This window comes from Streptomyces lasiicapitis, assembly GCF_014646335.1.
In the GTDB taxonomy this organism is placed as follows: Bacteria; Actinomycetota; Actinomycetes; order Streptomycetales; family Streptomycetaceae; genus Streptomyces; species Streptomyces lasiicapitis.
The window spans coordinates 1-57253 of sequence record NZ_BMNG01000017.1 but is presented as its reverse complement, the minus strand read 5'-3'; the positions used below and the strand labels follow the sequence as shown (position 1 = coordinate 57253).

The 57253-nt window shown below is 71.5% G+C and carries 49 protein-coding genes (1 of these 49 cut by a window edge); 25 read left to right on the top strand and 24 right to left on the bottom strand.

Annotation, left to right across the window (positions count from 1 at the left end; all coding sequences use genetic code 11):
* The 3 genes in view from IEY91_RS33045 to IEY91_RS33035 are tightly spaced (at most 41 nt apart) and all read right to left on the bottom strand, a layout consistent with a single transcriptional unit that may run on beyond the window.
* Positions 1-315: the start of a sugar phosphate isomerase/epimerase family protein gene (locus IEY91_RS33045; protein ID WP_189176815.1), read on the bottom strand. Its footprint begins 561 nt before the window's first position; only the first 315 of its 876 coding nucleotides appear in the window; it begins with the start codon at positions 313-315; its stop codon lies off the left edge, out of view.
* On the bottom strand, positions 312-1478 hold the full coding sequence (locus IEY91_RS33040; protein ID WP_189176885.1) for a dihydrodipicolinate synthase family protein: 1167 nt from the start codon (positions 1476-1478) through the stop codon (positions 312-314). Before IEY91_RS33040 ends, IEY91_RS33045 begins: the two co-directional genes overlap by 4 nt.
* 41 nt (positions 1479-1519) lie before the next feature.
* Positions 1520-2671, bottom strand: a complete 1152-nt coding sequence (locus IEY91_RS33035; RefSeq protein ID WP_189176814.1) for a Gfo/Idh/MocA family protein — start codon at positions 2669-2671, stop codon at positions 1520-1522.
* Between the two features lie 216 nt (positions 2672-2887).
* Here IEY91_RS33035 and IEY91_RS33030 point away from each other — a divergent pair, with 216 nt between their 5' ends.
* Complete coding sequence (locus IEY91_RS33030) at positions 2888-3940, top strand: LacI family DNA-binding transcriptional regulator (protein WP_164324853.1); 1053 nt, start codon at positions 2888-2890, stop codon at positions 3938-3940.
* Positions 3941-3955: 15 nt separating this feature from the next.
* Here IEY91_RS33030 and IEY91_RS33025 read toward each other — a convergent pair whose 3' ends face one another.
* Positions 3956-4156, bottom strand: coding sequence for a hypothetical protein (locus IEY91_RS33025; RefSeq protein ID WP_189176813.1), 201 nt, complete (start codon positions 4154-4156; stop codon positions 3956-3958).
* Between the two features lie 162 nt (positions 4157-4318).
* On the opposite strand from IEY91_RS33025, the gene IEY91_RS33020 reads away from it, so the two are divergent.
* The gene (locus tag IEY91_RS33020; RefSeq protein WP_229697386.1) at positions 4319-4822 is read left to right on the top strand and encodes a GNAT family N-acetyltransferase; all 504 of its coding nucleotides are present in this window, start codon (positions 4319-4321) and stop codon (positions 4820-4822) included.
* An 88-nt stretch (positions 4823-4910) separates the two neighbouring features.
* Here the strand turns inward: IEY91_RS33020 and IEY91_RS33015 are convergent, their stop codons facing one another.
* On the bottom strand, positions 4911-5318 hold the full coding sequence (locus tag IEY91_RS33015; RefSeq protein WP_164319140.1) for a hypothetical protein: 408 nt from the start codon (positions 5316-5318) through the stop codon (positions 4911-4913).
* Between the two features lie 219 nt (positions 5319-5537).
* On the opposite strand from IEY91_RS33015, the gene IEY91_RS33010 reads away from it, so the two are divergent.
* Positions 5538-5978, top strand: coding sequence for an ankyrin repeat domain-containing protein (locus IEY91_RS33010; RefSeq protein WP_189176811.1), 441 nt, complete (start codon positions 5538-5540; stop codon positions 5976-5978).
* Between the two features lie 39 nt (positions 5979-6017).
* Here IEY91_RS33010 and IEY91_RS33005 read toward each other — a convergent pair whose 3' ends face one another.
* Complete coding sequence (locus IEY91_RS33005; RefSeq protein WP_189176810.1) at positions 6018-7370, bottom strand: NsdA family TPR-like regulatory protein; 1353 nt, start codon at positions 7368-7370, stop codon at positions 6018-6020.
* Positions 7371-8099: 729 nt separating this feature from the next.
* Between IEY91_RS33005 and IEY91_RS33000 the strand changes: the two genes are divergently transcribed.
* The 7 genes from IEY91_RS33000 (at position 8100) to IEY91_RS32970 (ending at position 14217) form a co-directional block, all read left to right on the top strand.
* Positions 8100-8438: a hypothetical protein gene (locus tag IEY91_RS33000; RefSeq protein WP_229697385.1), complete on the top strand. Its 339-nt coding sequence runs from the start codon at positions 8100-8102 to the stop codon at positions 8436-8438.
* A complete protein-coding gene (tgmB, locus tag IEY91_RS32995; RefSeq protein ID WP_189176809.1) occupies positions 8438-9406 on the top strand; it encodes an ATP-grasp ribosomal peptide maturase in 969 nt (322 codons plus the stop codon). The genes IEY91_RS33000 and tgmB overlap by 1 nt, the downstream gene beginning before the upstream one ends.
* Entirely contained in the window at positions 9403-10578 is a 1176-nt protein-coding gene (locus IEY91_RS32990; RefSeq protein ID WP_189176808.1) for a methyltransferase domain-containing protein, read from the top strand. Before tgmB ends, IEY91_RS32990 begins: the two co-directional genes overlap by 4 nt.
* Positions 10579-10614: 36 nt before the next feature.
* A complete protein-coding gene (locus tag IEY91_RS32985; RefSeq protein WP_189176807.1) occupies positions 10615-11133 on the top strand; it encodes a DUF6624 domain-containing protein in 519 nt (172 codons plus the stop codon).
* A 103-nt stretch (positions 11134-11236) separates the two neighbouring features.
* A complete protein-coding gene (locus tag IEY91_RS42720; protein ID WP_189176806.1) occupies positions 11237-12247 on the top strand; it encodes an SMP-30/gluconolactonase/LRE family protein in 1011 nt (336 codons plus the stop codon).
* A 107-nt stretch (positions 12248-12354) separates the two neighbouring features.
* Positions 12355-13290, top strand: coding sequence for a bifunctional helix-turn-helix transcriptional regulator/GNAT family N-acetyltransferase (locus tag IEY91_RS32975; RefSeq protein ID WP_189176805.1), 936 nt, complete (start codon positions 12355-12357; stop codon positions 13288-13290).
* 126 nt (positions 13291-13416) lie between these two features.
* A complete protein-coding gene (locus IEY91_RS32970; RefSeq protein ID WP_189176804.1) occupies positions 13417-14217 on the top strand; it encodes a sugar phosphate isomerase/epimerase family protein in 801 nt (266 codons plus the stop codon).
* A 373-nt stretch (positions 14218-14590) separates the two neighbouring features.
* On the opposite strand, the gene IEY91_RS32965 is transcribed toward IEY91_RS32970, so the two are convergent.
* Together IEY91_RS32965 and IEY91_RS32960 are read right to left on the bottom strand one after the other, a co-directional pair.
* The gene (locus IEY91_RS32965; protein WP_189176803.1) at positions 14591-15412 is read right to left on the bottom strand and encodes a MerR family transcriptional regulator; all 822 of its coding nucleotides are present in this window, start codon (positions 15410-15412) and stop codon (positions 14591-14593) included.
* On the bottom strand, positions 15409-16395 hold the full coding sequence (locus IEY91_RS32960) for an EamA family transporter (protein WP_189176802.1): 987 nt from the start codon (positions 16393-16395) through the stop codon (positions 15409-15411). Before IEY91_RS32960 ends, IEY91_RS32965 begins: the two co-directional genes overlap by 4 nt.
* 150 nt (positions 16396-16545) lie before the next feature.
* Between IEY91_RS32960 and IEY91_RS32955 the strand changes: the two genes are divergently transcribed.
* The 3 genes from IEY91_RS32955 (at position 16546) to IEY91_RS32945 (ending at position 20381) form a co-directional block, all read left to right on the top strand.
* A complete protein-coding gene (locus IEY91_RS32955; RefSeq protein ID WP_229697384.1) occupies positions 16546-17550 on the top strand; it encodes a LysR family transcriptional regulator in 1005 nt (334 codons plus the stop codon).
* A 299-nt stretch (positions 17551-17849) separates the two neighbouring features.
* Positions 17850-19640 carry a glycoside hydrolase family 3 protein gene (locus tag IEY91_RS32950; RefSeq protein ID WP_189176801.1) on the top strand — a complete coding sequence of 597 codons (1791 nt, stop codon included), beginning with the start codon at positions 17850-17852 and terminating at the stop codon, positions 19638-19640.
* 141 nt (positions 19641-19781) lie between these two features.
* Positions 19782-20381 carry a hypothetical protein gene (locus IEY91_RS32945; RefSeq protein WP_189176800.1) on the top strand — a complete coding sequence of 200 codons (600 nt, stop codon included), beginning with the start codon at positions 19782-19784 and terminating at the stop codon, positions 20379-20381.
* A 234-nt stretch (positions 20382-20615) separates the two neighbouring features.
* On the opposite strand, the gene IEY91_RS32940 is transcribed toward IEY91_RS32945, so the two are convergent.
* The 7 genes from IEY91_RS32940 to IEY91_RS32910 form a co-directional block, all read right to left on the bottom strand.
* A complete protein-coding gene (locus tag IEY91_RS32940; protein ID WP_189176799.1) occupies positions 20616-22064 on the bottom strand; it encodes a serine protease in 1449 nt (482 codons plus the stop codon).
* Positions 22065-22248: 184 nt separating this feature from the next.
* Positions 22249-22641 (bottom strand): hypothetical protein, encoded by a 393-nt coding sequence (locus IEY91_RS32935; protein WP_164324818.1) that lies wholly within the window; start codon positions 22639-22641, stop codon positions 22249-22251.
* A 122-nt stretch (positions 22642-22763) separates the two neighbouring features.
* A complete protein-coding gene (locus tag IEY91_RS32930; RefSeq protein ID WP_189176798.1) occupies positions 22764-26507 on the bottom strand; it encodes an ABC transporter ATP-binding protein in 3744 nt (1247 codons plus the stop codon).
* Positions 26508-26692: 185 nt separating this feature from the next.
* The gene (locus IEY91_RS32925; RefSeq protein WP_189176797.1) at positions 26693-27619 is read right to left on the bottom strand and encodes a serine hydrolase; all 927 of its coding nucleotides are present in this window, start codon (positions 27617-27619) and stop codon (positions 26693-26695) included.
* 99 nt (positions 27620-27718) lie between these two features.
* Positions 27719-29404, bottom strand: coding sequence for a thiamine pyrophosphate-binding protein (locus tag IEY91_RS32920; RefSeq protein ID WP_189176796.1), 1686 nt, complete (start codon positions 29402-29404; stop codon positions 27719-27721).
* A gap of 112 nt (positions 29405-29516) precedes the next feature.
* Positions 29517-30518 (bottom strand): agmatinase, encoded by a 1002-nt coding sequence (gene speB, locus IEY91_RS32915; protein ID WP_164324812.1) that lies wholly within the window; start codon positions 30516-30518, stop codon positions 29517-29519.
* Positions 30519-30810: 292 nt separating this feature from the next.
* Positions 30811-32280, bottom strand: a complete 1470-nt coding sequence (locus tag IEY91_RS32910; RefSeq protein WP_189176795.1) for a sodium:solute symporter family protein — start codon at positions 32278-32280, stop codon at positions 30811-30813.
* A gap of 194 nt (positions 32281-32474) precedes the next feature.
* On the opposite strand from IEY91_RS32910, the gene IEY91_RS32905 reads away from it, so the two are divergent.
* Positions 32475-34214 (top strand): PucR family transcriptional regulator, encoded by a 1740-nt coding sequence (locus IEY91_RS32905; protein WP_229697383.1) that lies wholly within the window; start codon positions 32475-32477, stop codon positions 34212-34214.
* An 89-nt stretch (positions 34215-34303) separates the two neighbouring features.
* A complete protein-coding gene (locus tag IEY91_RS32900) occupies positions 34304-35086 on the top strand; it encodes a phosphatase (RefSeq protein ID WP_189176793.1) in 783 nt (260 codons plus the stop codon).
* A 42-nt stretch (positions 35087-35128) separates the two neighbouring features.
* Here IEY91_RS32900 and IEY91_RS32895 read toward each other — a convergent pair whose 3' ends face one another.
* The 4 genes from IEY91_RS32895 to IEY91_RS32880 all read right to left on the bottom strand — a co-directional run bounded on the left by IEY91_RS32895 (position 35129) and on the right by IEY91_RS32880 (position 38867).
* Positions 35129-36052, bottom strand: a complete 924-nt coding sequence (locus IEY91_RS32895) for a cation diffusion facilitator family transporter (RefSeq protein ID WP_189176792.1) — start codon at positions 36050-36052, stop codon at positions 35129-35131.
* An 82-nt stretch (positions 36053-36134) separates the two neighbouring features.
* Positions 36135-37007 carry an acyl-CoA thioesterase gene (locus tag IEY91_RS32890; RefSeq protein ID WP_164324804.1) on the bottom strand — a complete coding sequence of 291 codons (873 nt, stop codon included), beginning with the start codon at positions 37005-37007 and terminating at the stop codon, positions 36135-36137.
* Positions 37008-37015: 8 nt separating this feature from the next.
* Entirely contained in the window at positions 37016-38173 is a 1158-nt protein-coding gene (locus IEY91_RS32885; protein ID WP_189176791.1) for an acyl-CoA dehydrogenase family protein, read from the bottom strand.
* Between the two features lie 64 nt (positions 38174-38237).
* Positions 38238-38867, bottom strand: a complete 630-nt coding sequence (locus IEY91_RS32880; protein ID WP_164324801.1) for an SACE_7040 family transcriptional regulator — start codon at positions 38865-38867, stop codon at positions 38238-38240.
* A gap of 83 nt (positions 38868-38950) precedes the next feature.
* Between IEY91_RS32880 and IEY91_RS32875 the strand changes: the two genes are divergently transcribed.
* The 4 genes from IEY91_RS32875 to IEY91_RS32860 are packed head-to-tail and all read left to right on the top strand — an operon-like array spanning position 38951 to position 44776.
* A complete protein-coding gene (locus IEY91_RS32875) occupies positions 38951-40567 on the top strand; it encodes a carboxyl transferase domain-containing protein (protein ID WP_164324800.1) in 1617 nt (538 codons plus the stop codon).
* Between the two features lie 20 nt (positions 40568-40587).
* Positions 40588-42633, top strand: coding sequence for an acetyl/propionyl/methylcrotonyl-CoA carboxylase subunit alpha (locus tag IEY91_RS32870; RefSeq protein WP_189176883.1), 2046 nt, complete (start codon positions 40588-40590; stop codon positions 42631-42633).
* Positions 42630-43610: a hydroxymethylglutaryl-CoA lyase gene (locus IEY91_RS32865; protein ID WP_189176790.1), complete on the top strand. Its 981-nt coding sequence runs from the start codon at positions 42630-42632 to the stop codon at positions 43608-43610. Before IEY91_RS32870 ends, IEY91_RS32865 begins: the two co-directional genes overlap by 4 nt.
* A gap of 5 nt (positions 43611-43615) precedes the next feature.
* Positions 43616-44776: an acyl-CoA dehydrogenase family protein gene (locus IEY91_RS32860; protein ID WP_189176789.1), complete on the top strand. Its 1161-nt coding sequence runs from the start codon at positions 43616-43618 to the stop codon at positions 44774-44776.
* A gap of 115 nt (positions 44777-44891) precedes the next feature.
* On the opposite strand, the gene IEY91_RS32855 is transcribed toward IEY91_RS32860, so the two are convergent.
* Complete coding sequence (locus IEY91_RS32855; protein WP_189176788.1) at positions 44892-46352, bottom strand: M14 family zinc carboxypeptidase; 1461 nt, start codon at positions 46350-46352, stop codon at positions 44892-44894.
* Entirely contained in the window at positions 46352-46645 is a 294-nt protein-coding gene (locus IEY91_RS32850; RefSeq protein ID WP_189176787.1) for a hypothetical protein, read from the bottom strand. Before IEY91_RS32850 ends, IEY91_RS32855 begins: the two co-directional genes overlap by 1 nt.
* 257 nt (positions 46646-46902) lie before the next feature.
* Here IEY91_RS32850 and IEY91_RS32845 point away from each other — a divergent pair, with 257 nt between their 5' ends.
* The 3 genes from IEY91_RS32845 to IEY91_RS32835 all read left to right on the top strand — a co-directional run bounded on the left by IEY91_RS32845 (position 46903) and on the right by IEY91_RS32835 (position 50201).
* Complete coding sequence (locus IEY91_RS32845) at positions 46903-47949, top strand: ABC transporter substrate-binding protein (protein WP_189176786.1); 1047 nt, start codon at positions 46903-46905, stop codon at positions 47947-47949.
* Between the two features lie 193 nt (positions 47950-48142).
* The gene (locus IEY91_RS32840; RefSeq protein ID WP_189176785.1) at positions 48143-49585 is read left to right on the top strand and encodes a pyridoxal phosphate-dependent decarboxylase family protein; all 1443 of its coding nucleotides are present in this window, start codon (positions 48143-48145) and stop codon (positions 49583-49585) included.
* Entirely contained in the window at positions 49569-50201 is a 633-nt protein-coding gene (locus IEY91_RS32835) for a GNAT family N-acetyltransferase (RefSeq protein ID WP_373288070.1), read from the top strand. The genes IEY91_RS32840 and IEY91_RS32835 overlap by 17 nt, the downstream gene beginning before the upstream one ends.
* 85 nt (positions 50202-50286) lie before the next feature.
* Here IEY91_RS32835 and IEY91_RS32830 read toward each other — a convergent pair whose 3' ends face one another.
* A complete protein-coding gene (locus tag IEY91_RS32830) occupies positions 50287-51912 on the bottom strand; it encodes a beta-N-acetylhexosaminidase (RefSeq protein WP_189176784.1) in 1626 nt (541 codons plus the stop codon).
* A gap of 126 nt (positions 51913-52038) precedes the next feature.
* Here IEY91_RS32830 and IEY91_RS32825 point away from each other — a divergent pair, with 126 nt between their 5' ends.
* The 3 genes from IEY91_RS32825 (at position 52039) to glmS (ending at position 55146) form a co-directional block, all read left to right on the top strand.
* Positions 52039-52926 (top strand): DUF4429 domain-containing protein, encoded by an 888-nt coding sequence (locus IEY91_RS32825; protein ID WP_164324788.1) that lies wholly within the window; start codon positions 52039-52041, stop codon positions 52924-52926.
* Between the two features lie 98 nt (positions 52927-53024).
* Positions 53025-53282 (top strand): hypothetical protein, encoded by a 258-nt coding sequence (locus IEY91_RS32820; protein WP_164324787.1) that lies wholly within the window; start codon positions 53025-53027, stop codon positions 53280-53282.
* A gap of 46 nt (positions 53283-53328) precedes the next feature.
* On the top strand, positions 53329-55146 hold the full coding sequence (glmS, locus tag IEY91_RS32815; RefSeq protein WP_189176783.1) for a glutamine--fructose-6-phosphate transaminase (isomerizing): 1818 nt from the start codon (positions 53329-53331) through the stop codon (positions 55144-55146).
* 118 nt (positions 55147-55264) lie between these two features.
* On the opposite strand, the gene IEY91_RS32810 is transcribed toward glmS, so the two are convergent.
* Both IEY91_RS32810 and IEY91_RS32805 read right to left on the bottom strand, forming a co-directional pair.
* Positions 55265-55843, bottom strand: coding sequence for a GPR1/FUN34/YaaH family transporter (locus tag IEY91_RS32810; protein ID WP_189176782.1), 579 nt, complete (start codon positions 55841-55843; stop codon positions 55265-55267).
* 247 nt (positions 55844-56090) lie between these two features.
* A complete protein-coding gene (locus IEY91_RS32805) occupies positions 56091-56615 on the bottom strand; it encodes a universal stress protein (protein ID WP_030360002.1) in 525 nt (174 codons plus the stop codon).
* Positions 56616-57253 lie beyond the last annotated feature (638 nt).

The following is a 57253-nucleotide window of genomic DNA, read 5'->3' as shown; positions in this document are numbered from 1 at the left end:
GGCGGCCTCGTCGATCGCCGCGCGGTTGTCGGCCAGGGCGCGGGCCCGCTCGGCGGGGTCGCGGGCGGTGAAGAAGCCGCCCCGGCAGAGGGTGGTGACGTGCAGCCCGGCCCCCCGCACCAGCTTCGCCGCCGCCTCTACCCCGTACTCCTGGACCGGCTCACGCCACAGGCCGACGCCCCGGATGCCCAAGTCGGCGCAGGCGGTGACCAGTTCAGGGAGCGGGAGCTGCTTCACCGTCATCTGGTTGATGCTGAAGTCGGTGGGCGGGAGGGGGACGGGGGGCGTAGGAGGCGACAGTGGGGGTGGCGTCATGGGGTTTCTCCGTAGACCGTCCGGAGCGTGCGCATGCGGTGTGCCGCCAAGTCCGGGTCGGGGAACAGGGACAGGGCGCCGGCCAGTTCGTACGCCCTGGTGAGGTGCGGCAGGGAGCGGGCCGACTGGAGGCCGCCGACCATCGTGAAGTGGTCCTGGTGGCCGGCCAGCCAGGCCAGGAAGACGACGCCCGTCTTGTAGAAGCGGGTGGGCGCCCGGAAGAGATGACGGGCCAACTCGACAGTGGGGTCGAGGAGTTCACGGAAGGTCTTGGGGTCGTCGGCGTCCAGCGCGCGCACGGCTCGGGCCGCCACCGGCGCGAGCGGGTCGAAGACGCCGAGCAGCGCGTGGCTGAAGCCGTGGTCGTCGCCCGCGATGAGGTCCGGGTAGTGGAAGTCGTCGCCGGTGTAGCAGCGCACCCCGTCCGGCAGGCGGCGGCGCAGGGCAACCTCGCGGTCCGCGTCCAGGAGGGAGATCTTCACGCCGTCCACCTTGCCGGGGTGTGCGGCGATCACCTCCAGGAAGGTGTCGGTGGCCGCGTCCAGGTCGGCCGAGCCCCAGTAGCCCGCGAGCGCCGGGTCGAACATCGGGCCCAGCCAGTGCAGGATCACCGGGGCGCTCGCCTGCCGGAGCAGGTCGGCGTAGATCGTCAGGTAGTCGTCGGGGCCCTTGGCCGCCGCCGCCAGCGCCCGTGACGCCATCAGGATGGCTTGCGCGCCCACCCCTTCGACGAGGGCGAGCTGCTCCTCGTACGCAGTACGTACGTCGGCGAGAGTGAGCGGGGACGCGGCGAACTGGTCTGCGGGCGCGGCGAGTTGGCCTGTGGCCGCCGTGAGCTGGTCCGTGCCCACCCCGCACGCGATCCGGCCGCCCACCGCCTTCGCCTCCGCCGCCGACCGCCGGATCAGCTCGGCCGCACCCGGCCAGTCCAGGCCCATGCCGCGCTGCGCGGTGTCCATGGCCTCGGCGACGCCCAGCCCGTGCGCCCACAGATGGCGGCGGAAGGCGAGCGTGGCGTCCCAGTCGACGGCGGCGGGGCCGTCCGGGGACACGTCGGCACGCGGATCGGCGACGACGTGCGCGGCGGCGAAGACGGTGCGGGAGGTGAGGGGCGGGAGCGGGGCGTTCGGCGGCACGGGCGGCACGGACTCCTCAGGCGGCACACGCGGCTCCAGTGGCACGGACGGCTCCGGCTTCGGCGCGTTCACAGCGCGATCTCCGGTACGTCGACCCTGCGCCCCTCCGCCGAGGACCGCAGCCCCAGCTCCGCCAGCTGCACCCCCCGCGCCCCCGCGAGCAGATCCCACCGGTAGGGCCCGTCCTCGTACACGTGCCGCAGGAACAGCTCCCACTGCGTCTTGAAGCCGTTGTCGAACTCCTCGTTGTCGGGGACCTCCTGCCACTGGTCGCGGAAGGAGTGAGTGACGGGCAGGTCCGGGTTCCAGACCGGCTTGGGCGTGCCGGAGCGGTGCTGGAGGCGGCAGGTGCGCAGGCCCGCGACCGCCGAGCCGTGGGTGCCGTCGACCTGGAACTCCACCAGTTCGTCGCGGTGCACCCGCACCGTCCAGGAGGAGTTGATCTGCGCGACGGCGCCGCCGTCCAGCTCGAAGATGCCGTACGCGGCATCGTCGGCCGTCGCGTCGTACGGCTTGCCGCGCTCGTCCCAGCGCTGCGGGATGTGCGTGACGGCGAGCGCCTGTACGGAGCGGACCCGGCCGAACAGTTCGTGCAGGACGTACTCCCAGTGCGGGAACATGTCGACGACGATGCCGCCGCCGTCCGCGGTCCGGTAGTTCCACGAGGGGCGCTGCGCCTCCTGCCAGTCGCCCTCGAACACCCAGTAGCCGAACTCGCCCCGCACGGACAGGATCTGCCCGAAGAAGCCGCTGTCGATCAGTCGGCTGAGCTTGCGCAGGCCGGGGAGAAACAGCTTGTCCTGTACGACGCCGTGCTTGACGCCCGCGTCGCGCGCGAGCCGCGCCAGGCCGAGGGCGGCCTCGAAGGAGGTGGCGGAGGGCTTCTCCGCGTAGACGTGCTTGCCCGCGGCGACGGCCTTGCGGAGGGCTTCCTCGCGGGCGGAGGTGACCTGCGCGTCGAAGTAGATGTCGGTGGCCGGGTCGGCGAGGACGGCGTCCAGGTCGGTCGACCAGCGCTCCAGGCCGTACCGCCCGGCGAGCTCGCGCAGCGCCGGCTCTCTGCGGCCCACGAGGACCGGCTCCGGCCACAGCCGGGTGCCGTCGGCCAGCTCCAGGCCGCCCTGCTCGCGCAGCGCGAGGATCGAGCGGACCAGGTGCTGGCGGTGACCCATGCGTCCCGTCACACCGTTCATGGCGATGCGGACCGTCTTGCGTGTCACGTGAGCCTCCGTAGGCGCGGGGCGCTGGGCGCGCGGCCGGTGGGTGGGGGCGGGGGCCGGGGGGTCTGGGGTTTCAATGGCTCTTGGGGTTCCTGAGGTTTCTGGGTTCCAGAGTCCCGTCCGTGCTCCGTGTGGCACTCCATGCGTAGCAAGCGCTTTCTATTGGGGAGAAGCTAGCCTGCCGGACAAGGTTCGTACAAGACCGGAGGCCAAGAGATGACCGTGACCCTGGCGGACGTGGCGGCTCGCGCCCAGGTGTCCCCCGCCACCGTGTCCCGCGTACTGAACGGGAACTACCCCGTGGCCGCCGCGACGCGTGAGCGCGTACTGCGGGCGGTGGACGAGCTGGACTACGTCCTGAACGGGCCCGCGAGCTCGCTGGCCGCCGCGACGTCGGACCTGGTGGGCATCCTCGTCAACGACATCGCGGACCCGTTCTTCGGGATCATGGCGAGCGCGGTGCAGTCGGAGATCACCGGGCCCGGCGGCCGGGCGGGCGGCGAACGCATGGCCGTCGTCTGCAACACTGGCGGCTCGCCCGAGCGGGAGCTGACGTACCTGACGCTGCTGCAGCGGCAGCGGGCCGCGGCCGTCGTCGTCACCGGCGGCGCCATCGAGGACGCCACGCACGCGGCGGCGATCGGCGGGAAGCTGCGGCGGCTGGGCGAGGCGGGCTCACGGGTGGTGCTGTGCGGGCGCCCTCCGGCGGACGACGCGCCGGACGCGGTGGCGCTGACCTTCGACAACCGGGGCGGCGGGCGGCGCCTCACGGACCACCTCATCGGCCTCGGTCACCGCCGCATCGGCTACATCGCGGGCCCCACGGAGCGCACGACCACCCGCCACCGCCTGGAGGGCCACCAGGAGGCACTGGCCCACGCGGGCGTCCCGGACGACCCGCGCCTCACCCTCCACGGCCCCTACGACCGCCGCTCCGGATACGACGCCACACTCGAACTCCTGCGCCGCGCCCCCGAGTTGACGGCCGTCGTCGCCGCCAACGACACGGTGGCCCTGGGCGCCTGCGCCGCCCTGCGCGACCGTGGCCTCTCGATCCCCGACGACGTCTCGGTCGCGGGCTTCGACGACCTCCCCTTCAGCATCGACGCGGTGCCCGCGCTGACGACGGTGCGGCTTCCTCTGTACGAGGCGGGGGCGCGGGCGGGGCGCATCGCGATGGCCCGGGAGGAGGAGCCGCCCGGGGGGATCGCGACGGTGCACGGGGAGTTGATGGTGCGGGGGTCCACGGGGGTGCCGCGCAAGCCGTGAGCTCGGGGTACTCGTTCAGGACTCGGTGACGGTCCACCGGCCGACCTCGCGGTGGCCGGAGTCGTACACCGCCTCCCCCACACCCGGCTTCAGGTCGTAGTGGCGCAGATTTCCCGCCCAGTAGCGCAGGATGCGGCCCAGTTCGCGGGTGGTGTCCTCGGCGGACGGGGTGCCGTCCACGTCCCCGTCCATGTCGACTTCAAGAAGGAACTTCACACCAGGCCTCCAGGGGTTCACCGTCCGAGCCGGGCGTGGGCTCGCGGCACCCTTCCAGCATTTCATTGAAGCTGCTTTGGGGACTTTTTCTGAATGCTTGACTGGTGGGCGGCGTACACAACGCGAAAAGCCTCAAACGCAGGCGGTCATGGCCGCCGCTCGATGAAGTCTCGACCAGACACAGGAGCCACCACCCAGATGATCTCCCTGCGCGAAGTGCGTGACAGCGACCTGCCCACCTTCTGGGAGCACCTGTCCGACCCCGCGGCGCAGCACGTGGCCGCTGTCACCAGGCAATACCACTACGACCGTGGGCACTTCGACAGCCACTGGGCGAGGATCCGTTCCAACCCCGATGTCCTGATACGCACCGTGCTCGCCGACGACGAGGTGGTGGGCCATGCCGCGGTGTACGGCCCGCCGGACGAACGCGAGGTCACGTACTGGATCGGCCGGGCACACTGGGGACGCGGAATCGCCACGGCGGCGCTCACGGCGCTGGTCGATCTCGTCGGCACCCGACCGTTGCACGCCCACGCGGCAGCCGACAACGGCGGCTCCATCCGCGTACTGGAGAAGTGCGGCTTCGTCATCACCGGGCATGGCAAGGGTTTCGGCCAGGCACGCGACGGCGAGATCGACGAGGTGCTCCTCACCCTGAACTGAAGCCCACGGGCCCGTCCGCCCCCGCCCCCCCAACGCGGCCGAGACCGGACAGAACGCGGGTGGTTCTGTCCGGTCTCCGGAACCCGCATCAGGCGGCGTCGACGGCCTGGGTGATCTTGCGGGCCATCTCCGCGAGGGCGGGGCTGGGCTGGGCGTTGCGGGTCTGGGCGGCGGCCTCGACGGCGACGGCGACGGTGCTGCGGAAGTTGTCGGCCTCGGCGAGGTCCTGCTTCTTCAGCAACTCCATGGCGGCCGTGAGCGCGGGCAGCACCTCGTCGGCGATCTCCGCCGTGGACTTGCCGTTCAGCTTCATGCCCTTGGGCTTCTCGGCGAGTACGTGACCGACCTGACCGGTCGCCGAATACAGGGCGAAACTGCCGTTGGTGGCGGCCCGGTGCGGCGAGTGGGCGACGGCGGCGTAGGCCATCAGGTAGACGGCACCGTGAGCGGCGGTCTGAAGGGTGAGCTTGTCCTGGTCGTTAAGGGTGATAGCCATGATGATGTCTGCTCCTCAAGAGCCGTAGCGGTACGGAATGGAAAGGCAGTCCAGCCGAGCCGTTCCCGGCCGGGCCGAACTTGGTACGCCTCTAAGCTCGCCCCCACCCCTGACACCGACCTGTCACACCCCCGCCACGCCCCACCCCCCGCCCGGACACGGCTCCGCCACGACCCCGGGGCGGCCCGTAAACCCGCAGGTCAAATACCCTCAACACCCATGAACCAAAGAAAACAGAAGAAGTACTCCCGCCAACTCTTCGAAGCGATCCCGGAGGGCAACGTCATCCGCGTGAAGGCACTCCTGCGGGCCGGAGCCGACCCGAACCGGGCGGACTGGGAAGGCCTCACCCCGCTGTACGACGCCTCCGTCAACGGCAAGGCGAGGATCGCCCACCTCCTCCTGGCGGCCGGCGCCTCCCCCGACACCGAAAGCGCCGGCCTCGGCTCGGACGGCCTGCCACTGTGCGCGGCCGCATGCTGGGGCCACACCGAGACGGTCCGCGAACTCCTCACCCACGGCGCGAACCCAAACCTCCGCGAGGACCACGGGACGGGCCGCACGCCGCTGGAGTGGGCGAACGAGGGGCCGCACCCGGAAACGGCCGCGCTGCTGACGGCGGCGGGGGCGGCACCTGGCGGGGAACCGCGTACGGCGTAGGCAACCCCGGTGGGGGCGCTCTTGTTGCTACGCCGATTCCTAGGCGGCAGTGACCAGCTCGCGTGCCCGCTCATTGAAGTCAGCGACGAGCCGATGATTTCCGAACGGCTCCATACGCCGCTGCAAGTCTTGCACCGCCTCGACGCATCGCGAACTCTTAACCTGGTGCGACAGCGTGACAGTCCGGAGCCCCGCCGCGTGGGCCGCTTCGAGGTCGCGGCGCTGCAAGTGCGATACGGCGAGCGCGGCCTGTGACATGGCTCCCCGGCGGGCGCGGCGCTGCTTGCGGGCATGGTCGATGGACTGCCTCGCGTGCTGTTCCGCAGTATCGGCCTGGCCGAGATCCCGGAAGGTGTTGGCGTGTTCGCCGTGCAGATACGCCGGGTCGATGAAGGCCGCCCATTCGTGTTCCTCTTCGAGCCGTACGCGCCCGTACGCGGACTCGGACTGCGCTACGGCACGCGCCGCATCGGACTTGTCTCCGAGCTTCGCCAACGCCCGGGCTTCCAACGCCCACAGGTCGGCGAGGCACGCGGGTGATGTGTGCTTGCCCAGTCCGGCCCGGCCTGCCTGTGCAAGGCGACGGCCCTCGCCTGGGTCCCCTAGCAGAGTGGCTTGATCAGCCATCCCAGCCAGGACATGCGCCCCGAGAGGTGCGTTCTTCGATTCCTCGGCGAGCCGAAGCGACTGGATCAAGTACCTCTGGGCCGTGCCGTGTTCGCCGCTGTCGTACGCCATCCATCCCAGCAAGTAGGTCTGCTCGGCCGCGGCCTCGCACAGGGCGCGGCGTACATCGTCCGAGTGCGCACGCCTGAGCAACGGGTAGACGTGATGGTTCATGTACTCGGCGAGGATCAGGCGACCCGATCCGCCGCCCTGCAGTACGTCCATCTTCTGGAACTCGCCGAACATGTTCTTCACAGCGGTGACATCTTCAAGACGCACCTGCGGCCCTGGCTCGGGATGCTGGTCAAGGGTGTTGAGCAGCCAGTCACGCGACGGCCCGACTGCTGCGACGGCGGCAAAAGGTGCCACTGCCAGGAACTTTCGACGATCCACGTCTGCTCTCCCCAAGTCGGCAACAGCTTCCACCGTAACGGCGAAGGACGAGTTGTAGACGAGTGAGCGGTCCGAAGTGTCCCCTTCACCGAACCCAAGGTCATACGTCGTGACCCGAAACCCGACGCTCGCGGAGATGGCATCCGCGATGATCTCGGGCACCGGTGGGCGCGGCTGGAGACCGCCCAGCCAACGGCGCACAGCCGTGGCATCCGACTGGATATGCGGCTGGCCCCACACCTGAGCTGCGGACTTGATGCGGCGGGCCAACTCTTTGTTGCTCAGGCCGGACCGCTTGAGCCACTGTGCGAAGTCCGCGTTCGGCGAAGTCATGTTGAGTCCCTACCCCTTCGCAACGGCCGGTGGTTCAAGTGCCACCCTCTGCCACCCTCTTCGACGGTACCCCCGGTTCCGGCTCGGCAGTTCCCTTATTTGTCGAACCAGCCTCGCAGGTAAGGGAGTTGCATTCATGCCGAGATCGGTGACGCAACGCTTTCCCCGTACCCGCATAGCAGTACCCAAAGCCCGTTCCTTCCTACGTGACGCACTGCGCGAGTGGGGCATCACCGAACGTGCCGGTGACGCCGAACTCTGTGTCTCCGAACTCGCGACGAACGCGGTTGTTCATGGCCCCCTGAGGGCGGTCACTTCCTCGTCGAAGCGTCGTGGGAAGACGGCCGTTTGCGTGTCGCGGTGCACGACCCGACCCGACGCCAACCGCAGGTTCAGAACGCGACCACTGACGACACGAACGGACGTGGCTTGATGCTCGTGAACGCGCTCGCGGACGGATGGGGGGTGGAGCCGCGCGTTCCGTGCGGCAAGACGGTATGGAGCGAATTCAAGATCGATACGAGGCAGGGGTCACCGAACGGAGCGACCCCATGTGGGCACGGTTAGCTTGCGACGGCGGAACCGCCGCTGTCGTGCTTGGCCTTGATTCTCTTCCAGCGCGATCACCGTTGTCCGCAGTCGACTCGTCCGTGACCACTGCAAGGTTCCCCCGCCCTGGATGGGCGGGGTGGTACGAGCACTTCCCATCCATCGAAAAAAGGGAAAGCAATGCCCACCACACAGGTTGAAGGGCGTCGGCCCGCCGGGCTGGCACTCGACGTACCAGAACTGCGGTTCCCGTTGAGCACCGACGGCGCCGCCACCATGCCGGAGCTGTCCGGGGCCGCCGGGCCGATGCCTTTCGCGTTCCGATTCCTCGTGCCGGTGTCGGCTACGGGCGGCATCATGCCGTCTGATGTCGAGTACGACGAGGAGTCGCAAACGGGCACCTATGAGGGTCTGCCGCCCGGCGTCTACATGACCAAGAACCCGCCGAAGACCTACGGTCCCACTCAGCCTTCGGGCCAGATGGACGCGCCGGACGACCCTGGACCGAGCGACGACTGATGGCAGACGCCGGACAGGTACTCATCCTGGCGGGTCGGTTCGATCCGACCTGTGACCTGGTGGTTGAGGAACTGAACCGGCGTGCCGTGCCCGTCTTCCGGGCTGACATGGCCGAGTTCCCGCTGAGGCTCACGCTCTCCGCGAGCCTCAGCGGCGACCGCTGGCACGGCACGCTGACCAATGACCGCCGCAGGCTCGACCTGGCGTCGGTCCGTGCGGTCTACTACCGCCGCCCCACCCGCCCGAAGTTCCCTGAACAGATGTCCCTCGCGGCCCGCAAGGTCGCCGAGACCGAAGCGCGGTGGGGCTTCGGCGGACTGCTGACAGCGCTGCCGTGCCGGTGGCTCCCGCCGCCAGGAGCGGCTGCCGATGCCGAGTACAAGCCGCTGCAACTGCGCGTTGCCGCCGAGGCGGGACTGGTCGTCCCGCGGACGCTGATCACCAACGATCCGGACGCGGCGCGGGACTTCGCCGAGTCGACCGGCGGACGGCTCGTGTACAAGCCCTTCTTCCACGTGCGCGGCACCGTGCACGGGCAGACCGCAGCCGTGTACGCCAGCATGGTGAACCTCGACGAGCTGCCCCACCCGGACATCGCGACCACGGCCCACCTGTTCCAGGAGTGGGTGCCCAAGGCGTACGAGGTGCGGCTGACTGCCATCGGCGGCCGGACCTTCGCGGCAGAGATCCACGCCGGTTCCGACGCGGGCCACGTCGACTGGCGCAGTGACTACGACAGCCACACGTACAAGGTCTGCGAGCCGCCGCCCGGCGTGGCGGCCGGGGTGTCGCGGGTGCTCGAACGGCTCGGGCTTCCGTACGGAGCCTTCGACTTCGTGGTGACCCCGGAGGGAGACTGGCGATTCTTGGAAGTGAACCCGAGCGGGCAGTACGGATTCATCGAGCAGGCGACCGGACTGCCGATCACGGCCGCGATCTGTGACTACTTGGAAGGAAACGGCCAGTGAGCAACCCTCTCGACGACGAACAACGCCTCCTCGCCTCCCGTGTCCTGCTCACGCAACAAATCGACCGTGGAGGCGTGGTGCTGTCCGCGCGCCTGGCGGGCGCCTTCCTCAACGTGCCCCGACATCCATTCGTACCCGTCTTCTACCGCCGCGACGGCCAGCGGTTCATTCCGTGGCGCATCACCGACGGCGACGCGGATGCGTGGCTCGGCACCGTCTACGCGGACGACTCCCTCATCACCGAAGTGGGCGGCGTCCACGCCGAGGACGCCGCACCCGAGGGGCTGACCGGCGTTCCGACATCGTCCTCGACGGCGCCGAGCCTCATGGCCGACATGCTCGACGCCCTCGATGTGAACGAAGGGGACGACGTGTACGAGGCCGGTACCGGCACGGGCTACAACGCCGGTGCCCTGTGCTTCCTCGCCGGAGACAAGCACGTCACGACCATCGACCGCACCGAATCCCTCACAGCCAAGGCCCACCAGCGGCTGAAAGGCGTCGGCTTCAATCCGCTCACCGTCCACGGCGACGGCGCGCGGGACCTCCCCACGGACGCCATGTACGACCGCGTCATCGCCACCGCGTCCGTGCGCCGCGTTCCGCCCGAGTGGCTGGCGCGGCTGCGCCCCGGCGGCATCATGGTCGTCCCGATCAAGGGCACGCTCGCCGGCGGCATGGTCGCCCGGCTCACGAAGCTCCCGGACGGCACCGCGGTCGGCCACATCCTGCACACGCCCGCCGCGTTCATGCCGCTCAAGAGCGGTACGGAGACAACCGCACAGGTGCCCGCCGTCCCGGACGGCCTGTGCGGGGAGACCGAGCTCTCGGCCCGTGCACTGGACGACTGGACGTTCTCGTTCTTCGCCCAGCTCCACATGTCCTCCGGACTCGTCCGGACCTACGGGAAGAACGACGCCGGGCTGCACGTGACGATCCTGTACGACCCCGCCGACGGATCGGGAACCCGCGTCGAAGACACGCCCAACGGGCCACCGCTGGTCGCCTCCACCGGCCCGCGCAATCTGTGGCAACCGATCGAAGCCGCCCACAAGTTGTGGCAGCGCCTCAACCGACCCCGTCGGGAATGGTTCACCATCGAGGCCACCCCCAGCGAACAGGCGGTGAGATACACCGCGCCGGACGGCACGGTCCACTGCTGGACGCTGTAGCCGCCGCCGTCTCCGACCCCGAAGGGTGACGAAACCATGGCCCCTCGCCGCCCCGACCTCGCCACCGAACTCCTCGCCCGCATGGCCGAGGACCAACGGATGCGGCTGCTTCCCAAAGCCGATCAGCCACCGGACCACCTCGCCCGATGGCGAGCCGTCGACGCCGACAACACTGACGCGCTCCGTCGCGTCGTCGACGCCCACGGCTGGCCAGGGTTCGCCCTCGTAGGCAAGGAGGCCGCCCACGCCGCGTGGCTGCTCGCGCAGCACGCCGGCGAGGATCCCGAGTTCCAACACCGTGCCCTCGGCCTCCTCGCCGCTGCCGTGGAAGTCGGCGACGCCGACCCGGCGGACCTCGCATTCCTCGTCGACAGGTGCCGCGTCCACGACGGGCTTCCGCAGGTGTACGGCACCCAGTACATCCGGGACGCCGACGGACTGCGCATGCAGCCCGTCGAAGACCCCGACCACCTCGACGAGCGCCGCGCAGCCGCCGGTCTCGAACCGCACGCCGAGAACGACGCCCGGATGCGTGCGCTCTACGAGGAAGCGTGACACTGACGGGAACTCCGGTACCCAAGTGAGCCCAGCTCACCGATGCTGAAGGGGAGTTCGTCTCGTTCGTCTCCCTCCCACAGCCGATACGGAGAGCTGAACCATGACCACACATCGCCCCCTTCCGTCCCGCCGCGCCGTACTCGCCGCCGCCGTCTCCGTCGCCGTCACCACAGGCACCGCCTCCGCCGCCGAACCCCCCGCAGCGTCCCCCGCCGAGTGGCCCACCAGCTTCCCGCTGCCCAACGGCTTCCGGCCCGAAGGCATCGCCATCGGGGCAGCGCCGTACGCCTACGTCGGATCGCTCGGGACCGGGGCCGTGTACCGGGCCGACCTGCGGAACGGGCGTGGGGAAGTCGTTCATGCGGGGGCGGCGGGGGTTCCGGCCGTGGGGATGAAGGTCGGGCGGGACGGGTTGTTGTACGTCGCCGGGGGTGGGAGTGGGAGTGCTCGGGTGCTTGATCCGCGGAGTGGGGAGGTCGTGGCGGCTTATCAACTGACCGATGCGAGCGGGCACTTCGTCAATGATGTGCATCTGCTCGGGGATCGCGCCTGGTTCACCGATTCGCGGGACGCGGTGTTGTACGGGGTGCCCCTGGGGCGCCAAAGGCGTGGGCGTGGGGACGTACGGAAGGTGCCGCTCCGCGGTGACTGGCAGCAGGTGCCCGATGTCAACAACGCCAATGGGGTGGTGGGGGCGCCCGATGGGCGGGGGCTGATTGTTGTCAGTAGTCAGCCTGTGGGGCGGTTGTATCGGGTCGATCCCAGGGATGGGTACGCCCGGGAGATTCGGCTGCGGGGTGCGGAGAATGTGGTCAACGGGGATGGGCTCGTGCGGATCGGGCGCACTCTTTACGTCGTGCAGAACCGGTCCAACCTGGTCAGCGTGTTCCGGCTCGATGCGGGGAGCGGTACGGCTGCCCTTCAGCGGCGCATCGTCGATCCTCGATTCGACGTTCCGTCTACCGCCGCCCGGTTCGGTGACCGGCTCTATCTCGTCAACGCCCGGTTTACGACGCCGCCGATGCCCGACACGACGTACGGCGCCGTGGCCGTGCCACTCGGCGGCGGCGGTGATGGCGGCGGCGGTGGGGAGGGCATCGCGCGGGCGTAGCCACTGGCCGGTTCCCGTCGTATGCTCGGAGGTATATCTCTGACTCAGTCAAGTATCGGCGACCGGTAGTCAGGCCGCCGCCACAGCGAACGGCCAGGTGGTGCGCCATGAGCGTGCAGGAGATCCGGTCCTTCAACCGCTTCTACACCAACCTCATCGGCGCGCTGGACTACAGCCGCCATCTGTACGCGCCCTACACCCTCACCGAGTCCCGGGTGCTGTACGAGCTGGCCCACTCGCCCCGTACCGATGTCGCCGACCTTCGGGGTGAACTCTCCCTGGACGCCGGATACTTGAGTCGGATCCTCGCCAAGTTCGAGGAGGACGGCCTTGTCGAGCGGGCGCCGTCCGAGCGGGACACCCGGCGGCGGCACGTCACGCTCACCGCGCGCGGGCGTGGCGCCGCCGAGCTGCTCGACGAGCGGTCACGGGAGGCGGTCGGCTCGCTGCTCGCGACGGTTCCAGCCGCCGAGAGGGAGCGGCTCACGGCGGCCATGGCGACCGTCCGCGGCATCCTCTCGGACGGCGCCCGCCGCCCGCCGCGCGCCGACGACGTGCTGCTGCGCGAGCCGAGGGCGGGCGAGCTCGGCTGGATCGTGCAGCGCAACGGCGCGCTGTACGCCGCCGAGTTCGGGTGGAACACCGACTACGAAGGCCTGGTCGCCCGCATCGTCGCCGAGTTCGCCCAGGACCACGATCCCTACCTGGAGCGGGTGTGGATCGCCGAGCTGGACGGGCGACCCGTCGGGTGCGTGATGTGCGTACGCGACGAGGCTCCGGGCGCGGCGCGGCTGCGGCTGCTCCTCGTCGAGCCGGAGGCACGCGGGCTCGGCATCGGGGACAGGCTGGTGACCGCGGTGGTGGAGTTCGCCCGAGGGGTCGGGTACCGGGAGCTGGTGCTGTGGACCAACGACGTGCTTGCGTCGGCCCGTTCGATCTACCAGCGGCACGGGTTCGTCCTCGTGGCGGAGAAGGCCCATCGGTCGTTCGGCGCGGATCTGGTGGGGCAGGACTGGCGGCTCTCGCTGCAGGGCGGGGAGTGAGACCCGGCGTCGGCGGCTGAGCGGCGTACGTGCGGTTTCGGCCGCTGAGCGGCGTACGTGCGGATTCCGCCGCCGCACGGCCCGCGCGGGGGTTTCCGCCGCCCCTTCGCGGATAGGGTCCCGCCCATGAAACTCGCCTTCTCCACGCTCGGTGTACCCGGCCTCCCCCTCCCGGACGTGCTGCGCCTGGCCGGCACGCACGGCTACCACGGCGTCGAGCTGCGCGCCCACCCCGAAGAGCCCGTCCACCCGGGCCTCGGACTCACCGAACGGGCCGACGTGGCCGCCGAGTTCAAGGGGGCGGGCGTCGCCGTCGTCGGCATCTCCGGGTACGCCCGCGTCGCCGCGCCCGGCGACGACGCACCCGTCCTGGAGGAGATGCGGGGCCTGCTCGACCTGGCCCGCGACCTGGGCGCCCCGTTCGTACGCGTCTTCCCCGGCGGCGGTACGGAGCAGAGCGAGGCCGACGCCGACGCGACGGCCGCGCGGCGCCTCGGCACCGCCGCGGAGTACGCCGCCGACGTCGGCGTCCGCCTCCTCCTGGAGACCCACGACTCGCACCGCACCGGCGCCGCCGCCGCCCGCGTCCTCGGCACCGTCGGCCACCGGCACGCCGGTGCCCTGTGGGACGTCATGCACACCTGGCTCGGCGGGGAGCAGGTCGCCGACAGCTACGCCGCGCTCGCCCCGTTCCTCGGCTACGTCCAGGTCAAGGACATCGCGAGCGCCGAGGACACCACACCGCTGCCCCTCGGCGCCGGGGTCCTGCCGCTCGCCGAGTGCGTCGAACTCCTCAGCCGCAAGGGCTGGGACGGCTGGCTCTGCTGGGAGTACGAGAAGCGGTGGTACGAGGACGCGGCGCCGTTTCCCGAACTGCTGGGTGCGGGGCGGGAGTTGCTGGCGCGGTTGCTCACGGAGTCGGCGTGAGCGCGGTTGCTGACGGAGCGGGCGTGCGCGCAGCCGCTGCGGGGTCGGCGTGGGCGCGGCCGCTCGGGAGTGCGCGCGAGCACGACCGCTGACGCAGTCGGCGTGGGCGCGGCCGCTCAGAAGTGCGCGCCAGCACGACCGCTGACGCAGTCGGCCTGAGCACGGCCGCTCGGAAGTGTGCGCCGGCACGACCGCTGCGGAGTCCGCGTGAGGGCGCAGGCCGGAGGCCCGCTGCGGTGCGGGAAGCCCGCGGGCCGCTGACATCCGCCTCGGGCGGGCCGGAAGCCCGCGCGTGGGCGCGCCGCCCTGTGAGTCCGCGACAGCCTGTGGGCAAGGGGCGCCCGCAAGTCCCCCGCCGCACTGGTCCGCCCCGTCAGGTCCCCGCCACCGCGCCCGCGTCCTCCTCGGCCGCCTCCGCCGCCTCTCCCGCCTCTCCCACCTCCGCCACATACCCGTGCAACAACCCCGCCCCCTCCAGCATCGCCCGCGACCGTCGCGTCAGCTCGGTCTGCCGCTGGGCCAGCGCCGCGCGCAGCGCCTCGCTGCTGCCCGTCTCGCGGAGGCCGTCGAGGACCGGGCGGATGGCGGGCAGGGGGTACCCGGCCTGGCGGAGCATCGTGATCATGCGGGCGTCGCGGACGTCCGCCGCGCCGTAGCTGCGGTACCCGGTGCCCCGCTCCCGCGCGGGCGCGAGCAGGCCCGCCGACTCCCACACCCGCAGCGCCGAGGCGCGCACACCGACGCGGGCGGCGACCTCACCGACGGTCAGGGGCGCGCGGGGCGGCGGGGCGGCAGGGGCCGCGGAGGCGCCGTGGGCCCCGGAGGCTCCGGGCTCCTCGCTCGCCACCGCCTCCAGCGCCGCCCCCGTCGCCCGCAGCGCCTCCCGCAGCGCATGCAACTCCGCGTGCGCCGCGTCGATCAGCGTCAGTGCCTCGGGTACGTCGCCCGCGTGCACCGCCCGCATCACCGCCCGTGCCGTCTCCGGGCCGAACCCCCGCGCCAGCGCCCGGTACGCCAGCAGGGCGCGGCCGTGCACGGGGGCGAAGCGGCGGTAGCCGGAGGGGGTGCGCGGGGTGGGCGGCAGGATTCCCGCGTCCGCGTAGTCGCGTACGAGCTGGGTGGAGACGCCCGCCATCCGGGCCAGGTCGACGGGGCGCAGCGCCTTCGCGCCGCCCGGGGTCGTGCGGGGCGTCATGCGCGGGGCGCGGGTTCCAGGGCGGTCACCTCGTCAGCGTACGTCGCCGAGTCGGCCGGGACGGACGGGGCGGGCGCGGCCGACGGCTCCCCCCGAGGACTCCTCGGCTTCCCTGAAGGCTCCCCCGAAGACCTCCCCGGCAGCGAAGCCACCGCCACCCCGCCCACCAGCAACGCCGCCGCGCACCACTGGAACGCCCCCACCGACTCCCCCAGGAACAGCGCCGCCGACGACATGCCGAACACCGGCACCAGGAGCGAGAACGGGGCGACCGTGGACGCCGGGTGGCGGCGCAGCAGGTAGCCCCAGGCGCCGAAGCCGAACACCGTCGTGATCCACGCGACGTAGACGATGATCCCGACGCCCTGCCAGTCGAGTCCGCGCAGCGCTTCGAGGTCGCGCGAGGGACCCTCGAAGAGGAGCGAGAGGGCGAGCAGGGGCAGGACCGGGACGGTGCTCACCCACACCATGAAGTTCAGCGCGTCGGGCGGGGACGCCTTGCGGGTGAGGACGTTGGACACGCCCCAGCAGGCGGCGGCCGCGACGGTCAGGCCGAAGGCCGTGAGCGGTCCGGACGCGCCCTCGTGGACGGCCGCGACGCCGATGCCCGCGAGTGCGACCGCCATGCCCACCACCCGTACCCGCGCCGGGCGTTCACCGAGCACGGCGAAGGCGACGACGGCCGTGAACACCGCCTGGATCTGGAGGACGAGCGACGACAGGCCCGCCGGCATGCCCGCGTCCATGCCTATGAACAGCAGCCCGAACTTGGCGACGCCGAGCACGAGCCCCACCCCGAGGAGCCACTTCCAGGCGACCTTCGGGCGGCCGACGAAGAACACCGCGGGCAGCGCGGCGACGAGGAAGCGCAGGGCCGAGAACAGCAGCGGCGGGAAGTGGCCGAGGCCCACCTCGATGACGACGAAGTTCACGCCCCAGACGGCGGCGACGAGGACGGCGAGGCAGATGTGGGAGGGGCGCATGCGTCGAGGATCACGCGCCGGGAGCGTTCAGCACCAGCACGAATTTCTTCATGATTGGCTGAAGCACCGCTAATGAATGGGGCGCTGCGAAACGTCAAGAACGACGAGACCGCCGCGGCACCTCACGGACGACGAGACTTGGTGGCCCCCATGCTGGACCTCGCGCGCCTGCGCGCCCTGCACGCCGTGGCCGTCCACGGCACCGTCGGCGCCGCCGCGGACGCCCTCGGCTACACGCCGTCCGCCGTGTCCCAGCAGATCGCCAAGCTGGAGCGGGAGACACGTACGAAGCTGCTCGAACGGCAGGGCCGGGGCGTGGCCCTCACCGACGAGGCGGTACGACTGGCCGACGCGGCACGGGAGTTGCTGGCGATCGTCGAGCGCGCCGAGACGGACCTGGAGGAGCGGCGCGGGGTCCCGGCCGGGCGCCTGACCGTCGTGGCGTTCGCGTCGGCGGCGCGCGGGCTGCTTCCCGGGACGCTCGCCGAGCTGGCGCGCCGCCACCCGGCCCTGGACGCGCGCCTGACGGAGGTTGAACCGCATCTGTCGGTGGACCTCGTCGCCAAGGGCGCGGCGGACCTGGCCGTCGCGCACGACTGGGACATCGCGCCGCTGCCCGCGCCGCCCGGCGTCGAACAGGCCGTGATCGGCGAGGACTTGTGCGATCTGCTGGTCCCGGCGGGGCACCGGCTCGCCGGGCGGAAGTCGGTGCGGCGCGCGGAGCTGCGCGACGAGCGGTGGATCTCGCAGCCTCCGGGGCGGGTGTGCCACGACTGGCTGGTGCGTACGATGCGGGCCGCCGGCTGCGAGCCGGACATCGTCCACCAGGCCGAGGAGAACCCGACCCTGATCGCCCTGGTCGCGGCCGGTCTCGGCATCGCCCTGCTCCCCCGCCTCGGCCGCGGCCCGCTCCCGGCCGGGGTGGTGGCGGTCCAGCTCGACCCGCTGCCCGCGCGCAGGCTGTACGCGGTGTGGCGGACGGGGGCGGCACGGCGCCCGGCGATCGCGGAGGCGGTGCGGGTGCTGCGCGAGACGTGGGACACGGTCACCGCGGCCGACGACACGACCGTCACCCCGGCCGCCGACACCGCCGTCACCGCAACTGCCGACAAGCCCGTCGGCGCGGCCGCCGGACCGCCTCCCCTCATGAGCTGACCCCATGGCCCCCACCTGCACCAACTTCCCGTCATCAGGGCCCGTTCGGGAACCCTGAGGAGGGCCGGCCCGTCCAACAGGCACGCTGCCGGGGAGTCTCCGCGAGGCGGTGTCGGCATCGCTGCTGGCTGCGAACGCTGACCACCCTCTCCGCCGCCCGCGGCCGGCAGCACGCCGCCACCGGTGCGCCCCCCTCCAGAGCGCCGGTGGCGGCCCCTCAGCACGGATGGCGGGCCTTCACGGCAGCCCGGTGCCGCCCGGACCTTGACCCACCGCACCCCACGGGATATCCGTGGCAAGTGCCTCACGACTCCCAAAGCACCACCCACAGCACCCCCAGCGGCCCCACCGACGCCGACCTCGACGCCCTCCTCTCCCGCATGACCCTCGAGGAGAAGGTCGGCCAGCTCCTCGTCCTGCATGTCTACGGCCACCACGCCACCGCCCCCGACCCGGCCGACGTCGAACTGAACGAGCGGGAGCTCGGCGTGCGCACCGCCGCGGACGCCGTCGCCAAGTACCGCCCCGGCGGGCTCATCTACTTCGGCTGGGCCCACAACACCCGCGACCCGCACCAGCTCGCCACGCTCTCCGACGACGTGCAGCGGGTGGCCCACGACGGGCCGCACGGCATCCCGCTCCTTCTCACCATCGACCAGGAGCACGGCATCGTGGCCCGCGTCGGCGCGCCCGCCACGCTGCTGCCGGGCGCGATGGCGCTCGGCGCGGGCGGCTCGGCCGACGACGTCCGCGAGGCGGCCCGCATCGCGGGCGTCGAACTGCGCGCGATGGGCGTGTTCCAGAACTACGCGCCGTCCGCCGACGTCAACGTGAACCCGGCCAACCCGGTCATCGGCGTACGTTCCTTCGGCGCGGCCCCGGACGCCGTGTCCGCGTTCGTGACCGCGCAGATCGAGGGCTTCCGCGACGCGGGCATCGCCCCCGCCGCCAAGCACTTCCCCGGCCACGGCGACACCGAGACCGACAGCCACTCCGCGCTGCCGCACATCCACCACACCCGCGAGCAGTGGGAGGAACTGGACGCCCCGCCGTTCCGCGCCGCCCTCGCCGCCGGCGTGGACGTCGTGATGACCGCGCACATCGTCGTGCCCGCCCTGGACCCGGCGCTCGACCCCGCCACGCTCTCGTACCCCATCGTCACCGGCATCCTGCGCGAACAGCTCGGCCACCAGGGCGTGATCGTGACCGACTCCCTCTCCATGCAGGGTGTGCGCACCAAGTACGGCGACGACCGCGTCGCCGTACTCGCGATCAAGGCGGGCGTCGACCAGCTCCTGCACCCGCCGCAGCCCGAACTCGCCTGGAACGCGGTCCTCCAGGCCGTCCGCGAGGGCGAACTCACCGAGGCCCGCATCGACGAGTCGGTGCTCCGCATCCTCCGACTGAAGCGCGAACTCGGCCTGTTCGAGCGGGCGTTCACGACCCCCGACGACGTCGACGCCACCGTCGGCAGCGCCGCCCACCTCGCCGCCGCCGACCGCATCGCCGAGCGCACCACGACCCTGCTGCGCAACGATGGCGGCCTGCTCCCGCTGTCCCCCGCCGCGCACGGCCGCGTCCTGGTACTCGGCGCCGACCCGGTCTCGCCGTCCGGCACCACCGGACCGCCGACCACCGTCCTCGCCGCCGCCCTCACCGAACTCGGCTTCACGGCAACGGCGTTGAGCACCGGCACCGAGCCGTCCCCGGAGACCGTCGAGAAGGCCCTCGCCGAGGCGGCCTCCGGGATCGACGCCGTGATCGTCACGACGTACGACGTCACGGACGGCGACCGCCAGCACGCACTCGTCACCGCGCTCACGGCGCTCACGGCCTCGGACGGTCCACCCGTCATCACGGTGTCCGTCCGTACCCCGCACGACGTGACCCGGCTGCCCGGCGTATCCGCCGCGCTCGCCGCGTACTCCTGGACGGACGTCGAACTCCGAGCCGCCGCCCGCGTCCTCGCCGGTCGCGCCCGCCCGGCGGGCCGCCTGCCCGTGCCGGTGCCGAGCCCGGACGACCCCGGGCAGGTGCTGTACCCCATCGGCTACGGACTCTCGTACGAGCCCTACGCCGCCGCCGACTGACGGGCGTACCCGGCGTACGCGTCCCGCCCCGGCCGCCCGGTCCAAGGTGCGCAAAGCCCCCGGAGCACCTGGCGTGCGCCCGCCGCCGGGGTCACTCTGGGTGCCCCTGGTGTACGTGCCGGGGGGTCGGGGGGTCGGCCCATGCGGGTGTCGAAGGCGGGGTTCGCGTGCGGGAGCGGACTGCTCGCCGTCGTGCTGACGCTGACGCTCGCGGGGTGTCAACTGCCGGGCGGCTCCGGTCGTGCGGGGCCGGAAGGTGGCACCACGCCCGCCGGGTCCGCGGCCTCCTCCGGCGCCGGGGCAGTGTTCCTCGGGGCGGGCGAATGCAGCTCCTGGGGGCGGGAGTTCTTCACGGAGGTGCCGTGCGGGAGCGAGCGGGCCGCCGCGCGCGTCATCGCCCGGCACGGCGGGCTCAGCGGGGACGGGCCCCTGTGCCCCGCGCGCAGCGACTTCATCCTCCACGTCAGTGTGCCGCGGGGGTACGCCTGCATGCGCAATCTCGAAGCGCCGCATCCCGGGGATCCCGGGGCTGGTGGAGGGCCTCGGACCGTGGTGGGGGACTGTGTGTACGGGGTGGGGCGGGGGGAGGTGCGGGAGACCGCCTGCGACGGCTCGGGCCGCCGGGGCCCGGAGTATCGGGTGACCGCGTCCGCCGCGGAGCGCGCGCTGTGCCCGGCGGGGACGGATCTGTACGTGACGTTGGGCGGGGCGCGGGCGGTGGGGTGTGCGGTGCGGGTGTGACCCTGCCGGGGGGCGCCCCAGTCCCGCCCCTTCCCGTAACCAGGGGGCTCCGCCCCCTGGACCCCCGATCGGCGCTCCGCGCCTCGTCCTCAAACTCCCCCAAGCTCTTAAAGAGCAGGGGGGACCCCCTCGACGGGCTGAAAAATCCAGCCCCTCCGGCGTTTGAGGAGCGGGGGTCTGGGGGCAGAGCCCCCAGTTTCGGGAAAGGGGCGGGACTGGGGCGCCCCGCGAGGCCTACGGCCTCAGGGTGTTGTGGCGGTTCCGGTCCTGCCGGTCCAGCTTGGAGTCGTACGACGCCAGCGGCTTCGCCTCCGCGGCCTCAGCGGCAGGCACGCCGGCCCAGGCGAGGATCCGCGCGGTGGCCTTGGCCTTGTCGTCACCGACGAGCCCGGCGACGTTGGCGCCGTGGTTCGCACCGGGCGCGGTCATGACGTACGAGTCGTGCTTGGCCCCGCGCGCGGGGCGGAACGGCTCGGCGCCCCACGGGTCGTTCGCGCCGTAGACGAACAGCATCCGGTGGGAGTTGTTCCGCACCCACCGGTCGACGTCCTTCATGGCGTGCTTCTGGAACTTCATGGAGATGTCGCGCGGGACGAAGTTCCGCGGCGGCTGGTACCCGTAGCGGCTCAGATCGGCGATCCAGGGCTGCTTGATGTCGGGCGAACCGAGCTGCGTACCGGCCTGGTAGTAGTACGGCGTGTAGGGCTCAAGGCCCTGGTCGCTGTAGGACGACCAGCCGCCGACCTCGTCGATCCAGTCGAACAGCGCCTGGTCGGTGGCGGTCTTGGCGGCCGGCACCTGCCCGCAGGCGGTGGCGGACTGCTGGTACTGCCAGAAGCCCCAGTTCACGTCGAGCACGACGGCCTCGAAGGCCTTGTCGAGGTTGCCGATCGTCTTGAAGGTGTAGCCGTTGTCGGCGGCGTACTTGGCGTACAGCTTCTCCATCGGGGCGCGGCGCAGCAGCGCCTGCCGCTGCACGGCCTCGATCTTGCTGCGGCACTCCTTGGTGCCGACGTTCTCGAAGAAGCGGTCGTACGCCGCGTCCTCGCGGTTGTTGACGTCGTTCGGCGCGACGTAGGCGACGACGCCGTCCATGTCACGCGGGTAGAAGCGCTCGAAGTAGGTGGCGGTCATGCCGCCCTTGGAGGCGCCCGTGGACAGCCACTTCTTGCCGTAGATCGGCTTGAGGGCCTTGAAGATGCGGTGCTGGTCGCTCGCGGCCTGCCAGATGTCGAGCTTGGACCAGTCGGCGGGGGCGGGGCGCGAGGGAGTGAAGAAGCGGTACTCCATGGCGACCTGGTTGCCGTCGACGATGCGCGTCGGCTCCGCGCGGCCCGGGTTCGTGTTCAGGCCGTAGCCCGAGGTCGAGAACACGGTGGGGCGGTCGGTGTCCTTGTGCAGCACGGTGATGCGCTGCTTGAACGTGCCCTTGGACGGGTGCCGGTGGTCGACCGGCTGGGTGTAGTTGAGGACGAAGAAGCGGTAGCCGTCGTACGGCTTCTCCTCGATGAGGCTCATGCCCTTGATGGCGAGGAGCCGGTCCTTGATGTCCTTGCTCGCACTGTCCTGCTGTGCGGTGTCCTGCGGCGCGGCGTCGGTGGCCGCCGTGGCCGTGACTCCGGTGAAGCCAACGGTGCCTATGAGCACCGTGAACGAAAGCACCCATCTGAGGGTCTTACGCATGCATCCTCCCCTGTCGGCGCAGCGATTCCCCGGAACCTAACCGAGCAACTCCGCGCACACCAGGGCAGATTGAGGACATATGGGACTCAGGGAAATTCACTGACAGGACGAGGGTCTCCGCTCAGCGGACGAGAAGGGGTCTGGCTCGGTCCGGGGCTCACCGTTCAGGCACAGCGCCCGGCGTTCAGCAGAGGATCCAGCCCGTGCTGACGCTCCCCCGCCCCACGGACCCCTTCACCCACACGCAGCGGTGTCCGGAGTGCACCTTCACCGGGCCCGCGAGCCGCGTGAAGTTGCCCTTGTCCCGTACGGGGCGGCTGCCGCGCGCCTGGACGCTGACCGACATCGACTTGCGGGCGCCGGGGGTCTTCGAGTACGTCACGGCGCAGACGTAGCCGCGCTTCTTGTAGAGGACGACCTTGCCGGTGCTGAAGCCCAGGGTGCGGACCTTGTGGCCGGGGCACGGCGCCGCGGCGGCGGCGCTGCCGACACCCGGTCCCGCGAGCGCCAACAGCACGGCGCCCGCCAGCGTGACGGCACCTGCGGCCAGGCCCCGCCGAATCCGACCAGTACTCACGTCTGCCCCTCCCGACACCCCCGCATCAGCGTACTGACGTACGGACGCCGGACGGACACCCGGCGGTTGCGGAACTCGACCTACCACTTCTGCGTGCGCGAAAACTGCCGGGTCAGGCCGGGTCAGGCCCCCACCGGCTCCCCCACGAACGTCCGCCACAGCTCCGCGTACCGCCCGTCCCGCGCGAGCAGCTCCTCGTGGGTGCCGTCCTCGGCGACCCGCCCGTGGTCCATCACGATCACGCGGTCCGCGCGTGCGGCCGTGGTGAGGCGGTGGGCGACGACGAGGGTCGTGCGCTTGCCCGCGATGCGGTCGGTGGCCTGGTTGACCTGGGCCTCGGTGGCGAGGTCGAGGGCGGCGGTGGCCTCGTCGAGGAGCAGGATGTCGGGGTCGACCAGCTCGGCGCGGGCCAGGGCGATGAGCTGGCGCTGTCCCGCGGAGAGGTTGCGGCCGCGCTCGGAGACCTCGTGCAGATAGCCGCCGTCGAGGGTGGCGATCATCTCGTGCGCGCCGACGGCCCGCGCGGCCGCCTCGACCTGCGCGTCGGTGGCGTCGGGCCGGCCGTAGGCGACGGCGTCGCGGATCGTGCCCGCGAACAGGTACGCCTCCTGCGGCACGACACCGAGGCGGTGGCGGTACGAGGTGAGGTCCAGGGAGCGCAGATCGGTGCCGTCGACGGTGACGCGCCCTGACGTCGGGTCGTAGAACCGGGCCACGAGCTTGACGAGCGTGGACTTGCCCGCGCCGGTCTCCCCGACGAAGGCGACGGTCTGGCCCTCGGGGATGCGGAGCCGCACCCCGCTCAGCGCGGCCTCCTTGGCCGCCACGTCCTCCGTGCCGTCGGCGGCATCCGCGGAGCCGTACCCGAAGTCGACGTCCTCGAACGCGATCTCCCCGCGCAGCGAAAGCACTTCGAGCGGCTCGTCCGCGGACTTCGTGGACGTCGGCTCCTGGAGCAGCTCCTGGATGCGGCCGAGGGAGACGGTCGCCTGCTGGTAGCCGTCGAAGACCTGGGAGAGCTGCTGGACGGGGGCGAAGAACAGGTCGATGTACAGGAGGTACGCGACGAGCGCGCCGGTCGTGAGCGTGCCCGCGTCGACCCGGTTCGCGCCGACGATCAGGACGGCCACCACGGCCACCGACGACAGGAACTGCACGAACGGGAAGTACACGGAGATCAGCCACTGGCCGCGGATGCGGGCCGCGCGGTACTCCGTGCTGCGCGCCGCGAACCGCTCGTTGCCCGTCCCCTCGCGCCGGAAGGCCTGCACGATCCGCAGCCCCGACACCATCTCCTGGAGGTCGGCGTTGACCACCGACACGCGTTCCCGCGCCAGCTCGTACGCCTTCACGCTGGACCTGCGGAAGAAGAACGTGCCGACGACGAGCAGCGGCAGCGTCGCGAAGACGACGAGGGCGAGCTGCACGTCGATGACGAGGAGCGCGACCATGATGCCGAAGAAGGTGACGACGGAGACGAAGGCGGTGACCAGGCCGGTCTGCAGGAACGTGGAAAGGGCGTCCACGTCCGTGGTCATCCGGGTCATGATGCGCCCGGTGAGTTCCCGCTCGTAGTAGTCGAGGCCGAGCCGCTGGAGCTGCGCGAAGATCTTCAGGCGCAGGGCGTAGAGGACGCGTTCGCCGGTGCGTCCCGTCTTGCGGATCTCGCCGGTCTGGGCCGCCCACTGCACGACGACGGCGACGAGCGCGAGCGCGGACGCGGCCCACACGGCGCCGAGCGCGGTCTGCGTGACGCCCTCGTCGATGCCGTGCCGGATGAGGACCGGCAGGAGCAGGCCCACCCCGGCGTCGACGGCGACGAGCGACAGGCTCACCAGGAGGGGCGCGCCGAAGCCGCGCAGCAGCCTGCGAAGGCCGTACGACTCCTCGGGGGTGACGGCCCGCGCCTCGTCGATGGCGGGCTTGTCGACGGCGGGCGGCAGCGCGTCGACCTGGGCGAGGAGTTCGGGCGTGGCCGGGGTCCCGGCGAGGGCGATGTCCTTGGGCTCACGGTCACCGCTCCACAGGCGCGGGGTGATGCCGCGCTCGGCGTCGAACTCGGCGTCCAGCTCGTCGCGTACGGAGGTGTCCTCGACGGCCTCGGCGGCCGGGGCCTGCTCGATGTGGCCGGGCGAGACGCCGCCCAGCTCGTCGGGGTCGGTGAGCAGGCGCCGGTACAGCGCCGAGCGGCGCTCGAGCTCCTCGTGGGTGCCGAGGTCGGCGAGGCGGCCGCCGTCGAGGACGGCGATGCGGTCGGCGAGGTTCAGGGTGGAGCGGCGGTGCGCGATGAGGAGGGTCGTGCGGCCCTCCATGACGTGCTTGAGGGCCTCGTGGATCTCGTGCTCGACGCGGGCGTCCACGGCGGAGGTGGCGTCGTCGAGGACGAGCAGGCGCGGGTCGGTGAGGATGGCGCGGGCCAGGGCGACGCGCTGGCGCTGGCCGCCGGAGAGGGTCAGGCCGTGCTCGCCGACCTTGGTGTCGTAGCCCTCGGGCAGCTCGGCGATGAAGCGGTCGGCCTGGGCGGCGCGGGCGGCGCGCTCGATCTCCTCGTCGGTGGCGCCGGGGTGGCCGTAGGCGATGTTGGCGCGGACCGTGTCGGAGAACAGGAAGGAGTCCTCGGGGACCAGGCCGATGGCGGCGCGCAGCGACTCGTGCGTCAGCTCGCGCACGTCGTGGCCGCCGACGAGGACGGCGCCGCGCGTCACGTCGTAGAACCGGGGAAGCAGCAGCGACACCGTCGACTTGCCGCTGCCGGAGGAACCGACGACGGCGAGGGTCTCGCCGGGGCGGATCTCGAAGGTCAGCCCGTCGAGGACCGGCCGCCCCTCGTCGTACGCGAACGACACGTCGTCGAACTCGACGGTCGCCGGAGCGTCCTCGGGCAGCTCCTTGGTGCCGTCCTTCATCGTCGGCTCGGTGTCGATCAGCTCCAGGACGCGCTCGACGCCCGCGCGGGCCTGCTGGGCGACGGTCAGGACCATGGCGAGCATGCGGACCGGGCCGACGAGCTGGGCGAGGTAGGTGGAGAACGCCACGAACGTACCGAGCGTGATCTCGCCCTTGACCGCGAGCCAGCCGCCGAGCGCCAGCATCGCGACCTGCCCGAGCATCGGCACGGACTGCAGGGCGGGGGTGTAGCGCGAGTTCAGGCGGATGGTGCGAAGGCGGCCCGCGAAGAGCCTGCGGCCGACCTCGCGGAGCTTCCCGGTCTCCTGCTCCTCCTGCCCGAAGCCCTTCACCACGCGTACGCCGCCGACGGCACCGTCGACGACACCCGCGACGGCGGCGGCCTGCGCCTGCGCGTACCAGGTGGCGGGGTGCAGCTTGGTGCGGCTGCGGCGGGCGATCCAGAGCAGGGCGGGGGCGACGGCGAGGGCGACCAGGGTCAGCGGCAGCGACAGCCACGCCATGATCACCAGGGACATCACGAACAGCAGGACGTTGCCGATGGTCATCGGCAGCATGAAGAGCAGGCCCTGGATGAGCTGGAGGTCGCTGGTGGCGCGGCCGACGACCTGTCCGGTGGACAGCTCGTCCTGCCGCCGGCCGTCGAGGCGGGTGACCGTGTCGTACATCTCCGTACGCAGGTCGTGCTGCACGTCGAGGGCGAGGCGGCCGCCGTAGTAGCGGCGGATGTACGTGAAGACGTAGACCAGGACCGCGGCGCCTATGAGGGCGGCGGCCCAGGGGCCCATCGAGCGGCTGTGATCACCGATGACGTCGTCGATGATCACCTTGGTGAGCAGGGGGACGAGGGCCATGACGGCCATGCCGCCCAGGGACGAGCCCAGCGCCAGTACGACGTCCTTGGGGTAGCGCCACGCATAGCCCCACAGACGTTTCGACCAGCCCCGTTGCTCCGCCACCGTTTGCCTCCCGTCGACCTGACCTGCCGAGAGCGCCAACGCGGTGGTCTACGGATTTCATCCCGCCGCAACAAAAACTATGGGGGCTGCGCCCCCTCTCCCCCTGCCTTTCGGGCCTTCGGCCCTCGTCCTCAAACGCCGGACGGGCTTAGATTCCCGCCCGGCGCTCGGGTGCCGCCGGGGGGCTACTGGGGCGCGGGGACCGTTGCTTCCTTCGGGGTGTCCGTCGGGGCGAAGCGGGTGGGGGCCTGGGTGAGGGGGGTGAGGTCCTTGTGGATGGCCTTGGAGACCTTCTGGATGGTGTCCACGCCGTAGTTCATGCTGCTGTTGCCGTGGGTGAGCACGGAGATCGTGTAGTCGTGCCCGCGGCCCTTGAAGGCGCCGATGCTGTGGACGCGCCAGCCGTGCGTGGAGCGGGGCAGCCAGCCGTTCTTGACGTGGATGGCGGTGCCGGAGGGGGCGCCCGCCGGGGTGCCCCAGCGCTGGTCGCGGACGACCTTGTTCATGAGCTTGAGGATGTAGGCGCGCGCGTTGTCGCTGAGCACGGCGTTCTTGCCGGTGATCAGGGAGAGCAGCTTCTGCTCGTCGGTGACGTTGACGCGGGTCAGGCCCCAGTAGCCGCCGGAGCCCGGCACGGTCTTGGTCATCTTGGCCGCGGCCAGGAACTTCTTGATCTTGGTGACGCCGAGCTGCCGCCACAGCGTGGTGGTGGCGTTGTTGTCCGACTTGGTGATCATGGCGGTGGCGAGGTTCGACTCGCGCGTCGTCAGATACCGGTCCGTCTTCTTGGCGTCCCACAGCAGGGCCGCGAGCACGGTCACCTTGACGACGCTGGCCGAGTCGAACGACGTGGAGCCGCGCAGGGTGCAGTTGGTCTTCGTGGCCTTGTCGTAGAAGCCCACGGCGATGGTGCCCTTGCGGTTCTTCAGGGCGGCCGTGATGTCCTTCGCCAGCTTCTTCGCCAGCTCGGGCTGGGCCGACGAGGTGCACTTGACCTGGGCCGTCGCGGCGGCGGCCGGGGTGGCGGCCGCCACTCCCGCGACGGGCACGAGGACGGCGGCGGCCGCCCCCGCGCTCAGGAAGCGGGCACGCCGGGATATGCGGTGAGTCATGGAGGTTCCCCCCGTAGTCGGACATACGTGCGCCCCCAGCGCACGCGTCTCAATGACTCACCGGCCCGGGTGAAAGGTTGCACGAAAAACGAAAAAACCTCAGCCCAGGTGCGTGGGCGCGAACATCCGCAGCAGCGCGGGCAGCACCACGACCGAAGGACCCGGCTCGGCCAGCGCCTTCGCGAGGTCGTCCCGCAGCCGCTCCGGCGAGGTCCGCACGCCCGGCACCCCGAAGGATTCCGCGAGCGCCACGAAGTCCGGCCGGGCCAGCTCGGTGCCGGTCGCCTCGCCGAAGGCGTCCGCCATGTACTCGCGCAGGATCCCGTAGCCGCCGTCGTCGACGATCAGCCAGGTCACGTCGAGGTTGTACTGCCGCGCCGTGGCCAGCTCCGCGAGCGAGTACATCGCGCCACCGTCGCCGGACACGGCGAGCACGGGCCGCGTGGGATCGGCGGCGGCCGCGCCGAGGGCGGCGGGGAAGCCGTAGCCGAGGCCGCCCGCGCCCTGCGCGGAGTGCATGGTGTTGGGCCGCCGCGCGTCGAAGGCGGACCAGGCCCAGTACGCCAGGATCGTCATGTCCCAGAAGGACGGCGAGGCGTCGGGCAGCGCGGCCCGCACGGAGGCGAGCACGTCCTGTTCGAGGGTGAGCCCCTGGCCGTCGATGCGCTCGCGGACCGCCGCGAGGACACTGCGCACCCGCTCCGGCGCCGCCGGGTCGGGCCGCTCGTCGGCCGTCTCCAGGAGGGCGGACAGGGCGAGCCTGGCGTCGGCGTGGATGCCGAGCGCCGGGTGGTTGGACTCCAGCTTGCCGAGGTCGGCCTCGATCTGGATGACACGGCCGCGCGGCTTGAACGTGTGGTAGTTGGACGACAGTTCACCGAGGCCGGAGCCCACGACGAGCAGGACGTCGGCATCCTCCAGGAAGTCGGTGGTGTGCCGGTCCTCCAGCCAGGACCGCAGCGACAGCGGGTGCTCCCAGGGGAAGGCGCCTTTGCCGCCGAAGGTGGTGACGACGGGCGCGTTCAGGCGCTCGGCGAGCGCGAGCAGCTTGCCCGAGGCGTCGGAACGTACGACACCGCCGCCCGCGATGATCGCGGGACGCTCCGCCCGGGACAGCAAGTCGGCGGCCACGGCGGTGAGTTCGGGCCGGGGCACGATCTCGTCGGGGGTCGCGTCGACGGCCGTGACGACGGGCAGCGTGGTCTCGGCGAGCAGCACGTCCTGCGGGATCTCCACCCACACCGGGCCGTGCGGCGCGGTGAGCGCGGACTCCCAGGCGGCGGCGATCGCGGACGGGATCTGCGACTGCGTACGCACGGTGTGCACGGACTTCACGACGTCCCTGAACGAGGCCTGCTGGTCGCGCAGTTCGTGCAGATAGCCGTGGCGCCCGCCGCCGAGCCCGGCGACCGGGATCTGGCTGCCGATGGCGAGCACGGGCGACGACCCGGCGGCCGCCTCCTGGAGCGCGGCCAGCGAGGTGAGCGCGCCGGGCCCCGTGGACAGGAGCAGCGGCGCGACCTCGCCGGTGATCCGTCCGTACGCGTCGGCGGCGAAGCCGGTGTTGTTCTCGACGCGCAGTCCGACGTACGAGAGCGAGGAGCGCCGCAGCGCGTCGAACATGCCGAGCGCGTGCTGGCCGGGCAGGCCGAACACGGTGGTGGCGCCGAGGCCCTGCAGGGTCTCGACGACGAGGTCGCCGCCGTTGCGTCCCGGCGGGGGGTTCAGCGCGGCGTGCGTCTGCGCGGCGGTGGGCCGCAGCACGAGGTCGTGGTCATGGGTCATGTCGGTCATCCTTCCGTCGCGCGCCCGCGCGCGGCGCCCGCACCGGCGTGCGCGAGCCACGGGGCCGCCGCGGACCGTCGTGGTCCAGTGGCGGCCCGGCGGCGGCGCGGGGTCACTTCGCGGTCTTGTCGTCCTCGGCGGCGGCGCGGTTCGCGGCGATCTGCCGGGACATGATCGTCGTCAGTTCGTACGCGGTGTGGGAGGCGGCCACGGCCGTGATCTCGGCGTGGTCGTAGGCGGGCGCGACCTCCACGACGTCGGCGGAGACGAGGTTGCAGGAGGCGAGGCCGCGCAGGATCTCCAGGAGCTCGCGGGAGGTCATGCCGCCGGCCTCCGGCGTGCCCGTGCCCGGGGCGTGCGCCGGGTCGAGGCAGTCGATGTCGATGGAGATGTACAGCGGCCGGTCGCCGATGCGCTGGCGGAGCTGGTCGGCGACCTCGTCCGCGCCGCGGCGGTAGATGTCCGACGACGTGACGATGCCGAAGCCCATCTTCTCGTCGTCGGTGAGGTCCTGGCGGCCGTACAGCGGGCCGCGGGTGCCGACGTGGCTGAGCGCCTCGGTGTCGAGGATGCCCTCCTCCACCGCGCGGCGGAACGGGGTGCCGTGCGTGTACTCCGCCCCGAAGTACGTGTCCCACGTGTCCAGGTGCGCGTCGAAGTGCAGCAGCGCGACCGGGCCGTGCTTCTTCGCCATCGACCGCAGCAGCGGCAGCGCGATCGTGTGGTCGCCGCCCAGCGTCATCATGCGGGCGCCGGTGGCGAGGAGGTCGTCCGCCGCCGCCTCGATCGTCTCCACGGCCTCGTGGATGTTGAACGGGTTCGCGGCGATGTCGCCCGCGTCGGCGACCTGGGCCAGGGCGAAGGGGGAGGCGTCCTGGGCCGGGTTGTACGGGCGCAGCAGGCGGGACGCCTCCCTGATCGCGTTGCCGCCGAAGCGGGCGCCCGGCCGGTACGACACACCCGTGTCGAAGGGGACGCCGACGACAGCGATGTCCGTCTTGCCCACCTCGTCGAGGCGGGGCAGCCGGGCGTACGTGGCGGGGCCCGCGTAGCGCGGGACGCGCGAGGAGTCCACGGGGCCGCGGGGCTCGTTCGGGACGCTGCTGCTGGTCATGGTCGGGTTCCTCCTGGTGGTGCATGTCTTGCGTGGTCGAGTGTGGCGCGGTGGCGGGCCCTGCCGGGGGCTCCCCAAGCCCGCCCCTTCCCGTAACTGGGGGCTCCGCCCCCAGACCCCCGTATCGGCCTGGACGGCCTCGTCCTCAAACGCCGGACGGGCTGAAACCCCCAGCCGCACCGGCAAGGTTTTAGCCCGTCCGGCGTTTGAGGACGAGCCGCGAAGCGGCGATCCGCGGGGGTCCAGGGGGCGCAGCCCCATGGTTTCTGGGAAGGGGTGGTTTGGGGACTTCTCATGCGGTCACCGAAGCCTCCGGCGCCACCTCGGCCTCGCGCCCAGCGACCCGCTCACGCCATGCGGCCAGCACGACCGCATCAGTGGGCGGCGTGGCCAGCGACACGGCCACGTACACCACGAGCGACGTCAACAGCCCGTAGTAGATCGGCTCGTTGGCGAGAATGCCGTACCACCACATGAGCCCGATGACAGAGCCACCGCCGGTCACGACGGCGGCCAACGCCCCCGCCCCGGTCCCCCGCCGCCACAGCAACCCACCCAGAATGGGCACGAGCAACCCACCCACCAGCAGGTTGTACGCGACGGTCAGCGCCTGCACGACGTCGTTGAGCGCGATGGCGACACAGATGACGGCGACGCCCATGACGAGGATGAAGAGACGGTTGCCCTTCACCTCGTCGTGCGGCTCGTCGGAGGCGTCACCGCCCGCGCGCACAGCGCCCCGCACTCGCGCCCAGATGTCGTTGTTGGCGACGGTCGCACAGGCGATGAGCGCCCCGGACGAGGTGGACATCACGGCGGCAAGGGCGGCGGCGAGCACCAACCCCCGTACCCCCATGGGAAGTTCGTCCTTGACGATGGTGGCGAAGGCGGCGTCCGCGCTGGGCAGCTTGGGGTACATGACCTTGGCGGCGGTCCCGATGACAGCACCGGCGAGGGCGTACACGAGGCAGTACGTACCGGCGACGGTCCCCCCGTACCGCGCGACCTTGTCGCTGCGCGCGGTGAACACGCGCTGCCAGATGTCCTGCCCGATGAGCATGCCGAACGTATAGATCAGGACGTACGTGAAGATCGTCTCGCCGCCGATGCCGAGCGGCGCGAAGTACTCGTCGGGCAGCTTGTCGCGCATCTCGCCGAAGCCGCCGGCCTTGACGACGGCGATGGGCAGGAGCAGGAGCAGCACGCCGACCGTCTTGACGACGAACTGCACCATGTCCGTCAGCGTGATGGACCACATGCCGCCGAGCGTGGAGTACGCGACGACGATGGAGCCGCCGATGACGATGGCGAGCGTGCGGTTCATGTCGAAGAGGACGTCGAAGATGGTGGCGTAGGCGATGGTCGAGGTGACCGCGAGCATCAGCGTGTAGGCCCACATGACGACGCCGGAGAGGACGCCCGCGCGGCCGCCGTAGCGCAGGTCGAGCATCTCGGAGACCGTGTAGACCCGCAGGCGGGCGATGCGGCCCGAGAAGAAGATCGACAGGGCGAGCAGACCGAGGCCGATGGTGAACACCATCCACGCGCCGGACAGGCCGTGGGTGTAGCCGAGGCCGACGCCGCCGATGGTGGAGGCGCCGCCGAGGACGATCGCGGCCATCGTGCCCGAGTACATCCACGGACCGAGGCGGCGCCCCGCGACGAGGAACTCGCTCTTGGACTTGGCGCGGCGCATGCCCCACCAGCCCATGGCCAGCATCCCGGCGAGATAGACGACGATCACTGTGTAGTCGACGGCCATGGTGGGGGCCTCCTTGCGCGCTCGGGTCGGTGGCGTGTCGTGCGGGTGGAGTGCTGCGGTTCCGCTGCGGTGACCGGCCGCGGGGACATCCGCCCGTACCCGAGGCCCCGGTCGGCACGACCCTAGGTGGCCGGAAAGCGACGCTGAAGTGTACGTTTCCTACACTCTCCGAGCCGCGTATGGAGGAACCATCCATGCCCCCCGCCCCGGACGCCCCCGACACCCCCGTGGCCGCACCACCCACCCCACCCACCCCGCCCGTCCCGCTGACCGCCCTGCTGGCCCGCGAGGAGCTGGGCCTGCGGCAGATCGCGGGCCCGGACGCGACGGGGACCGGGGCCGTCGTGCACTGGGTGCACACCTCGGAGATGGCCGATCCGTACCCGTACCTGCTGGGCGGCGAGCTGCTGCTCACGGCCGGGGTGCACGTACCGGCGGCGGACGCGGACGCCCACCTGGAGGCGTACGTGACCCGCATCGTCGCCGCGGGCGGCGCGGCGCTCGGCTTCGGCGTGGCTCCCGTGCACGACACGGTGCCGCGGGCCCTGGCCGACGCCTGCGACCGGCACGGCCTCCCCCTCCTCGAAGTCCCGCCCCGCACCACCTTCAGCGGGATCGCCCGCGCGGTGTGGCAACTCATGGCCGAGGCCCGCCACGCCGAACTCCGCCGCGTCACCCAGTCCCAACAGGGCCTCGCCGCGGCAGCGGCCCGCCCCGACCCGATCCCGGCCCTCCTCCGCCAACTCGCGACCCGCCTCGGCGGCTACGCGGCGCTGTACGGCCCCGACGGCACACCCGTGCAGTCGGCGGGGCAGGAGCCGGGGGCGGAGGCGGGGGCGGCATTGGCACGGCTGACGGGGGTGGTGAACCCCCTCGGGGACGGCACCAGGGACGGCACCGGGGCCGGCACCGGCAGCGGCGGCACGGAGGCGCACTCCCCGCGCCCCACCCCCGCCTCCGCCACCGACACCGTCGCCGGTACCCACCTCGCCGCCTACGCCCTCGCCGGGGCGCACGGGCTCGCGCTCGGTGTGGCCACGCGGCAGCGGGAGCCCGGGGACCACACGGTGACCGGGGTCGCCGCCGTGCTGCTCTCCCTGCTCACCGCACCGCACCAGGGCGCCGCCGAGTCCGCCCGGTCGGCCGCGCTGGTACGCCTGCTCCTCGGCGCGGACCCCGCCGACGTGGCCCCCCTGCTCGGCGCCGACCGCTGGACCGTCGTACACGCACGCGTGCGCCACGGCGACCGCGAACAGGAGCCGCCGACGCCTACGGCTCTGGCTGCGGCGCTCGGCAGCACGCTGGTCGACGGCCACGTATGGGCGGACGACGCCGCGCACGCGGCCCACGGCAGCCACCCGGCCCGTGACGAACACGCCGCCGCTACCGGCCACGGCACCCACGCCGACGACGGCAAGGACGGCGGCCGTGGCGGCGACGGCGGACCCGGCAACGGCCCCGCCCCCGCCGCCCGCGCCCCTCACTTCGTACGCCTCCTCCTCCCCGCCGATCGCGACCCCGCCCCGCAGAGCGGGTGGACGCTCGGGGTGTCCGCGGCCGCCGGGGTCGCGGGGCTCGCCGCCGCCGACGCTCAGGCCGGGCGGGCGTTGCGGCGGGCCGAGGCGGCGCGGGTGGCCGTGGTGCGGCATCGGGAGGGCGGGATCGCCGGGCTCGTCGCGCCCGCCGAGGCCGACGCGCACGCGCGGGAGCTGCTCGGCCCTCTCGGCGGCAGCGTTCCGCTCACCGAGACGCTGCGCACCTGGCTTTCCCTGCACGGGAGTTGGGACCGTACCGCCGCCGCGCTCTCCGTGCACCGCAACACCGTCCGCCAGCGCGTCACCCGCTGCGCCGCCCTCCTCGACGCCGACCTCGACGACCCGGACGTCCGCATGGAACTGTGGTTCGCCCTCGGCCGTACCGACCGGTCGGAGTGAGCCGCGCGCCCCGGAACGTGAGTCGCCGCACAGGTCCAGCGTGCGGGACGGCCCGCCTCCGGCCCACCGCCGACGGCACAATGGGACGCATGTCGATACCCAGCCGTGCCGCGCTCGTCGAGCACCTCGTCCGTACCCGAATCGCCGGCGACGTCGCGACGCCCCGCGAGAACAACCTCTCCCACTACCGCAAACTCGCGAACGGCGACCGCCACTACTGGCTGGGCCTGGAGCTCGGCGACCGCTGGACCGACGAGCAGGACGTGCTCGCCGTGATGGCCGAGCGCTGCGGCGTCAGCGACGACGCCGAGCACCGCCAGGGCCAGGACACCATCGACCCCGAGCTGACGGTCGACGCCCTGGACCGGATGGCCGCCCGGCTGCGCAAGGCCGCCGCCGGCAAGGAGCGCGTCCTCTTCGCCACCGGCCACCCCGGCGGACTGCTCGACGTGCACCGCGCCACGGCCGCCGCGCTGCGCGCCGAGGGCTGCGAGATCGTCGTCATCCCGGCGGGCCTCACCGCCGACGAGGGCTTCGTCTTCCAGTTCGCCGACGTGGCCGTCCTGGAGCGCGGCGCGACGCTGTGGCACACCCACTCCCCGGAGCCGATGAACGCGATCCTGGACGGGCTGCTGCGCGAGGAGCGGCCGTTGCCGGATCTCGTCGTCGCCGACCACGGCTGGGCCGGCCGTGCGGGCCAGCGCGGGATCGACTCCCTCGGCTACGCGGACTGCAACGACCCCGCCCTGTTCATCGGCGAGGCGGAGGGGACCGTACAGGTCACGGTCCCCCTCGACGACCACGTGACCAGCCCGCGGTTCTATGACCCGTTGACGGCTTACCTGCTCGATGCGGCCGGGCTGGGGGGATAAGCCCGTCCGGCGTTTGAGGACGAGGAAGGCCGAAGGCCGCGATCAACGGCGCCCCGGCGTGGGGTCCAGGTACACCCGGCTCACAGCGGGAAAGCGGGCCTGGATCCGCTGCGCCATCCGGTCGCAGGCCAGCTCGATGTCACCGGCGGTGGACACGTCACGGAAGTTCACCTTGGCGGCGACCATCGCCTCCTTCGGGCCCTGGAGCAGGGTGGTCAGTTCGAGTACGTCCACCACGTGCGGGTCCGCGAGGAGTTCGGCCCGCACCGCCGCCCGGATGGGCGCGGGCAGCGGCCGCCCGATGAGCAGCTCCGCGTTGGCGTGCCCGAGCACCCAGGCGACGTACACCAGCAGCACGCCGATGCACAGCGACGCGACGCCGTCCCACACGCCGGAGCCGGTGAGCTGGCCGCCGAGCAGCCCGCCCGCGGCGAGGACGAGGCCCGCGAGCGCGGCCGAGTCCTCCATGACGACGGCCTTCACGGCGGTGTCGGGCGTGTGCCGCAGGTAGTGCTTGACGTGCACGCCGAAGCGGTCGGCCTCGCCGCGGGCCTGCTTGAGGCCGGTGCGCAGGGAGTAGCCCTCCAGGAGGAAGGCGATGCCGAGGACGATGTACGAGACGAGCGGGTCGCCCGGTTCCTCGCCGTGCGTGAGGGTGTGGACGCCGTCGTACACGGCGAAGACGCCACCGCCGACGAACGTGGCGACGGAGGCGAGCAGCGCCCAGATGTAGCGGGCGCCGCCGTAGCCGAGCGGATGGTCCTCGTCGGCCGGCCGCCGCGCGCTCTTCAGCGAGACGAGCAGCATCAGCTCCGTGACGGTGTCGGCCACGGAGTGCGCCGCCTCGGACAGCATCGCGCTGGACCCGCTGACGACACCGGCGACGGCTTTGGCGACGGCGATGCCGAGGTTGGCGACGGCGGCGACGAGGACGGTGAAGGTGCTTTCGGCGGCGGTTTCAGCCATATTCAGGCAGTATGCCGGATTGAGGGCCGCGGAGCGGCCGGAACCTCAGCTCCTAGGGACCCGCCTACCCCCGGAGGGAACCTCAGCTCCGGGGCACCCGGACCACACCTTCCTGAATCACCGTCACGGCCAGTCGCCCGTCCGCCGTCCAGATCCGCCCCTGCCCCAGGCCCCGCCCGCCCCCGGACGAGGGCGACTCCTGGTCGTACAGGAGCCACTCGTCGGCCCGGAACGGCCGGTGGAACCACATCGCGTGGTCCAGCGAGGCGCCGACGACGTCCCCGACGGCCCACCCCCCGCGCCCGTGGGCGAGCAGCACGGAGTCGAGCAGCGTCATGTCGGAGACGTACGTGGCGAGGCAGACGTGCAGCAAGGAGCCCGCCTCGGCCCCGCCGAGCTTGCCGTTGGTGCGGAACCAGACCTGGGAGTGCGGCTCCCGGGGCTTGCCGACGCTGGCCCACGGCGGCGCGTCGGCGTAGCGCAGGTCGACGGCGGCGCGCGCCTCGATGAGCCGCCGCGCGACGTCCGGCGGCAGGTCGCGCGGCAGGGCTTCGGCGGCCGTGAGCAGCGTCTCCGGGTCGGGCGCCGCCGGCATCGCGTACTGGTGCTCGAGCCCCTCCTCGTACGTCTGGAACGACGCCGAGAGGTGGAAGATCGGCTGGCCGTGCTGCACGGCGACGACGCGCCGGGTGGTGAAGGACCGGCCGTCGCGGATGCGGTCGACGGTGTAGACGATGGGCGCGCCGGGGTCGCCGGGCCGCAGGAAGTAGGCGTGCAGGGAGTGCGCGGGCCTGTCTTCGGGGACGGTGCGGCCCGCGGCGACGAGGGCCTGCGCCGCGACCTGCCCGCCGAAGACGCGCGGCACCAGGGCCGAGCGGCTCACGCCCCGGAAGATGTTCTCCTCGACCCGCTCCAGGTCGAGCAGGTCGAGGAGATCCTGAAGTTCCTTGCCCATGCGCGCGGTTACAGCCCCATCGACTTGGCGATGATCATCTTCATGACCTCGCTGGTGCCGCCGTAGATGCGGTTGACGCGGTTGTCGGCGTACAGGCGGGCGATCGGGTACTCGTTCATGAAGCCGTAGCCGCCGTGCAGCTGGAGGCAGCGGTCGATGACGCGGTGCGCGACCTCGGTGCAGAAGAGCTTCGCGGACGCGGCCTCGGCCGGGGTCAGCTCGCCCGCGTCGAGGGCTTCCAGGGCGCGGTCGGCGACGGCCTCCGCGGCGTCCACCTCGGCCTGGCAGGCGGCCAGTTCGAACTTGGTGTTCTGGAAGGAGGCGACGGACTTGCCGAAGACGGCGCGCTCCTGGACGTACTCCTTGGCGAACCGCACGGCGGCCTTGGCCTGCGCGTAGGCGCCGAACGCGATGCCCCAGCGCTCGGAGGCGAGGTTGTGGCCGAGGTAGCCGAAGCCCTTGTTCTCCTCGCCGAGCAGGTCCTCGACGGGGACCTTGACGTCGACGAAGGCCAGCTCGGCGGTGTCGGAGACCTTCAGGCCGAGCTTGTCGAGCTTGCGGCCGACCGAGTAGCCCGCCGCCTTGGTGTCGACGGCGAACAGGGAGATGCCGAAGCGGCGGTCGTCCTCGCGCGGGGCGGAGGTGCGGGCGCAGACGATCACGCGGTCGGCGTGCACGCCGCCGGTGATGAAGGTCTTGGCGCCGTTGAGGACGTAGTGCGTGCCGTCGTCGGAGAGCTTGGCGGTGGTCTTCATGCCCGCGACGTCGGAGCCGGTGCCCGGCTCGGTCATGGCGAGCGCCCACATCTCCTCGCCGGAGACGAACTTCGGCAGGAAGCGCTTCTTCTGCTCGTCGGTGGCGAGCATCTCGATGTACGGCAGGCCGAGCAGCACGTGGACGCCGGAGCCGCCGAAGGAGACGCCCGCGCGGGCCGTCTCCTCGTACATGACCGCCTCGAACTTGTGCGAGTCGATGCCCGCGCCGCCGAACTCCTCGGGGACGCGGATGCCGAACACGCCGAGGTCGGCGAGCTTGTAGTAGAAGTCGCGGGGCGCCTGGCCCGCCGCGAACCACTCGTCGTACACCGGCACGACCTCGGCCTCGATGAAGGCCCGGACGGTCTCCCGGAATGCCTCGTGGTCCTCATTGAAAACAGTTCGGCGCACGGCTTGGACTCCCTCTGGCGACGGCGCATACTAAGCGCTTGCTCAGCCCGAGGTTACCGGGCGGTCACTGTGACCGTCCAGAGCCAGAACTGTCACCTGCGTCTCCCTTGGAGGCCGCCTCCAGGGCGCCATGCGCCAGCCGCCGCAACAGCCCCGCCATCGCCTCCCTGCCCGGCAGCGCCCCCGGCCGCCCCAGGTGCGGGGTCGAGTTCAGCAGACCGAACACCGCGTGCACGGACGCCCGCGCCTCCGCCTCCGCAAGGCCCGGGTAGACGCCGCGCACCGCGGACACCCACAGCTCCACGTACCGCCGCTGCGAGGACCGCACCAGCTTGCGGTCACTGTCCCGCAGGCGATCCAGCTCACGGTCGTGGAGAGTGATGAGGGGCCGGTCGTCCAGGGCGAAGTCGATGTGCCCCTCGATGAGCGAGTCGAGCGCGGCGCCGGGCGACCCCGCGGCCTCCGCGGTCCGCCGCTCGCCGCCCCGCAGCAGTTGCTCGCTGATCCCGACGAGGAGTTCGGCGAGCATCGCGTCCTTGCCCGCGAAGTGCCGGTACAGGCCAGGACCGCTGATCCCGACGGCCGCCCCTATCTCGTCCACGCCGACGCCGTGGAAGCCGCGCTCGGCGAAGAGCCGAGCGGCTTCCTTGAGGATCTGCTCACGGCGGGTGGGGGCGTCGGTCCTGGTGGCCATGGAGGCAATTCTAGACAGGGCGGTTAGCGCTCGTTAACCTGAGCGACATACGTTAACGCTCACTAACAGTGGGAGCACAGCGGATGCAACAGGCACCAGTCCTCGCGAGCGCGGCCGACCCCGCCTCGGACGCCTGGCGGTCGAACGAGGCGGCGCACCGCGCCCTCGCCGACGAGCTGCGCGGCAAACTCGCCGCGGCCCGTCTCGGCGGCGGCGAGCGCGCCCGGCAGCGGCACGTGGCGCGCGGCAAGCTGCTGCCGCGCGAGCGCGTGGACGCCCTCCTCGACCCCGGCTCGCCGTTCCTCGAACTGGCACCGCTCGCGGCCGACGGGATGTACGGCGGCGACGCCCCGGCCGCCGGCGTCATCGCGGGCATCGGCCGGGTCAGCGGGCGCGACTGCGTGATCGTCGCCAACGACGCGACGGTCAAGGGCGGGACGTACTACCCCATGACGGTCAAGAAGCACCTGCGCGCGCAGGAGGTCGCCCTCGAGAACCGGCTCCCCTGCATTTACCTGGTGGACTCCGGCGGCGCCTTCCTGCCCATGCAGGACGAGGTCTTCCCCGACCGCGAGCACTTCGGGCGGATCTTCTACAACCAGGCGCGGATGTCCGGCGCGGGCATCCCGCAGATCGCGGCGGTGCTCGGCTCCTGCACGGCCGGTGGCGCGTACGTCCCCGCGATGAGCGACGAGGCCGTGATCGTCCGCAATCAGGGCACGATCTTCCTGGGCGGCCCGCCCCTGGTGAAGGCCGCCACCGGCGAGGTCGTGACCGCCGAGGAGCTGGGCGGCGGCGAGGTCCACTCGCGCGTCTCCGGCGTCACCGACCATCTCGCCGAGGACGACCCGCACGCCCTGCGCATCGTCCGCACGATCGTCTCCACGCTCCCCGCGCGCGGCGCCCTGCCCTGGGAGGTCCGCCCGGTCGAGGAGCCGAAGGTCGACCCGCTGGGTCTGTACGGCGCCGTGCCGACGGACTCCCGCACCCCCTACGACGTACGCGAGGTCATCGCCCGCGTCGTCGACGGCTCCCGCTTCGCGGAGTTCAAGGCCGAGTTCGGGCAGACCCTCATCACCGGCTTCGCGCACATCCACGGCCACCCCGTGGGCATCGTCGCGAACAACGGCATCCTGTTCTCCGAGTCCGCCCAGAAGGGCGCCCACTTCATCGAGCTGTGCGACCAGCGCGGCATCCCGCTGGTCTTCCTGCAGAACATCTCCGGCTTCATGGTCGGCAGGGACTACGAGGCCGGTGGCATCGCCAAGCACGGCGCGAAGATGGTCACGGCGGTGGCCTGCACCCGCGTACCGAAACTGACCGTCGTGGTTGGCGGCTCCTACGGAGCGGGCAACTACTCCATGTGCGGCCGGGCCTACTCGCCCCGGTTCCTGTGGATGTGGCCCAACGCCAAGATCTCCGTGATGGGCGGCGAGCAGGCCGCGTCCGTCCTCGCGACCGTCAAGCGCGACCAGCTCGAAGGTCGCGGCGAGCAGTGGTCGCAGGAGGACGAGGAGGCCTTCAAGGCCCCGGTCCGCGCGCAGTACGAACAGCAGGGCAGCGCCTATTACGCCACGGCACGGCTGTGGGACGACGGCGTCATCGACCCGCTGGAGACCCGCCAGGTGCTCGGCCTGGCCCTGACCGCGTGTGCCGGGGCGCCCTTGGGCGAACGCGGCTTCGGCGTCTTCCGGATGTAAGGGACTACTGACTCATGACGATGTTCGACACGGTCCTTGTCGCCAACCGGGGCGAGATCGCCGTCCGCGTCATCCGTACGCTGCGGGCGCTCGGTGTCCGTTCGGTGGCCGTCTTCTCCGACGCCGACGCGGACGCCCGGCACGTGCGCGAGGCCGACACGGCGGTGCGGCTCGGCCCCGCCCCGGCCGCCGAGAGCTACCTCTCGGCCGAGCGGCTCCTCGCGGCCGCCGCCGCGTCCGGCGCCCAGGCCGTCCACCCCGGCTACGGCTTCCTCGCCGAGAACGCCGCCTTCGCGCAGGCCTGCGCGGACGCCGGGCTCGCCTTCATCGGCCCGCCCGCCACCGCCATCGACCTGATGGGCGACAAGATCCGCGCCAAGGAGACCGTACGGAAGGCCGGGGTGCCCGTCGTCCCCGGCTCCTCCGGAAGCGGCCTCACCGACGCCCAACTCATCGACGCCGCACGGGAGATCGGCACTCCCGTACTCCTGAAGCCCTCCGCGGGCGGCGGCGGCAAGGGCATGCGCCTGGTCCGCGACGAGGCGCTCCTCGGCGAGGAGATCGCCGCCGCCCGGCGCGAGGCCCGCGCCTCCTTCGGCGACGACACCCTGCTCGTCGAGCGCTGGGTCGACCGCCCCCGGCACATCGAGATCCAGGTACTCGCCGACGCCCACGCCAACGTCGTCCACCTCGGCGAGCGCGAGTGCTCCCTCCAGCGCCGCCACCAGAAGATCATCGAGGAGGCGCCGAGCGTCCTCCTCGACGAGGCGACGCGCGCCGCGATGGGCTCCGCCGCCGTGGAGGCCGCCCGCTCCTGCGGTTACGTCGGCGCGGGCACCGTCGAGTTCATCGTCCCCGGCGACGACCCGTCCTCGTACTACTTCATGGAGATGAACACCCGCCTCCAGGTAGAACACCCCGTCACGGAACTCATCACGGGGCTCGACCTGGTGGAATGGCAACTCCGCGTCGCCTCCGGCGAGCGCTTGCCCTTCGCCCAGGACGACATCACCCTCACCGGCCACGCCGTCGAGGCCCGCATCTGCGCCGAAGACCCCGCGCGCGGGTTCCTCCCGTCCGGCGGCACGGTCCTCGCCCTCCACGAGCCCTCCGGCGCCGGCGTACGCACCGACTCCGGCCTCAGCGAGGGCACGGAGGTCGGCAGCCTGTACGACCCGATGCTGTCCAAGGTCATCGCGTACGGCCCCGACCGCGCGACGGCCCTGCGCAAGCTGCGGGCGGCTCTCGCGGAGACGGTGACGCTGGGGGTGCCGACGAACGCGGGGTTCTTGCGGCGGTTGCTGGCGCATCCGGCGGTGGTGGCAGGGGAGTTGGACACGGGGCTGGTGGAGCGGGAGGCCGAAAGCCTCGTGACCGCGGATGTTCCGGTGGAGGTGTACGGGGCCGCCGCGCTGGCGCGACAGCAGACCCCGGAGGAACTGAACCGGTGGCGGGACCCGTTCTCCGTACCCAGCGGATGGCGGCTCGGCGGCGAAGCGGCGTGGACGGTGCACCACCTGCGGGTGTCCGGGCACGACCCCGTGGTCGTACGCACCCGCCCCGGTGCCGGCGGCACCGAGATCCAGCTCCCCTCCGGGGAAACGGCCTGGGGGCCCGGGGGCTCGCCCCCAGTTTCGGGAAGGGGCGGGCTTGGGGAGCCCCCGGCAGGGACCACCAACGTCGCCCACCCCACCACCGTCACCCTCCACCACAAGGGCCGCACCCACACCTTCCACAGCACCGGCACCTGGCTGGGCCGCGAGGCCGACGCCTGGCAAGTCCAGGACCACGACCCCGTGGAAGCAGCCCTCACCGGCGCAGCCCACGCGGGCGTGGACGCCCTGACGGCCCCCATGCCCGGCACCGTCACGGTCGTCAAGGTGGCGACCGGGGACGAGGTGACCGCGGGCCAGAGCCTGCTGGTCGTAGAAGCGATGAAGATGGAGCACGTCATCTCCGCCCCCCACGCCGGCACCGTCACCGAGCTGGACGTCACCCCGGGCACCACGGTCGCCATGGACCAGGTCCTGGCCGTGGTGACCCCCGCGGAGGAGGACGAGTCATGACCGAGGAAACACCCCGCACCCCCCTCCCCATGGTCGTACCGACGGAGGACCTGCCACCCCACGTCCGCATCCACGAAGTGGGCGCGAGAGACGGCCTGCAGAACGAGAAGGCGACGGTCCCCACGGAGGTCAAGGCGGAGTTCATCCACCGCCTGGCCGACGCGGGCCTGACCACGATCGAGGCGACGAGCTTCGTGCACCCCAAGTGGGTGCCCCAACTGGCGGACGCGGAGGCCCTGTTCCCGCTGCTCGACGACCTGAGCGGCACCAAGGGCGTGCACCTGCCGGTCCTGGTCCCGAACGCCCGCGGCCTGGACCGCGCTCTGGCGTTGGGCGCCCGCCACGTGGCCGTGTTCGCCAGCGCCACCGAGTCGTTCGCGAAGGCCAACCTGAACCGCACGGTGGACGAGGCGCTCGCGATGTTCGAGCCGGTGGTGGCGCGGGCGAAGGAGGCGGAGAGCGCGCACGACCAGGTGCACGTCCGCGGCTACCTCTCCATGTGCTTCGGCGACCCGTGGGAGGGCGCCGTACCGATCGCGCAGGTCGTCCGCGTATGCAAGGCGCTGATCGACATGGGCTGCGACGAGCTGAGCCTCGGCGACACGATCGGCGTCGCGACGCCCGGTCACGTACTCGAACTGCTCGCCGCCCTCAACGAGCAGGGCGTGCCGACGCACCGCGTCGGCGTGCACTTCCACGACACGTACGGTCAGGCGCTCACGAACACCCTCGCGGCGCTGCAGCACGGCGTGACCACCGTGGACGCGTCCGCGGGCGGTCTCGGCGGCTGCCCGTTCGCCAGGAGCGCCACCGGAAACCTCGCCACCGAAGACCTCGTGTGGATGCTTCAAGGCCTCGGCATCGAGACCGGGGTCGACCTGGGCCGTCTCACCGCCACCAGCGTGTGGATGGCCGACCAGTTGGGCCGACCGAGCCCGTCCCGCACCGTGCGTGCCCTCTCCCACAAGGAGCAGTGAGAACGATGGACCACCACCTCTCCCCCGAACACGAGGAACTGCGGCGCACCGTCGAGGCGTTCGCGCACGACGTGGTCGCGCCGAAGATCGGTGACTTCTACGAGCGGCACGAGTTCCCGTACGAGATCGTGCGCGAGATGGGCCGCATGGGCCTGTTCGGCCTGCCGTTCCCGGAGGAGTACGGCGGCATGGGCGGCGACTACCTGGCGCTCGGCATCGCCCTGGAGGAGCTGGCGCGCGTCGACTCCTCCGTGGCCATCACCCTGGAGGCGGGCGTCTCCCTGGGCGCCATGCCCCTGCACCTCTTCGGCACCGAGGAGCAGAAGCGGGAGTGGCTGCCGCGGATGTGCTCGGGCGAGATCCTGGGCGCCTTCGGCCTGACGGAGCCGGACGGCGGCTCGGACGCGGGCGGCACCCGGACGACGGCCCGCCTGGACGAGGCGACGGACGAATGGGTGATCAACGGCACGAAGTGCTTCATCACCAACTCCGGTACGGACATCACGGGCCTGGTGACGGTGACGGCGGTCACCGGCCGCACGGCCGACGACAAGCCCCTGATCTCCTCCATCATCGTCCCGTCGGGCACGCCGGGCTTCACGGTCGCGGCGCCGTACTCGAAGGTCGGCTGGAACGCGTCGGACACGAGGGAACTCTCCTTCGCCGACGTGCGGGTCCCCCGCGCGAACCTCCTCGGCGAACTCGGCCGCGGCTACGCCCAGTTCCTCCGCATCCTGGACGAGGGCCGTGTCGCGATCGCCGCCCTCGCCACCGGCCTTGCCCAGGGCTGCGTGGACGAGTCGGTGAAGTACGCCAAGGAGCGCCACGCGTTCGGCCGCCCCATCGGCTCCAACCAGGCCATCCAGTTCAAGATCGCCGACATGGAGATGAAGGCCCACACGTCCCGCCTCGCCTGGCGCGACGCGGCGTCCCGCCTGGTCTCGGCCGAACCCTTCAAGAAGCAGGCCGCCCTCGCGAAGCTGTACTCCTCGACGGTCGCCGTGGACAACGCCCGCGAGGCCACCCAGATCCACGGCGGCTACGGCTTCATGAACGAGTACCCCGTGGCCCGCATGTGGCGCGACTCCAAGATCCTCGAAATCGGCGAGGGCACAAGCGAGGTCCAGCGCATGCTGATCGCCAGGGAACTCGGCCTCACCAGCTAGGCGACACCCTCACGCTGCCGCGCTCACCCTCAAACGCCGGACGGGCTGTTCCTACCCCGTCCGGCGTCCCTACTGGCGTGTCATAGACGTGCCCGTCGGGGCGGGCGCCGCCACTTCACTCCGCCCCCGGCCCCCGCCCCATCAACTCCCTGACCACCGCATCCGCCGGCACCCCCCGCGCCCGCTCCAACACCACCCCCACAGCCTTCAGATCAGCCCGCACCTGCTCGTCCTTGGCCCCGGCCCGCTCCGCCAGCTCGCCCACGAGGGCAAGGCCGAGGGCGACGTCCTCGTCGGTCACCACGAGCTTCTCGTCCTCGACGAGTTTGCCCGCGCGTTCGATCAGGGCGGCTGCGCGGCCTGCCAAGCGTTCGTCCTCCAACAGCACGGCGGCTACGGGGAGTTCGACCCGTTCGATGAGCGTGATCCACTCGCGGCCGGGCTCCGTGGTCGCGAGTTGTTCGTCGCGGACGCGGCGCAGCGCGTCCACCTCGGTCTGGCGGCCGAGCAGGCGTACGCCGATCAGGTCGAAGGCGCAGACGCTCTGCTGGGCCAGGGCCAGTACGCCCGCCTTGGCGTCGCGTTTGATGAGGGTGGGGTCGCGGGGGTGGAAGGAGTCCTCCAGGGTTTCCACTCGTGGGCCCGTCTCGATGGTGAAGCCGTACGTCTTGTGCAGCGCGGGCTGCGCGATGTGGCGGCTGTAGGCGTAGTCGCTCTGGGTGCCGGTGGTGGCGTACAGCGCACGGCCCGTCTGGGGGGTGTACGCGCGCCCGCGCACCGCCGCGATCGCCTCGACGACCCGGCCCGCGACCGTCGAGAAGCGGAGCAGGTCGCGGGGGGTGATGTACTCCCGGTAGCCGGGGACGGCGAGGGGCGCGCAGGTTCCGGTGGGCAGGCCCGTGAACCGCTGTGCCGGGTCGTCGGTCTGGCTGTGGGCGTGGCCCCACGGGTAGAGGACGAGCTCCGAGAAGGAGTGCACGTCCACGAAACTGTGGATGTGCCGGGTGTCGAGCAGGTGCTTGACGTTGCGGGTCTCCGGCTCGGAGAACGCGCCGGAGCCGACGAAGACCTCGCTGCAGGGGCTGCACGAGGTCTGCCCCTCCGTCACGCCCCAGACGAAGTCCGCGTTGCGGTTGAGGTCGACGCCGTCGCACGGGGTCCCCGGGTTGTCACGGAGGTTGCCGCGCCACATGTTGTCGACGGTCATCACCCGGTGGCGTCCGTCGGGGTTGACACAGGGGACGATCCATACGTCGAGGCTCTCCAGGACGAGCTTGACGTCCAGGGCGGTCCAGGTCCGGCCGCCGTACACGACGGGAGTGCCGTTCAGGTAGCTCGTGACGAGGTCGACGGCGAGTTCCACCAGGGCGTCGGGGTTCATCAGCTCGCGCGCGTGGGTGCCGCCCACCATGAGGACGCCGCGGCGGTTCCCACCCGGGCCCCCGCGCAGTCGCAGGGCGAACACGGGGCGCCCCTGGAGGGAGGGCTCGGGCAGTTGGGTCCTCGTACACAGCTGTGGGAACGACGTCGCGAGCTGCGAGATCACCGAGTCGATCTGGGCGACCGTCCGGTACATCACGCACCCCCCGCCCGCTGGATTCCCTCAAGCCGCTCCTCCAGCCAGCGCCTGACCGCCTCGTCCTGCTCCACCAGTTCGGCGGGCAGGGGCCGCACGGGGACCGGCGCGTGCAGATGGACTTCGTAGCCGCGTTCAAGGAGCCGGCGGCACTCGTCCGCGGTGACGAGCACCCGGACCGCGCCCTCCGGATCGGGGATCCGGTCCAGGTCCAGGTCGGCGACGCCGCGCAGGTCGCGGTTCGCGGCGCCGGGGTGGACCGTGGCGTCGAAGCGTTCGGTCGGTTCGCGCATGCCCGCCTCCCGGGATGACCCGAAGGATCTCGCCAAATCCGACATTCCACCGTTACCGACGATGAGGCGACGCGGATCCGCTGTCAACGCCGGCGCCACAACCGGTGGTCACCGCCTCCGGAACCCCGAGCCGGGCCGGACCCCCGAGCGCCCGGCGCCACCTCGGCCGAGCCGGGGCCACCTCGGCCGAGAAGGAAGGTTAGGTTAACCTAAGCACGACTTCCGGCCAGCCGCCCCGTACGAAAGCAGAGACCCCCATGCCCCACAGCCCCCGCAAGCCCTCGCGCCGCGGCATCCTCGCTGCGGGCGGCGCCCTCGGCCTCACCGCCGTCCTCGCCGCCTGCGGGGACGAGAAGGCCGACAAGAACGGCTCGGGCAGCGGCGCGAAGGACGGCGGCGGCGCCTGGTCGTTCAAGGACGACCGCGGCACGACGGCCAAGACGGACGCGACGCCGAAGAACATCGTGGCGTTCACGGGCGTCGCGGCCGCGCTGTACGACTACGGCGTCGAGGTCAAGGGCGTCTTCGGCCCGACGAAGACCAAGGACGGCAAGCCGGACGTCCAGGCCGGCGACATGGACATCAGCAAGGTGACGATCCTCGGCAACGCCTGGGACCAGTTCAACATCGAGAAGTACGTGGGCCTCCAGCCGGACGTCCTGCTCTCCACGATGTTCGACGACAAGGGCACCCTCTGGTACGTCCCCGAGGCGTCCAAGGACAAGATCCTCAAGCTCGCCCCCAGCGTGGGCATTTCCGTGTACGACCGCCAGATGACCAAGCCTCTTGAGCGGCTGCTCGCGCTCGCCGAGTCGCTCGGCGCGGACGTGAAGGCGGACAAGGTCGTCAAGGCGAAGAAGCGCTTCGAGGCCGCGGCCGAGCGGCTGCGCAAGGCCGCGAAGTCCCGCCCGGAGATCAAGGTCCTCGTCGGCTCCGCCAGCCAGGACATCTTCTACGTGTCCGGCTCCAACCTCTCCGCCGACCTGGAGTACTTCAAGGCGCTCGGCGTGAACATCGTCGAGCCGTCGGCGGCCGCCCTGAAGGAGAGCGGGGGCTGGTTCGAGAACCTGTCGTGGGAGAACGTCGACAAGCACAAGGCCGACGTCATCATGATGGACAACCGCACCTCCGCCATCCAGCCGGCCGCCCTCGCCGAGCAGAAGCCCACCTGGGAGAAGTTGCCCGCCGTCAAGGCCGGCCAGGTCATCCCGCGCGTGACGGAGCCGATCTACTCGTACGCCAAGTGCGCGCCGATCCTTGAGGACCTGGCGGAGGCCATCGAGAAGGCGAAGAAGGTTTCCTGACGCAGAACCGCGTCGTGAGCCGTCCGTCTGCGTCAGCAGGCGGGCGGCTCTTTGCGTCGCGGGGGAGACCGGAGAGACAAGGGAAATGGACTTAGGTTAGGCTAACCTAAGTTCCACATCGCGCCCCCGGGCCCTCCCTGCTGTGCCCTACTCCCGGGGGCGCGACCAAGTCCCCTCACCTGGAGGACCGTTCATGCGCTCGCACCTGCTCAACGACACCACCACGGAGCGGTACCGCGCCTCCGTGACCGAAGGAGTCGAGCGGGTGGCGGCCAGAATCGCCACCACCTCCCGCCCGTTCACCGGCGTCACCGCCGACACCCTCTCCCCCCGCGTCGAGGCCGTCGACCTCGACACCCCGCTGCACGACACCGTCGCCGCCCTCGACGAACTCGACGAGCTGTATCTGCGCGACGCCGTCTACTTCCACCACCCGCGCCACCTCGCCCACCTCAACTGCCCGGTCGTCATCCCGGCCGTGCTCGGCGAGGCCGTCCTGTCCGCCGTGAACTCCTCCCTGGACACCTGGGACCGGTCCGCTGGCGGCACCCTCATCGAGCGCAGGCTCATCGACTGGACCACCGAGCGCGTCGGCCTCGGGCCCGCCGCCGACGGCGTGTTCACCTCCGGCGGCACCCAGTCCAACCTGCAGGCCCTGCTGCTCGCCCGCGAGGAGGCCAGGACGGACTCCCCCGCCCGGCTGCGCGTCCTCGTCTCCGAGGCCGGACACCTCAGCGTCCAGAAGGCGGCGAAGACGCTCGGCCTCGGACAGGACGCCGTCGTGGTGATCCCCACCGACCGCGACAAGCGCATGCAGATCGTCGCGCTCGCCCGCGAGCTGGCCCGCCTCGACGAGCAGGGCCTCGTCCCCATGGCCGTCGTCGCCACCGCGGGCACCACCGACTTCGGCTCCATCGACCCGCTGCCGCAGATCGCCGACCTCTGCGCGCGGTACGGGACGTGGATGCACGTCGACGCCGCGTACGGCGGCGGCCTGCTCGCCTCGCGCACCCGGCGCCACCTCCTCGACGGCATCGAGCACGCCGACTCCGTCACGGTCGACCACCACAAGTCCTTCTTCCAGCCCGTGAGTTCGTCGGCGCTCCTTGTCCGCGACGCGGCCGCGCTGCGCCACGCCACGTACCACGCCGCAGACCTCGACCCCCGGCGCGCGGCGCAGGAACGCGTCCCCGACCAGGTCGACAAGTCCCTCCAGACGAGCCGCCGCTTCGACGCGCTGAAACTGTGGATGACGCTGCGCGTGATGGGCGCGGACGCCCTCGGCGACCTCTTCGACGAGGTGTGCGCCCTGGCCACCCGGGGCTTCGACCTGATCGGCGCCGACCCGCGCTTCGCCGTCATGGCCGAGCCGCAACTCTCCACCCTCGTCTTCTGCTACATCCCGGAGGCGATCTGCGACCCGGCGGCCATCGACCGCGCCAACCTGTACGCCCGCAAGGCCCTGTTCGCCTCCGGCGACGCCGTGGTCGCGGGCACCAAGGTGGGCGAGCGCCAGTTCCTGAAGTTCACGCTGCTCAACCCGGAGACCTCCGCCGCCGACATCGCCGCCGTCCTCGATCTCATCGCCGGCCACGCCGAGCAGTACCTGGGAGAGAACCTTGACCGCGCCTGCTGACCGTACCGGCGTCGGCACGCTCACCCTGCGCCCCCTCGATCCTTTCCCAAGCTCTCAACTTCGTTCGAGCAGGGGAGACCCCATCACCGACACCGAGATGGTGCACGCCTGGGTTACCCACCCCAAGGCGGCCCTGTGGCTGCCGCAGCACCCGACGCTCCCGGACATCGAGCGCGAGTACATGGGCATCGCCGCCTCCGAGCACCACCACGCCTTCGTCGGGCTGCACGACGGGGAGCCCGCGTTCCTGATGGAGCGCTACGACCCCCGGTACGTCAAGCTCGTCGGCCTGTACGAGCCCGAGCCCGGCGACGTCGGCCTTCGCCTGCTCGTCGCCCCCACCGACAAGCCGGTGCACGGGTTCACCCGGGCGGTCGTCACCACGGTGATGGAGCACCTGTTCGCCGACCCGCGCACCCACCGCGTCGTCGTCGGGCCCGATGTCACCGACACGGCCGCGCACCACCTGGACGAGAGCGTGGGCTTCGTGCCCGAGCACGCGATCGACAAGCCGGAGAAGCACGCCCTGCTCAGCTTCTGCGCCCGGGAGCAGTTCGAGGCGGCAGGTGTACGAGAAGCGGTGGCGGCACGCCACCCGGCGACCGCCCTCCGCTGATCGGGACCCTCAAGAACCCGATCACCTGAGACCGGGTGGGGCTCCGCGGACGGTCCCGCGGAGCCCCACTCACCTATGCCGGGGTCTACTTCGTGGGCCAGGGCACCTGCGGCGACTTGTAGTAGTTGATGCCGAGGGCGTCCCAGCGCGGGGCCTGCTCCGCGAGCCGGGTCTTGTACGTGTCCCAGTCGTGCGTGGACGCGGGCGACCAGCCGAGCTCGGCGATGCCGGGCAGCCGCGGGAACGTCATGAAGTCCAGTTGCGCGGGCGTGGACAGGGTCTCCGTCCACAGCGGCGCCTCGACGCCCAGGACCGAGTCCGCCGGGGCGCCTTGCAGATACGTGCCCGGGTCCCAGTCGTAGGAACGCTGCACCTCGACATAGCCGGCCCAGGACAGGCCGAGCGGGGTGTCCTTGTGGTACTTCATGTCGAGGTAGGCGCGGTCGGCCGGGGAGACGACCAGTTTGGTGCCGTTCTTCGCCGCGTTCACGACCTGGTCGCGCTCGGCCTGGCCGGTGCGGTCGTAGCCCCAGTACTGGGCGACGGCGCCCTTGACCGGGTTGGCGCCGGCCAGCTGGTGCCAGCCCATCACGCCCTTGCCGTACTTGGTGACGACGGGCTGCACCTTGTCCATGAACGTCACGAAGTCCTCGTGGCTCGTGGAGTGCGCCTCGTCGCCGCCGATGTGCACGGTCCCGCCGGGCGTGAGCGCGGCCAGCTCCCGGACGACGTCGTCCACGAACTTGTACGTCACGTCCTTCTTCACGCACAGCGAGCTGAAGCCGACGGCCGTGCCGGTGTACAGCGGCGGCGCGACGCCGTCGCAGTTCAGTTCGGCGTACGAGGCGAGCGCGGCGTTGGTGTGGCCCGGCATGTCGATCTCCGGGATCACCTCCATCTGCCGGGACGCCGCGTAGGCGACGATCTCCTTGTACTGGTCCTTGGTGTAGTAGCCGCCGGGGCCGCCGCCGACCTGCGTGGAGCCGCCGTAGGTGGCAAGGCGCGGCCAGGAGTCGATGGCGATGCGCCAGCCCTGGTCGTCGCTCAGGTGCAGATGCAGCTTGTTCATCTTGTAGAGCGCCAACTGGTCGATGTAGCGCTTGACATGCTCGACGGGGAAGAAGTGCCGGGACACGTCCAGCATCGAACCGCGGTAGGCGAAGCGCGGCTTGTCCTTGATGGTGCCGCCCGCGACCCGCCACGGCCCCGGCTGCTTGGTCTTCTTCTCGACGGCGACGGGCAGTTGCTGCCGCACGGTCTGCACGCCGTGGAACAGGCCGGTGGGCGACCAGGACGTGATGGTGAGGGAGCCGCGCTTGGAGATCACGCGGTAGCCCTCGCTGCCGAGGACCTTGTTCTCCGGCTCGGCGCTGAGGCGCAGCCGGATGCCGTCGCCGCCCGAGCGGTCGGTGACGGGGAGGCGGTAGCCGGTGGAGGGGCGCAGGACGCTCGCGAGGTATTCGCCCACGCGGCGCTCCTCGGGGCGGTCGCCCACGCGTATGCGGGTCTTGGAGGTGATCTCGAAGCCGGGTCCGCCCGGTTCGGCCTTCATGGGCACCGGCACGATCCGGCCCAGGGGGACGGGCTCGGCGCGAGACGTGGCGGAACCGGGGGTGGCCGGGCCGGAGGTGGCCGCCGACGACGCCGTACCGGCGGCGGCGATCAGCAGGAGTGATCCGATGACACAGGCAGTTCTGCGGTGCTGTCTCACAAGCGGGTCCCTTTCGCCGGGCAACGCGGATGTGACGCAGTCGAACCGTCACCATGCGTACCGCGCACCCCAGACCGGGTCAAGGTGTAGACCACCTGGCCGCGGCCGCGGTGCGAGAATCCCTCCATGGCGGAAATCATCCAACGTGACGGAACCTGGACCTTCGACGGAGAGACGCTTCGGCTCGTGCCGGGCCGCGACAAGGCCGTCTCACTGCTGCGCAAGACGCTCGGTGAACTCACGCTGCCGCTCGCGGCGTTGGCGGGCATCGCCTTCGAACAGGGCAAGAAGAGCGGCCGACTTCGGCTGCGGCTTCGCGACGGCGCGGACCCGCTGCTCCAGGCGAGCGCCGGCAAGCTCGCGGACTCCTCCGACCCGTACCAGCTGACCGTGGAGTCGGACCGCTACGGCGTCGCGGAGTACGTGGTCGAGGAGGTGCGCAACGCGCTGCTCCTGGAGCAGGTCCCCGCCAAGGGCTGCGAGAGCTATCTGCTGCCGGGGCCCTCGGTGCCGCTCCAGGTCGCCGCCGGTGACGCCACGGTGAGCTTCGACGGGGAGAACATCCGCCTGGAGTGGAACTGGAAGACGGAGGAGGCCAAGGCCGCGTCGGGCACCCGCTCGATCGCGCTCGCCGACGTCGCGGCCGTGGAGTGGCAGCCCGCCATCGGCCTGGAGAACGGCTACCTCCGCTTCACCGTGCGGAACTCCCCCACCAAGGCCCCGCCGAAGTACGACCCGAACTCGGTCGAGCTGTGGGGCTTCAAGAAGGACCCGCTGATGGCGCTGGTCGCGGCGGCCGTGCAGGCCCGCCTGCCGCACCCGGCCGCCGCCGCGAAGCCGGCGCTCACGCAGGAGCCCTCCGCCGCGGACGCGCCCCCCGCGGCCATCGCCGCCGAGGACGATCACGACGCGCTCCTGCGCCGCCTGCGCGAGCTGGGCGAGCTGCGGCAGAGCGGTGTCCTGACCGACGAGGAGTTCGCGGCGGCCAAACAGGCGGTCCTGAAGCGGATGTGAAGGGTTCCATGGCCCGATAAAAGTACGGACCAAGCCGTTCCTGCCCGATATCGGGCAGGATTCTTGCGAAAGCCCCCTTCGTACTCCAGGATCAACGGGTGCACGAAGAACTTGTCGATCACCTGACCCGGTCCACCTCGCTCCAGCGCGGTGAGGCCCTGCGGGTGATCCAGGACGTGCTCGCCTACTTCGACGAGACCACCGAGCAGTACGTCCGCCGCCGCCACCGTGAGCTCCAGGGTCAGGGCCTGGTGAACACGACGATCTTCGAGCGGATCGCGGCGGACCTGAAGTACCGCGCGGTGGCGCCGCCCGAGCTCACGCTGAGACAGCTGCGGCGCATCGTCTACGGCTAGGCCCACCTGTCCACGTACGAAACCGCCCGACCCGAGGGGACCCTTTATGTGCGGAATTGTCGGATACATCGGCAAGCGTGACGTCGCCCCGCTGCTCCTGGAAGGCCTCCAGCGCCTGGAGTACCGCGGCTACGACTCCGCGGGCGTCGTCATCACCAGCCCCAAGGCCACCGGCCTGAAGATGGTCAAGGCCAAGGGCCGCGTCCGCGACCTGGAGGCCCGCGTTCCCAAGCGCTTCACCGGTACCACCGGCATCGCCCACACCCGCTGGGCCACCCACGGCGCCCCCTCCGACGAGAACGCCCACCCCCACCTGGACGCCGCGGGCAAGGTCGCCGTCGTCCACAACGGCATCATCGACAACGCCTCCGAGCTGCGCGCCAAGCTGACCGCCGAGGGCGTCGAGTTCCTCTCCGAGACCGACACCGAGGTCATCACCCACCTCATCGCCCGCGCCGACGCCGAGAAGCTGGAGGACCGGGTCCGCGAGGCGCTGCGCCACATCGAGGGCACGTACGGCATCGCCGTCCTGCACGCCGACTTCAACGACCGCATCGTCGTCGCCCGCAACGGCTCGCCCGTCGTCCTCGGCATCGGCGAGAAGGAGATGTTCGTCGCCTCCGACGTCGCCGCCCTGGTCTCGCACACCCGCCAGGTCGTGACCCTCGACGACGGCGAGATGGCCACCATCAAGGCCGACGACTACCGCACGTACACGACCGAGGGCTCGCGCACGACCGCCTCGCCGACCACCGTGGAGTGGGAGGCCGAGTCGTACGACATGGGCGGCCACGACACGTACATGCACAAGGAGATCTTCGAGCAGGCCGACGCCGTGGACCGCGTGCTTCGCGGCCGCATCGACGACCGCTTCTCCACCGTGCACCTCGGCGGCCTGAACCTGGACGCGCACGACGCCCGCAAGGTGCGCCGCGTCAAGATCCTCGGCTGCGGCACCTCGTACCACGCGGGCATGATCGGCGCCCAGATGATCGAGGAGCTGGCCCGCATCCCCGCCGACGCCGAGCCCGCCTCCGAGTTCCGCTACCGCAACGCGGTCGTCGACCCCGACACCCTGTACGTCGCCGTCTCCCAGTCCGGCGAGACCTACGACGTGCTCGCCGCCGTGCAGGAGCTCAAGCGCAAGGGCGCCCGCGTCTTCGGCGTCGTCAACGTCGTCGGCTCCGCGATCGCCCGCGAGGCGGACGCGGGCGTGTACGTGCACGCGGGCCCCGAGGTCTGCGTCGTCTCCACCAAGTGCTTCACCAACACCACCGTCGCCTTCGCGCTGCTCGCCCTGCACCTGGGCCGCATCCGCGACCTGTCGGTCTCCGACGGCAAGCGGATCATCGCCGGTCTGCGCCAACTGCCCGCGCAGATCGAGGAGATGCTGGAGCGCGAGGACGAGATCAAGAAGCTGGCGCAGGAGTTCGCCGAGGCCAAGTCGATGCTCTTCATCGGGCGCGTACGCGGCTATCCGGTGGCCCGCGAGGCCTCCCTGAAGCTGAAGGAGGTCTCCTACATCCACGCCGAGGCCTACCCCGCCTCCGAGCTGAAGCACGGCCCGCTCGCCCTGATCGAGCCCGCCCTGCCCACCGTCGCGATCGTCCCCGACGACGACCTCCTGGAGAAGAACCGCGCCGCCCTGGAGGAGATCAAGGCCCGCAGCGGCAAGATCCTCGCGGTCGCCCACCGGGAGCAGGAGAAGGCCGACCACACGATCGTCGTCCCCAAGAACGAGAACGAGCTGGACCCGATCCTCATGGGCATCCCGCTCCAGCTCCTCGCCTACCACACGGCCCTGGCCCTGGGCCGGGACATCGACAAGCCGCGCAACCTGGCGAAGTCCGTGACGGTGGAGTAGTCCCCCGAGGCGCGTGCTCGACGCGCGCACGCGAGTGATCCCCTGTACGTGCCACCAGGCGCACAGGGGATCACTCTTCGAGGGACCGGGGTCGCCCATTACCCCGGCCCGCGCCTGCTCAGCCGGCGGCCGTCACCCCCCGGCCGGCAGGACGCCCGGGGAGCGCCGTCGGCCAGTTGGCCAGGGCGGCCGTCGCGCCGTACCAGGCGAGCAGCCCGCCACCTGCGGCGAACCAGCCGCCCACCTTGGCCAGGCCGTCACTGTCGCCGAACTGCGCGATGGCGAGAAGCAGCAGCGCCACGAACATCAGGGCGTACGTGGTTCGCGTCAGCGTGGAGCCGCCGGCGGCGGCCGCGGTGAGGGTGAGCGCGACGAGCGCGAACAGGAGCAGGAAGAGGCCCGCGGCGTTCGCGGAGACCTGCGCGTCGGCCGAGACGCCCCAGGTGAACCAGAACGCGCCGAGCCCGGCGAAGGCCGTGCCCGTGAACGCGTCGTTGTCGCGGAAGGCCAGGAGTCCGGCGACGAAGAGCGCGATGCCCCCGACATACGTCGCGAGGGTGACCGCGTCGGCGGCGCTCACGCCGTCGATCACTTCGGTGTGACCGAGGCCGAAGGCCAACAGGGTGAGTCCGAGAGCGAGATGGCCGAGTCGGTCCAGGGGTGAGGCCTTGCTTCCCGCGGAGACGTCTTTGTCCACGGCGGGCTCCCTTCGTGCAAGGTGCGGTTGTGCTGCTCCGTCGAGCTGCCGCTGTGCTGCCGCGCGGCGCCGGACCGTGCTGTCCCGGCGAGCGATATGTACCCTTCACAAGGGCGCAAACCACCTCTACGCACGAGTAGATTTATGCGCCGCCACACGGAAGTTGACGCCGTGAAACCCTCATCCCACCTGGCACGAAAGGGCGTTGCGGAAGCGGGCGGCGATCGAAGTGAAGCCCGGCCTCGCGCTACGGAATGACGACCACGGGCCGTTGCGCACGGCGCGCGAGCCGGCCCGCGACCGAGCCGAAGATGCGCCCCACGATTCCGTGCGTCGATCCGACGACGATGGCGTCCGCGGAATACTCCCGGCCGACCTCTTCGAGCTCGTGGCAGATGTCACCGCCGCGCTCGACCAGGATCCAGGGCACCTCGGACAGATACTCGGCGCAGGCCAGCTCGAGGCCGAGGACCTCGGTGCGGTGGTCGGGGACGTCGACGAAGACCGGGGGCTCGCAGCCCGCCCACACGGTGGTGGGCAGCCGGTTGGCGACGTGCACGATGATCAGGCCGGAGCCGGAGCGGTGGGCCATCCCGATGGCGTACGCGAGGGCGCGCTCGCTGGATGTCGAGCCGTCGAAGCCGACGACGACACCGTGCCGGAAGGCGGGATCGCAGGAGTGACGTGGTTCTTCCGCCGCTTGGGGGGTCGCGCTCGGATCGGCGACCTGCCGCTTGCGGTTCGCGGGTTCGGAGAATTCGTGACCGGCCATCGGTGTCTCGGCGAAGGAGTCCTCTGTAGGAGGGTCGGCGTTTTTCAGGTGCGCGGTGTCTCGGGTGCACGCTCGCGTGCACGGGTCGGGCGGCTGGGGCGGTGCCCTGGTGGTGCTGCGCTACAGGGAGCAGGTGGGGCACTGCGGCGATGCGTGTCACCGGACGCGTGTCCGGGAATCATCTTCCCAACCCCTTACCCCCAAGGGTACGGCGGCACTCCTCTCCTGCCCAGGTCCCGCCCGGAACCTGCCCGGGGCATTCCCGGCGCCGTCCGGAACCCGGTACGAGGCCCGTACAAGGCCTCACCGCGGCCGCACGGCGTTCACCGGAGCATGCATGAGCCGGGCCCGGATGGCAATGGCGGCTGCCCCGTACAGGCGGTTTGCGCCCGGTTCGGGAGCGCGCTCCCTTCAGGCCAGTGACCGGCCGGTCGGCCACGCGTTGAACCCGTGAAACCACTCTTTCGGAGACATCCGCAGTCACCCGCCACACCGTGCGAAACCACCGTCCCAGGGAGCACGCCGTGCCAGGACCGCATACCGCCGCCACCGCCGCCCCGACCGCCACTCGCCGCCGCGCCGCCGAGGGGGCGCGCGAGCGCCGGGCCCCCGCGGTTCCCGCGCCCCGGCCCGCCCGG

Bases quoted from the DNA above. Each gene is read 5' to 3' on its own strand.
- IEY91_RS33030 (WP_164324853.1), top strand. From the start codon at position 2,888: ATGACCGTGACCCTGGCGGACGTGGCGGCTCGCGCCCAGGTGTCCCCC.
- IEY91_RS33020 (WP_229697386.1), top strand. From the start codon at position 4,319: ATGAAGTCTCGACCAGACACAGGAGCCACCACCCAGATGATCTCCCTG.
- IEY91_RS33015 (WP_164319140.1), bottom strand. From the start codon at position 5,318: ATGGCTATCACCCTTAACGACCAGGACAAGCTCACCCTTCAGACCGCC.
- IEY91_RS33010 (WP_189176811.1), top strand. From the start codon at position 5,538: ATGAACCAAAGAAAACAGAAGAAGTACTCCCGCCAACTCTTCGAAGCG.
- IEY91_RS33005 (WP_189176810.1), bottom strand. From the start codon at position 7,370: ATGACTTCGCCGAACGCGGACTTCGCACAGTGGCTCAAGCGGTCCGGC.
- IEY91_RS33000 (WP_229697385.1), top strand. From the start codon at position 8,100: ATGCCCACCACACAGGTTGAAGGGCGTCGGCCCGCCGGGCTGGCACTC.
- tgmB (WP_189176809.1), top strand. From the start codon at position 8,438: ATGGCAGACGCCGGACAGGTACTCATCCTGGCGGGTCGGTTCGATCCG.
- IEY91_RS32985 (WP_189176807.1), top strand. From the start codon at position 10,615: ATGGCCCCTCGCCGCCCCGACCTCGCCACCGAACTCCTCGCCCGCATG.
- IEY91_RS42720 (WP_189176806.1), top strand. From the start codon at position 11,237: ATGACCACACATCGCCCCCTTCCGTCCCGCCGCGCCGTACTCGCCGCC.
- IEY91_RS32975 (WP_189176805.1), top strand. From the start codon at position 12,355: ATGAGCGTGCAGGAGATCCGGTCCTTCAACCGCTTCTACACCAACCTC.
- IEY91_RS32970 (WP_189176804.1), top strand. From the start codon at position 13,417: ATGAAACTCGCCTTCTCCACGCTCGGTGTACCCGGCCTCCCCCTCCCG.
- IEY91_RS32965 (WP_189176803.1), bottom strand. From the start codon at position 15,412: ATGACGCCCCGCACGACCCCGGGCGGCGCGAAGGCGCTGCGCCCCGTC.
- IEY91_RS32960 (WP_189176802.1), bottom strand. From the start codon at position 16,395: ATGCGCCCCTCCCACATCTGCCTCGCCGTCCTCGTCGCCGCCGTCTGG.
- IEY91_RS32955 (WP_229697384.1), top strand. From the start codon at position 16,546: ATGCTGGACCTCGCGCGCCTGCGCGCCCTGCACGCCGTGGCCGTCCAC.
- IEY91_RS32945 (WP_189176800.1), top strand. From the start codon at position 19,782: ATGCGGGTGTCGAAGGCGGGGTTCGCGTGCGGGAGCGGACTGCTCGCC.
- IEY91_RS32940 (WP_189176799.1), bottom strand. From the start codon at position 22,064: ATGCGTAAGACCCTCAGATGGGTGCTTTCGTTCACGGTGCTCATAGGC.
- IEY91_RS32925 (WP_189176797.1), bottom strand. From the start codon at position 27,619: ATGACTCACCGCATATCCCGGCGTGCCCGCTTCCTGAGCGCGGGGGCG.
- IEY91_RS32920 (WP_189176796.1), bottom strand. From the start codon at position 29,404: ATGACCCATGACCACGACCTCGTGCTGCGGCCCACCGCCGCGCAGACG.
- speB (WP_164324812.1), bottom strand. From the start codon at position 30,518: ATGACCAGCAGCAGCGTCCCGAACGAGCCCCGCGGCCCCGTGGACTCC.
- IEY91_RS32910 (WP_189176795.1), bottom strand. From the start codon at position 32,280: ATGGCCGTCGACTACACAGTGATCGTCGTCTATCTCGCCGGGATGCTG.
- IEY91_RS32905 (WP_229697383.1), top strand. From the start codon at position 32,475: ATGCCCCCCGCCCCGGACGCCCCCGACACCCCCGTGGCCGCACCACCC.
- IEY91_RS32900 (WP_189176793.1), top strand. From the start codon at position 34,304: ATGTCGATACCCAGCCGTGCCGCGCTCGTCGAGCACCTCGTCCGTACC.
- IEY91_RS32895 (WP_189176792.1), bottom strand. From the start codon at position 36,052: ATGGCTGAAACCGCCGCCGAAAGCACCTTCACCGTCCTCGTCGCCGCC.
- IEY91_RS32890 (WP_164324804.1), bottom strand. From the start codon at position 37,007: ATGGGCAAGGAACTTCAGGATCTCCTCGACCTGCTCGACCTGGAGCGG.
- IEY91_RS32880 (WP_164324801.1), bottom strand. From the start codon at position 38,867: ATGGCCACCAGGACCGACGCCCCCACCCGCCGTGAGCAGATCCTCAAG.
- IEY91_RS32875 (WP_164324800.1), top strand. From the start codon at position 38,951: ATGCAACAGGCACCAGTCCTCGCGAGCGCGGCCGACCCCGCCTCGGAC.
- IEY91_RS32870 (WP_189176883.1), top strand. From the start codon at position 40,588: ATGTTCGACACGGTCCTTGTCGCCAACCGGGGCGAGATCGCCGTCCGC.
- IEY91_RS32865 (WP_189176790.1), top strand. From the start codon at position 42,630: ATGACCGAGGAAACACCCCGCACCCCCCTCCCCATGGTCGTACCGACG.
- IEY91_RS32860 (WP_189176789.1), top strand. From the start codon at position 43,616: ATGGACCACCACCTCTCCCCCGAACACGAGGAACTGCGGCGCACCGTC.
- IEY91_RS32855 (WP_189176788.1), bottom strand. From the start codon at position 46,352: ATGTACCGGACGGTCGCCCAGATCGACTCGGTGATCTCGCAGCTCGCG.
- IEY91_RS32850 (WP_189176787.1), bottom strand. From the start codon at position 46,645: ATGCGCGAACCGACCGAACGCTTCGACGCCACGGTCCACCCCGGCGCC.
- IEY91_RS32845 (WP_189176786.1), top strand. From the start codon at position 46,903: ATGCCCCACAGCCCCCGCAAGCCCTCGCGCCGCGGCATCCTCGCTGCG.
- IEY91_RS32840 (WP_189176785.1), top strand. From the start codon at position 48,143: ATGCGCTCGCACCTGCTCAACGACACCACCACGGAGCGGTACCGCGCC.
- IEY91_RS32825 (WP_164324788.1), top strand. From the start codon at position 52,039: ATGGCGGAAATCATCCAACGTGACGGAACCTGGACCTTCGACGGAGAG.
- glmS (WP_189176783.1), top strand. From the start codon at position 53,329: ATGTGCGGAATTGTCGGATACATCGGCAAGCGTGACGTCGCCCCGCTG.
- IEY91_RS32805 (WP_030360002.1), bottom strand. From the start codon at position 56,615: ATGGCCGGTCACGAATTCTCCGAACCCGCGAACCGCAAGCGGCAGGTC.